Source organism: Halorubrum ejinorense, from assembly GCF_039522565.1.
GTDB classification, from domain to species: Archaea; Halobacteriota; Halobacteria; order Halobacteriales; family Haloferacaceae; genus Halorubrum; species Halorubrum ejinorense.
In genome coordinates, this window is the sequence record NZ_BAAADQ010000015.1 from 164,115 (window position 1) to 217,480 (window position 53,366).

General features: G+C 70.6%; 59 protein-coding genes (2 of these 59 cut by a window edge). 25 read left to right on the plus strand and 34 right to left on the minus strand.

Going from position 1 to position 53,366, the window contains the following annotated elements; all coding sequences use genetic code 11:
• The 4 genes from ABDZ89_RS14080 to lwrS all read right to left on the minus strand — a co-directional run.
• A protein-coding gene (locus ABDZ89_RS14080) for a CopG family ribbon-helix-helix protein (RefSeq protein WP_343780177.1) crosses the window boundary here: on the minus strand, positions 1 to 40 show its 5' portion. 482 nt of this gene lie to the left of the window's left edge; 40 of the gene's 522 nt are visible here — the first part of the coding sequence; it begins with the start codon at positions 38 to 40; its stop codon lies beyond the left edge, outside the window.
• 25 nt (positions 41 to 65) lie between these two features.
• Complete coding sequence (locus tag ABDZ89_RS14085; RefSeq protein WP_343780180.1) at positions 66 to 377, minus strand: PadR family transcriptional regulator; 312 nt, start codon at positions 375 to 377, stop codon at positions 66 to 68.
• 34 nt (positions 378 to 411) lie between these two features.
• Entirely contained in the window at positions 412 to 1,098 is a 687-nt protein-coding gene (locus tag ABDZ89_RS14090; protein ID WP_343780181.1) for an HAD family hydrolase, read from the minus strand.
• A 61-nt stretch (positions 1,099 to 1,159) separates the two neighbouring features.
• Positions 1,160 to 1,543, minus strand: coding sequence for an LWR-salt protein (gene lwrS, locus ABDZ89_RS14095; RefSeq protein WP_343780184.1), 384 nt, complete (start codon positions 1,541 to 1,543; stop codon positions 1,160 to 1,162).
• A gap of 64 nt (positions 1,544 to 1,607) precedes the next feature.
• Between lwrS and uppS the strand changes: the two genes are divergently transcribed.
• Complete coding sequence (uppS, locus tag ABDZ89_RS14100; RefSeq protein ID WP_343780186.1) at positions 1,608 to 2,627, plus strand: polyprenyl diphosphate synthase; 1,020 nt, start codon at positions 1,608 to 1,610, stop codon at positions 2,625 to 2,627.
• Here uppS and ABDZ89_RS14105 read toward each other — a convergent pair.
• The 3 genes from ABDZ89_RS14105 to ABDZ89_RS14115 form a co-directional block, all read right to left on the minus strand.
• Positions 2,624 to 3,724, minus strand: coding sequence for a DUF2891 domain-containing protein (locus tag ABDZ89_RS14105; protein ID WP_343780188.1), 1,101 nt, complete (start codon positions 3,722 to 3,724; stop codon positions 2,624 to 2,626). The genes uppS and ABDZ89_RS14105 overlap by 4 nt on opposite strands.
• A 96-nt stretch (positions 3,725 to 3,820) precedes the next feature.
• Positions 3,821 to 4,279 (minus strand): NOB1 family endonuclease, encoded by a 459-nt coding sequence (locus ABDZ89_RS14110; RefSeq protein WP_343780190.1) that lies wholly within the window; start codon positions 4,277 to 4,279, stop codon positions 3,821 to 3,823.
• Positions 4,279 to 4,524: a PRC-barrel domain-containing protein gene (locus ABDZ89_RS14115; RefSeq protein ID WP_343780192.1), complete on the minus strand. Its 246-nt coding sequence runs from the start codon at positions 4,522 to 4,524 to the stop codon at positions 4,279 to 4,281. The genes ABDZ89_RS14110 and ABDZ89_RS14115 overlap by 1 nt, the downstream gene beginning before the upstream one ends.
• A gap of 328 nt (positions 4,525 to 4,852) precedes the next feature.
• Between ABDZ89_RS14115 and infB the strand changes: the two genes are divergently transcribed.
• The 3 genes from infB (at position 4,853) to ABDZ89_RS14130 (ending at position 7,265) form a co-directional block, all read left to right on the plus strand.
• Complete coding sequence (gene infB / locus ABDZ89_RS14120) at positions 4,853 to 6,646, plus strand: translation initiation factor IF-2 (RefSeq protein ID WP_343780194.1); 1,794 nt, start codon at positions 4,853 to 4,855, stop codon at positions 6,644 to 6,646.
• Between the two features lie 41 nt (positions 6,647 to 6,687).
• A complete protein-coding gene (locus ABDZ89_RS14125; protein ID WP_343780198.1) occupies positions 6,688 to 6,867 on the plus strand; it encodes a DUF7987 family protein in 180 nt (59 codons plus the stop codon).
• Between the two features lie 71 nt (positions 6,868 to 6,938).
• On the plus strand, positions 6,939 to 7,265 hold the full coding sequence (locus ABDZ89_RS14130; protein ID WP_343780200.1) for a hypothetical protein: 327 nt from the start codon (positions 6,939 to 6,941) through the stop codon (positions 7,263 to 7,265).
• A gap of 23 nt (positions 7,266 to 7,288) precedes the next feature.
• On the opposite strand, the gene ABDZ89_RS14135 is transcribed toward ABDZ89_RS14130, so the two are convergent.
• From ABDZ89_RS14135 to ABDZ89_RS14145, 3 genes are all read right to left on the minus strand, one after another.
• Positions 7,289 to 7,864, minus strand: coding sequence for a hypothetical protein (locus ABDZ89_RS14135; protein ID WP_343780201.1), 576 nt, complete (start codon positions 7,862 to 7,864; stop codon positions 7,289 to 7,291).
• A gap of 226 nt (positions 7,865 to 8,090) precedes the next feature.
• Positions 8,091 to 9,158: an mRNA surveillance protein pelota gene (locus ABDZ89_RS14140; RefSeq protein WP_343780202.1), complete on the minus strand. Its 1,068-nt coding sequence runs from the start codon at positions 9,156 to 9,158 to the stop codon at positions 8,091 to 8,093.
• 25 nt (positions 9,159 to 9,183) lie between these two features.
• Complete coding sequence (locus ABDZ89_RS14145) at positions 9,184 to 10,410, minus strand: DUF4013 domain-containing protein (protein WP_343780203.1); 1,227 nt, start codon at positions 10,408 to 10,410, stop codon at positions 9,184 to 9,186.
• 239 nt (positions 10,411 to 10,649) lie between these two features.
• On the opposite strand from ABDZ89_RS14145, the gene ABDZ89_RS14150 reads away from it, so the two are divergent.
• The 3 genes from ABDZ89_RS14150 to ABDZ89_RS14160 are packed head-to-tail and all read left to right on the plus strand — an operon-like array spanning position 10,650 to position 12,329.
• Entirely contained in the window at positions 10,650 to 11,042 is a 393-nt protein-coding gene (locus tag ABDZ89_RS14150) for a DUF8159 domain-containing protein (RefSeq protein WP_343780204.1), read from the plus strand.
• Positions 11,039 to 11,992, plus strand: a complete 954-nt coding sequence (locus ABDZ89_RS14155; RefSeq protein WP_343780206.1) for an alpha/beta hydrolase — start codon at positions 11,039 to 11,041, stop codon at positions 11,990 to 11,992. Before ABDZ89_RS14150 ends, ABDZ89_RS14155 begins: the two co-directional genes overlap by 4 nt.
• 25 nt (positions 11,993 to 12,017) lie before the next feature.
• A complete protein-coding gene (locus ABDZ89_RS14160) occupies positions 12,018 to 12,329 on the plus strand; it encodes an MTH1187 family thiamine-binding protein (RefSeq protein ID WP_343780208.1) in 312 nt (103 codons plus the stop codon).
• Between the two features lie 46 nt (positions 12,330 to 12,375).
• On the opposite strand, the gene ABDZ89_RS14165 is transcribed toward ABDZ89_RS14160, so the two are convergent.
• From ABDZ89_RS14165 to ABDZ89_RS14180, 4 genes are all read right to left on the minus strand, one after another.
• Positions 12,376 to 13,884, minus strand: a complete 1,509-nt coding sequence (locus tag ABDZ89_RS14165; protein ID WP_343780211.1) for an RtcB family protein — start codon at positions 13,882 to 13,884, stop codon at positions 12,376 to 12,378.
• A 78-nt stretch (positions 13,885 to 13,962) separates the two neighbouring features.
• Positions 13,963 to 14,505: a hypothetical protein gene (locus ABDZ89_RS14170; RefSeq protein WP_343780214.1), complete on the minus strand. Its 543-nt coding sequence runs from the start codon at positions 14,503 to 14,505 to the stop codon at positions 13,963 to 13,965.
• A 65-nt stretch (positions 14,506 to 14,570) separates the two neighbouring features.
• Positions 14,571 to 15,023 (minus strand): archease, encoded by a 453-nt coding sequence (locus ABDZ89_RS14175; protein ID WP_343780215.1) that lies wholly within the window; start codon positions 15,021 to 15,023, stop codon positions 14,571 to 14,573.
• Positions 15,020 to 15,841 carry a DUF502 domain-containing protein gene (locus ABDZ89_RS14180; RefSeq protein ID WP_343780217.1) on the minus strand — a complete coding sequence of 274 codons (822 nt, stop codon included), beginning with the start codon at positions 15,839 to 15,841 and terminating at the stop codon, positions 15,020 to 15,022. Before ABDZ89_RS14180 ends, ABDZ89_RS14175 begins: the two co-directional genes overlap by 4 nt.
• A 178-nt stretch (positions 15,842 to 16,019) precedes the next feature.
• Here ABDZ89_RS14180 and ABDZ89_RS14185 point away from each other — a divergent pair, with 178 nt between their 5' ends.
• Together ABDZ89_RS14185 and hmgA are read left to right on the plus strand one after the other, a co-directional pair.
• The gene (locus tag ABDZ89_RS14185) at positions 16,020 to 16,493 is read left to right on the plus strand and encodes a GNAT family N-acetyltransferase (protein ID WP_343780219.1); all 474 of its coding nucleotides are present in this window, start codon (positions 16,020 to 16,022) and stop codon (positions 16,491 to 16,493) included.
• An 83-nt stretch (positions 16,494 to 16,576) separates the two neighbouring features.
• A complete protein-coding gene (hmgA, locus tag ABDZ89_RS14190; protein ID WP_343780222.1) occupies positions 16,577 to 17,800 on the plus strand; it encodes a hydroxymethylglutaryl-CoA reductase (NADPH) in 1,224 nt (407 codons plus the stop codon).
• A 35-nt stretch (positions 17,801 to 17,835) separates the two neighbouring features.
• Here the strand turns inward: hmgA and ABDZ89_RS14195 are convergent, their stop codons facing one another.
• The 3 genes from ABDZ89_RS14195 to ABDZ89_RS14205 form a co-directional block, all read right to left on the minus strand.
• Positions 17,836 to 18,147, minus strand: coding sequence for a DUF2250 domain-containing protein (locus ABDZ89_RS14195; RefSeq protein WP_343780223.1), 312 nt, complete (start codon positions 18,145 to 18,147; stop codon positions 17,836 to 17,838).
• Positions 18,148 to 18,284: 137 nt separating this feature from the next.
• Complete coding sequence (cofH, locus tag ABDZ89_RS14200) at positions 18,285 to 19,706, minus strand: 7,8-didemethyl-8-hydroxy-5-deazariboflavin synthase subunit CofH (protein ID WP_343780225.1); 1,422 nt, start codon at positions 19,704 to 19,706, stop codon at positions 18,285 to 18,287.
• 96 nt (positions 19,707 to 19,802) lie between these two features.
• The gene (locus tag ABDZ89_RS14205) at positions 19,803 to 20,765 is read right to left on the minus strand and encodes an HFX_2341 family transcriptional regulator (RefSeq protein ID WP_343780227.1); all 963 of its coding nucleotides are present in this window, start codon (positions 20,763 to 20,765) and stop codon (positions 19,803 to 19,805) included.
• 309 nt (positions 20,766 to 21,074) lie between these two features.
• Between ABDZ89_RS14205 and ABDZ89_RS14210 the strand changes: the two genes are divergently transcribed.
• Complete coding sequence (locus ABDZ89_RS14210; protein WP_343780230.1) at positions 21,075 to 22,217, plus strand: sensor histidine kinase; 1,143 nt, start codon at positions 21,075 to 21,077, stop codon at positions 22,215 to 22,217.
• Here ABDZ89_RS14210 and nadC read toward each other — a convergent pair.
• From nadC to nadA, 3 genes are read right to left on the minus strand one after another with little or no spacing between them, the layout of a single operon-like run.
• Positions 22,214 to 23,038 (minus strand): carboxylating nicotinate-nucleotide diphosphorylase, encoded by an 825-nt coding sequence (nadC, locus tag ABDZ89_RS14215; RefSeq protein ID WP_343780232.1) that lies wholly within the window; start codon positions 23,036 to 23,038, stop codon positions 22,214 to 22,216. The two genes, ABDZ89_RS14210 and nadC, sit on opposite strands and share 4 nt — an antisense overlap.
• Complete coding sequence (locus ABDZ89_RS14220; RefSeq protein WP_343780233.1) at positions 23,038 to 24,585, minus strand: L-aspartate oxidase; 1,548 nt, start codon at positions 24,583 to 24,585, stop codon at positions 23,038 to 23,040. Before ABDZ89_RS14220 ends, nadC begins: the two co-directional genes overlap by 1 nt.
• 1 nt (position 24,586) lies before the next feature.
• Complete coding sequence (nadA, locus tag ABDZ89_RS14225) at positions 24,587 to 25,717, minus strand: quinolinate synthase NadA (protein WP_343780234.1); 1,131 nt, start codon at positions 25,715 to 25,717, stop codon at positions 24,587 to 24,589.
• A gap of 295 nt (positions 25,718 to 26,012) precedes the next feature.
• On the opposite strand from nadA, the gene ABDZ89_RS14230 reads away from it, so the two are divergent.
• Positions 26,013 to 27,320: an acetamidase/formamidase family protein gene (locus ABDZ89_RS14230; protein WP_343780236.1), complete on the plus strand. Its 1,308-nt coding sequence runs from the start codon at positions 26,013 to 26,015 to the stop codon at positions 27,318 to 27,320.
• Between the two features lie 27 nt (positions 27,321 to 27,347).
• On the opposite strand, the gene ABDZ89_RS14235 is transcribed toward ABDZ89_RS14230, so the two are convergent.
• Positions 27,348 to 28,334: a M48 family metallopeptidase gene (locus tag ABDZ89_RS14235; RefSeq protein WP_343780238.1), complete on the minus strand. Its 987-nt coding sequence runs from the start codon at positions 28,332 to 28,334 to the stop codon at positions 27,348 to 27,350.
• Between the two features lie 152 nt (positions 28,335 to 28,486).
• Between ABDZ89_RS14235 and ABDZ89_RS14240 the strand changes: the two genes are divergently transcribed.
• Positions 28,487 to 29,566: an aminopeptidase gene (locus tag ABDZ89_RS14240; protein ID WP_343780240.1), complete on the plus strand. Its 1,080-nt coding sequence runs from the start codon at positions 28,487 to 28,489 to the stop codon at positions 29,564 to 29,566.
• 55 nt (positions 29,567 to 29,621) lie between these two features.
• Here the strand turns inward: ABDZ89_RS14240 and ABDZ89_RS14245 are convergent, their stop codons facing one another.
• Positions 29,622 to 30,017: a hypothetical protein gene (locus ABDZ89_RS14245; protein WP_343780242.1), complete on the minus strand. Its 396-nt coding sequence runs from the start codon at positions 30,015 to 30,017 to the stop codon at positions 29,622 to 29,624.
• A 199-nt stretch (positions 30,018 to 30,216) separates the two neighbouring features.
• On the opposite strand from ABDZ89_RS14245, the gene ABDZ89_RS14250 reads away from it, so the two are divergent.
• Entirely contained in the window at positions 30,217 to 30,501 is a 285-nt protein-coding gene (locus ABDZ89_RS14250; RefSeq protein WP_343780244.1) for an amphi-Trp domain-containing protein, read from the plus strand.
• Between the two features lie 24 nt (positions 30,502 to 30,525).
• On the opposite strand, the gene ABDZ89_RS14255 is transcribed toward ABDZ89_RS14250, so the two are convergent.
• The gene (locus tag ABDZ89_RS14255; protein ID WP_343780246.1) at positions 30,526 to 31,083 is read right to left on the minus strand and encodes a response regulator; all 558 of its coding nucleotides are present in this window, start codon (positions 31,081 to 31,083) and stop codon (positions 30,526 to 30,528) included.
• Positions 31,084 to 31,379: 296 nt separating this feature from the next.
• On the opposite strand from ABDZ89_RS14255, the gene pan2 reads away from it, so the two are divergent.
• From pan2 to ABDZ89_RS14270, 3 genes are all read left to right on the plus strand, one after another.
• Complete coding sequence (pan2, locus tag ABDZ89_RS14260; RefSeq protein WP_343780248.1) at positions 31,380 to 32,603, plus strand: proteasome-activating nucleotidase Pan2; 1,224 nt, start codon at positions 31,380 to 31,382, stop codon at positions 32,601 to 32,603.
• 139 nt (positions 32,604 to 32,742) lie between these two features.
• The gene (locus tag ABDZ89_RS14265) at positions 32,743 to 33,288 is read left to right on the plus strand and encodes a pyruvoyl-dependent arginine decarboxylase (RefSeq protein ID WP_343780249.1); all 546 of its coding nucleotides are present in this window, start codon (positions 32,743 to 32,745) and stop codon (positions 33,286 to 33,288) included.
• Between the two features lie 70 nt (positions 33,289 to 33,358).
• Positions 33,359 to 33,736, plus strand: coding sequence for a DUF5811 family protein (locus ABDZ89_RS14270; protein ID WP_006628157.1), 378 nt, complete (start codon positions 33,359 to 33,361; stop codon positions 33,734 to 33,736).
• Positions 33,737 to 33,777: 41 nt separating this feature from the next.
• Here ABDZ89_RS14270 and ABDZ89_RS14275 read toward each other — a convergent pair whose 3' ends face one another.
• The 5 genes from ABDZ89_RS14275 to ABDZ89_RS14300 all read right to left on the minus strand — a co-directional run bounded on the left by ABDZ89_RS14275 (position 33,778) and on the right by ABDZ89_RS14300 (position 39,259).
• Complete coding sequence (locus ABDZ89_RS14275; RefSeq protein ID WP_343780251.1) at positions 33,778 to 34,719, minus strand: M14 family metallopeptidase; 942 nt, start codon at positions 34,717 to 34,719, stop codon at positions 33,778 to 33,780.
• 55 nt (positions 34,720 to 34,774) lie between these two features.
• Positions 34,775 to 36,394: a lipopolysaccharide biosynthesis protein gene (locus tag ABDZ89_RS14280; RefSeq protein ID WP_371152424.1), complete on the minus strand. Its 1,620-nt coding sequence runs from the start codon at positions 36,392 to 36,394 to the stop codon at positions 34,775 to 34,777.
• 91 nt (positions 36,395 to 36,485) lie between these two features.
• Positions 36,486 to 37,472, minus strand: coding sequence for an aldo/keto reductase (locus ABDZ89_RS14285; protein ID WP_343780253.1), 987 nt, complete (start codon positions 37,470 to 37,472; stop codon positions 36,486 to 36,488).
• 195 nt (positions 37,473 to 37,667) lie between these two features.
• The gene (locus ABDZ89_RS14295; RefSeq protein ID WP_343780256.1) at positions 37,668 to 38,027 is read right to left on the minus strand and encodes a transcriptional regulator; all 360 of its coding nucleotides are present in this window, start codon (positions 38,025 to 38,027) and stop codon (positions 37,668 to 37,670) included.
• A gap of 149 nt (positions 38,028 to 38,176) precedes the next feature.
• Positions 38,177 to 39,259, minus strand: a complete 1,083-nt coding sequence (locus ABDZ89_RS14300) for a pyridoxal-phosphate-dependent aminotransferase family protein (protein ID WP_343780258.1) — start codon at positions 39,257 to 39,259, stop codon at positions 38,177 to 38,179.
• Between the two features lie 91 nt (positions 39,260 to 39,350).
• Between ABDZ89_RS14300 and ABDZ89_RS14305 the strand changes: the two genes are divergently transcribed.
• From ABDZ89_RS14305 to ABDZ89_RS14315, 3 genes are all read left to right on the plus strand, one after another.
• Positions 39,351 to 39,947 (plus strand): metal-dependent hydrolase, encoded by a 597-nt coding sequence (locus tag ABDZ89_RS14305; protein ID WP_343780523.1) that lies wholly within the window; start codon positions 39,351 to 39,353, stop codon positions 39,945 to 39,947.
• A gap of 105 nt (positions 39,948 to 40,052) precedes the next feature.
• Entirely contained in the window at positions 40,053 to 41,081 is a 1,029-nt protein-coding gene (gene thyA / locus ABDZ89_RS14310; RefSeq protein WP_343780260.1) for a thymidylate synthase, read from the plus strand.
• Positions 41,081 to 41,620, plus strand: a complete 540-nt coding sequence (locus ABDZ89_RS14315) for a dihydrofolate reductase (protein WP_343780262.1) — start codon at positions 41,081 to 41,083, stop codon at positions 41,618 to 41,620. Before thyA ends, ABDZ89_RS14315 begins: the two co-directional genes overlap by 1 nt.
• Before the next feature lie 24 nt (positions 41,621 to 41,644).
• On the opposite strand, the gene ABDZ89_RS14320 is transcribed toward ABDZ89_RS14315, so the two are convergent.
• From ABDZ89_RS14320 to ABDZ89_RS14330, 3 genes are all read right to left on the minus strand, one after another.
• On the minus strand, positions 41,645 to 42,061 hold the full coding sequence (locus ABDZ89_RS14320; RefSeq protein WP_343780266.1) for a thiol-disulfide oxidoreductase DCC family protein: 417 nt from the start codon (positions 42,059 to 42,061) through the stop codon (positions 41,645 to 41,647).
• Positions 42,062 to 42,128: 67 nt separating this feature from the next.
• Complete coding sequence (locus ABDZ89_RS14325) at positions 42,129 to 43,010, minus strand: homoserine kinase (RefSeq protein WP_343780268.1); 882 nt, start codon at positions 43,008 to 43,010, stop codon at positions 42,129 to 42,131.
• Between the two features lie 114 nt (positions 43,011 to 43,124).
• A complete protein-coding gene (locus ABDZ89_RS14330; protein WP_343780270.1) occupies positions 43,125 to 43,373 on the minus strand; it encodes a DUF8006 family protein in 249 nt (82 codons plus the stop codon).
• 217 nt (positions 43,374 to 43,590) lie between these two features.
• Here ABDZ89_RS14330 and ABDZ89_RS14335 point away from each other — a divergent pair, with 217 nt between their 5' ends.
• The 3 genes from ABDZ89_RS14335 to ABDZ89_RS14345 all read left to right on the plus strand — a co-directional run bounded on the left by ABDZ89_RS14335 (position 43,591) and on the right by ABDZ89_RS14345 (position 47,982).
• The gene (locus tag ABDZ89_RS14335; protein WP_343780524.1) at positions 43,591 to 44,865 is read left to right on the plus strand and encodes a TIGR00341 family protein; all 1,275 of its coding nucleotides are present in this window, start codon (positions 43,591 to 43,593) and stop codon (positions 44,863 to 44,865) included.
• A gap of 196 nt (positions 44,866 to 45,061) precedes the next feature.
• Entirely contained in the window at positions 45,062 to 47,179 is a 2,118-nt protein-coding gene (locus ABDZ89_RS14340) for a formate/nitrite transporter family protein (protein WP_371152601.1), read from the plus strand.
• Between the two features lie 59 nt (positions 47,180 to 47,238).
• Positions 47,239 to 47,982, plus strand: coding sequence for an SIMPL domain-containing protein (locus ABDZ89_RS14345; RefSeq protein ID WP_343780273.1), 744 nt, complete (start codon positions 47,239 to 47,241; stop codon positions 47,980 to 47,982).
• Between the two features lie 56 nt (positions 47,983 to 48,038).
• Here the strand turns inward: ABDZ89_RS14345 and ABDZ89_RS14350 are convergent, their stop codons facing one another.
• Positions 48,039 to 49,022, minus strand: coding sequence for an NOG1 family protein (locus ABDZ89_RS14350; RefSeq protein WP_343780274.1), 984 nt, complete (start codon positions 49,020 to 49,022; stop codon positions 48,039 to 48,041).
• Between the two features lie 221 nt (positions 49,023 to 49,243).
• Between ABDZ89_RS14350 and arcD the strand changes: the two genes are divergently transcribed.
• The gene (gene arcD / locus ABDZ89_RS14355) at positions 49,244 to 50,707 is read left to right on the plus strand and encodes an arginine/ornithine antiporter ArcD (protein WP_343780275.1); all 1,464 of its coding nucleotides are present in this window, start codon (positions 49,244 to 49,246) and stop codon (positions 50,705 to 50,707) included.
• Between the two features lie 19 nt (positions 50,708 to 50,726).
• Here the strand turns inward: arcD and ABDZ89_RS14360 are convergent, their stop codons facing one another.
• The gene (locus ABDZ89_RS14360; RefSeq protein ID WP_343780276.1) at positions 50,727 to 51,470 is read right to left on the minus strand and encodes a class I SAM-dependent methyltransferase; all 744 of its coding nucleotides are present in this window, start codon (positions 51,468 to 51,470) and stop codon (positions 50,727 to 50,729) included.
• Positions 51,471 to 51,479: 9 nt separating this feature from the next.
• Complete coding sequence (locus tag ABDZ89_RS14365) at positions 51,480 to 52,364, minus strand: aldo/keto reductase (protein WP_343780277.1); 885 nt, start codon at positions 52,362 to 52,364, stop codon at positions 51,480 to 51,482.
• Between the two features lie 120 nt (positions 52,365 to 52,484).
• On the opposite strand from ABDZ89_RS14365, the gene ABDZ89_RS14370 reads away from it, so the two are divergent.
• A complete protein-coding gene (locus ABDZ89_RS14370) occupies positions 52,485 to 53,015 on the plus strand; it encodes a DUF2240 family protein (protein ID WP_343780279.1) in 531 nt (176 codons plus the stop codon).
• Position 53,016: 1 nt separating this feature from the next.
• Positions 53,017 to 53,366 carry the 5' portion of a DUF7993 family protein gene (locus ABDZ89_RS14375; RefSeq protein WP_343780280.1) on the plus strand. 85 nt of this gene lie beyond the right edge of the window, so only the first 350 of its 435 coding nucleotides appear in the window; the start codon lies at positions 53,017 to 53,019; its stop codon lies beyond the right edge, outside the window.

Below are 53,366 nucleotides of genomic sequence, written 5' to 3' on the forward strand. Positions count from 1 at the left end.
CGAGCAACTCTTCCGGCATTGAGACGCTGACGACGGTCATGTATTAACCCACACCGGCGAAGTTGTTAATCCTTGAGGTCCGGGGGCTCGCGCGCCTCGTCGATCCCGACGCGCTCGCTCAGCCACGCGTAGTGGTCGAGTAACGCGGCCTCGCCCGCCTCGGTGAGCGCGTACACGTCGGCGATCCCCTCGGTCCGCCGGTCGAGGTAGCCGTCGTCGACGAGCGCGGAGAGGGTCCCGTAGAAAGATCTCGGGTCGATCCGCTCGTCGTAGTGCGATTCGAGCCGGCTCTTCGCCGACTGCGCGCGCAACTCGCCGTGGTCGTACAACAGCGCACAGAGGTCGCGGCGCCGGCCGCTGTGGAACCACTTCGTCATGGATCGCGAGTCGCCCCGCGGCACAATAAATCGCTCACGACGCGTCCGCCGGCCCGCCGCTGCCCCGCGCGTCGCCGTCGACCAGTTCGTCGAGGCGGCTCACGCGCCGGTCGCCGAGGACGCAGCGCCCGCGCTCGTCGTGGCCGACGCGCTCGACGTGGACCGCGTCGAGTCCCGCGTTCCAGGCCGCGCCCACGTCGCTCTCGCCGTCGCCGACGTAGTAGCCGCGGGCGCTCCGAGGGTCGACGCCGAGCGACTCCATCGCCAACTCGATCGGGTCGGGGCTGGGCTTCCATCCGGTCTCGTCGGTGCAACAGACGACCGCGTCGAAGCGCCCGTCGAGGTCGACGTGGTCGAGGACCGGCTCCGCGAGGAACTCCTGACAGTGGGTGACGAGGCCGGCCGGCCCGCCGACCTCCGCCACGCGGTCGAGCAGGCGCGCGGCGTCGTCGTGGAGGAACGTCGCCTCCGCGCGGGCGATCGGGTCCTCCTCGGCGTGGAACGCCGGCCAGAAGTCGTCGGGGTCGACGCCGATGTCGCGGAGCGTCTCGCGGCGGGCCCCGCCGAGTCCGTTCCAGAGGACGTACGCCTCCCGGTCCGAGAACTCGCGGCCCAGCCTGTCGCCGACGCGGTCGAACACGTCGCGGGTGTACGCCCACTCGGCGTCGACGAGGGTCCCGTCGAGGTCGAACAGGTGGAAGTCGTAGTCGGCGACGGCCATGGGTGCGCTCGTAAGTCGGGTGTGGGTAAGTGCGTTGTGGGCGTCGACCGCGCGCGTCCGGTCACTCCCTGACGTGAATCGACGAGCCGAGGTACTTGTGAAGGACCTCGTCGACCGAGTCGGCGTTGAACGGGCCGAGATCGTCGGTGATCGCGTCCGTCAGCGCGTCGCGGTACGCCTCGTCGGTGCGGAGCTCCCGGAAGTCGGCGGCGGCGACGGCGACGCCCGTGGCGTCCGCGATCCCCAGCCGCTCCTCGGCGAGCCGCCGGAACGCGGGTTCGTCGCCGATCTCGCCGCGCCAGAGCCGGTCACGGAAGAACAGCCACCCGTCGGTGCCCGGCTCGCTCGCGGGGACCTCCATCGTCGTCTCGAAGCGGTCCGGGTCGACGCTCGCGGCGGGCGGATCGAGCCGGAGGGCGACGCGGAAGACGTAGGCGGCGTCCATCGAGTGCGATCTGCGGGATCCGAGGGTAAAAATACATATCCCTCGGTCCAGTGAGGTGATCCAGATGCTGGATCGTCTCCGCGGCCTCGTCGAGCGCGCGTACCGCCGGCACCTCCGCAGCGAGATCGACGACGTCCCGGACCACGTCGCGGTCATCCAGGACGGCAACCGTCGGTACGCCCGAGAGCAGGGCGACGACGCCCCCGACGGCCACCGCGCCGGCGCCGACACCACCGAGCGGGTCCTCGACTGGTGTGCCGATCTCGGCGTCTCGGAGCTCACCCTCTACGCGTTCTCCACCGAGAACTTCTCGCGGCCCGACGAGGAGCTGGAGCCCCTCTTCGACCTGCTCGAAGGGAAGCTCCGCGAGTTCGCCGACGCCGACCGCGTCCACGACCAGGGCGTGCGCGTCCGGGCCATCGGCGAGGTCTCTCGCCTCCCGCCCCGCGTCCGCGACGCGGTCGACTACGCGGAGCGGCGGACCGCCGGCAACGACCGCTTCACGCTCAACGTCGCGTTGGCGTACGGCGGCCGGACCGAGCTGCTCGACGCCGCGCGCGCCATCGCGAGCGAGGTCGACGCCGGCGAGACGAATCCCGAGGACGTCGACGTCGAGACCGTCGAGTCGCGGCTGTACGACCGTCCGATCCGCGACGTGGACCTGATCGTCCGCACCGGCGGCGACGAGCGGACCTCGAATTTTCTCCCGTGGCACGCGAACGGCAACGAGGCCGCCGTCTACTTCTGTGCGCCGTACTGGCCGGAGTTCTCCGAGGCCGACTTCCTGCGCGCGATCCGCACCTACGAGTCGCGCGAGGAGTCGTGGCAGCGCGCGCGAGCGGAACGGGCCGCCGCGCTGGTCCGCGCGCTCGCCGAGGTGGAGTTCGAGGAGGCGCGCGCCGCCGCGACCCGGCTTCGAGACCGCGTCCCGCGGCTCGACGGGACCGACCTCGCCGACGACGCCCTCGGAGCCACCGAGAGCGACCGCGTCGGTCCGGTGGCGAACGACCGCGTCGGACCGGTGGAAAGCGATCGCTCCGGGCCGGCCGAGAGCGACTCGCCGGAGTCGAAGGGCGCGGACTAGACCGCTCCCGGCGCGATACCGCCCTCGCCCCGGGTCAGCAGGTACAGCGCGAACGACGAGAGCCAGTGCGACCCCGCGTAGTCGTCGGTGAGTACGTCAGCGGCGCCGGCCTCGGCGTGGCGGCGCGCCGCCTCGTCCAGGGGCTCACGGAGCCGTTCCGCCGCCGGCCCGTCTCGGCCCGCGAGGGCGTCAGAGACGCCCGCGAGACACCACGCCCGCGAGACGTTGAGCCCGATCAGATGCATCGCCGCGCCGTCGCCCTCGTCGGGCTCGACGGAGACGGGAGTCAACAGCGCGTCGTGGGGCGGCGCCGAGAGGTCCGGCAGGAACTCGTCGACCCACGCCGCGAACGCGTCCGGGTCGAGGACTCGGCGGAGCAGGTCGGCCTCCGTCAGCGAGGGCGAGACGAAGTCCCAGCCGACGGGCTCAGCGCCGACGGCCGCGGCGGTGTCGTCCGCGTAGAGGCGACGCGCGGTCGCCTCCGTCTCGGCTTCGAGGTCCGCGTCGCCGACGACTCGGGCGTAATCGAGGACTCCGGCGAGCGCGAACGCGGTGTTTCCGTGCGTGCCGACGCGGTGCGCCCGGTCGATCCCGAGGAACGACTCGCGGACGCCCCGGCGGACCCGGTCTTCGAGGGGGCGGAGCGACTCCCGCCACGCGTCGGCTCGCGGGTCGTCCCAGAGGTGGAGTTCGGCGGCGAGCCGGAGCAGCCACGACCAGCCGTACGGCTCCTCGAAGCCGGGGTTCTCGTCGAGGTAGTCGACCTCGCCCGCGACGTTCGGCGGCGTGAGACGCTCGTCGATCGCGGTCTCGACGGCGGTCTCGTCCGGGTGGTCCGGGACGAGCCGCAGCGCGCGGACCAGCGCCCAGTGGCTGTGGACCGCCGAGTGCCAGTCGAAACAGCCGTAGAAGACCGGATGGTTCTCCGCGGGTCGCGGCGGCGCGCCCGGCCCCTCCACGCTCCCCTGATAGTGCGGGTACTCGGTCCCGATCCCGTCGAGGGGGTGTTCGGCGAGCGCCGTCGCCGCCGCGTCGTCGAGCGCGTCCGCCCGGCCGGCACGGATCGCGTCCGGCGATATCGCCTCGAAAGCGTTCATGCCGGCCGGTCGCTCGGTGGCCTGTTCAATCGGTCGGTCGCGTGCGATCGAGCCGCAAGCGGGTGCGCTCACCCCGAGCCAATCTCCCCGAGTCGCTCACGCGGGGTTCTTACGCGTCAGGTCGCTCCCGCAGATCGGACAGCGCTCCCTGTTCTCGTCGAAGGTGCGGTTACAGCCGACACACTGGAACCGCCACTCTCGCTCCTCCGAGATGCCGTCGCGGGCGATCGGTTCGACGGGGAGGTCCAGCCGCTCGGCGACGTTCTGCATCGCGTAGTCGTCGGTGACGAGTTCGGCGTGAAGCTCCAGCGCGGTCGCGATCAGCCGGATGTCCGTGTCGGACAGCTCGGCGGCGTCGCCCGACCCCTTCGCGGCGCGGCGCACCCGGTCGACCGCCTCCGGCGCCGGGACGTGGACCGTCATCCCCGACCCCTCCATCGCGTCGAACCGGAGGGCCACCTCGCCGGTGAGCTCCTCGTGGACCGCCGGGATGGAGACGACGTCGTCGTCAGTCGTGTACTCGTGGATGAACGCGGACGAGTCGAGGACCTGCATCAGCGGGCGACGACGATGTAGTCTTTCACCGCCTTGACGTTCGCGACGGGCACCCGGAGCCGGCCCATATCGTCGAACTCGAAGTCGACGCGTTCGGCCCGGAGCTGCTCGTGCGGGCTCACCAGTAGGTGGTTCAACTCGCCGGACTCGAGGTTCATCGTGATGTTGTACAGGTCCCCGAGTTCCGTGCCGTCGGAGCTCATCACCGCCTTCCCGGAGAGGTTCTCCGCGAGGATGTCGACCATACCCTCACGGTCCCGGGCAACGGTCTTAAACGCCACGGGCCGTCCGACGGTTGACCGACGCGGACGCCCGCGACGGCCGAGGGACGCGTTCTCCGGCGCGACCGCCGGGACCCCTCCGACCGCGGATCCGCTCCGGTCGCGGACGCCACAACCGCGGACTCCGGTCGCGAACTCCTCCGACCGCGGACCGATTCCGATCGCTGACACACCCGCGCTGTGACACGGCCCGAGCGTGCGCGTTCGTCCCCGCGGTTCGCGGCGGCATTTTGAAAGGCTTAACTGACGGCCGGGCGGAACGGACGGTATAACCTTCTCGGGGCGATCACATATGACCGACCACACACACGCGGACACCCTTCGAACCCCCATCGTCGCCGTGCTGGGTCACGTCGACCACGGCAAGACGAGCCTGCTCGACAAGATCCGCGGTTCCGCCGTCAGCGAGGGCGAGGCCGGCGCGATCACCCAACACATCGGGGCGACGGACATCCCGCTCTCGACCATCTCCGGGATGGCCGGCGAGCTCATCGACCCGGACGACTTCGACCTCCCCGGCCTGCTGTTCATCGACACGCCGGGCCACCACTCGTTCTCGACGCTGCGCGCCCGCGGCGGCGCGCTCGCCGACATCGCGGTCCTCGTCGTCGACGTCAACGACGGCTTCCAGCCGCAGACCGAAGAGGCGATAGACATTCTCCGCCGGACCGGGACCCCCTTCGTCGTCGCGGCGAACAAGGTCGACACGACGCCGGGGTGGAACCCGCAGGAGGGCGAGCCGATCCAGCGGAGCATGGAGGCGCAGTCCGAGCGCGCGAAGTCGATGCTCGACGAGAACCTCTACGAGATCATCGGTCAGCTTTCGGACGCCGGCTTCTCCGCCGACCTCTACTGGCGCGTCCAGGACTTCCAGAAGAACATCGGCGTCGTCCCGCTGTCGGCGCTCACCGGCGAGGGCGTACCGGACCTCCTCACCGTCCTCATGGGTCTCTCACAGCGGTTCATGAAAGAGGAGATGGCCATCGACGTCGCGGGGCCGGGCGAGGGGACGGTCCTCGAAGTGAAAGACGAGCGCGGCTTCGGCGCCACCATCGACACCGTCGTCTACGACGGCGTGATCCGCAACGGCGACACGATCGTCGTCGGGGGACAGAACGAGCCGATAGTCACCGAGATCCGCGCGCTGCTCCAGCCCCGGCCGCTCGCCGAGATCCGCACCGAAAAGCAGTTCGAGAAGGTCGCCGAGGTGGGCGCCGCGGCGGGCGTGAAGATCGCCGCGCCAGACCTCGACAAGGCGATGGCCGGCGCGCCGGTCCGCGTCGTCCGCGACCGCAGCGTCGACGAGGTCGTCGAGGAGGTGAAGGCCGAACTCGCCGAGATCGAGGTCGACACGGCCGACAACGGCGTCGTCGTCAAGGCCGACACGCTCGGCTCGCTGGAGGCGATGGCGAACGCCCTCCGCGAGGCAGAGGTCCCCATCCTGCGCGCCGAGGTCGGCGACATCGCGCCGCGCGACATCGCGGTCGCGGAGACCGCCAACCAGGACGAGCACAAGGCCATCCTCGGGTTCAACGTCGACCTCCTCCAGAACGCCGAGTCCGACCTCGAGAACGCGGACGTGAAGCTGTTCAAAAACGAGGTCATCTACCAGTTGGTCGAGGACTACGAGCGGTACGTCGAGGAGAAGCAGCGCGCCCAACAGGAGACGGTGCTGGACAAGGTGGTCCGCCCGGCCCGCTTCCGCATCCTCCCCGACCACACGTTCCGACAGAACGACCCCGCGGTCGTCGGCGTCGAGATCATCTCCGGGACCCTCCAGAACAACCGCAACGTCGGCTACTTCGAGGGGAACGAGTTCGAGCGCGTCGGCGGCCTCTCGGGGATTCAAAAGCAGGGCGAGGACGTCGACGAGGCCCGGTCCGGCGAACGCGTCAGCATCGCCATCGACGGCCCGACCGTCGGGCGCGGCATCGAGGAGGGCGACACCCTCTGGACCGAGGTGCCCGAGAAGCACGCGAAGATCTTAGAACAGGAATTAAAAGAGGAGATCACCGCCGACGAGCGCGAGGCGCTACAGGGGTATCTCGACACGCGCCGGAAGCGCGACCCCTTCTGGGGGAAGTAGCCGCCACGAGATATTTATCGACCGCCGTCGAACCCGGTCGCATGGTCTCCCGCGAGAACGCGGTCATCCTCCTGTTCATGGCGGCCGGACTGACGCTGGCGTACGGCGGTCGCGTCGTGACGAGCCTAAGCGACACCGTCCTGATCGGCGTCCTGATCTTCGTCGGCGTCGTGGCGCCGCAGTTGGTCATCGGCTCCCTCGACGCGCAGGTCTCGGAGTAACGCCGACCCGTTGCGTCCGAGTGACGGGCAATCCGTCTCGCCGTTATGTGTCTCGAGCACGTAGGACACGTATGGAGACTACTGTGATCGAACACGACGGCGCGATCCTCGCGCGGCTGGAGAGCGACGACCGGGTGTTCGAGGTGCGCTTCGACGCGCTCGAACCGACCGACGTGACGCTGCGCTTCCTCCGAGACGGCGAACGCGTCGGGAGCGTCTACAACGACGACGGCACGAAGCGGACCATGGCGCGGCTCACGACCGCGCGCGAAGGCACCGATTTCATCGGCGTCGAGGTGCCGAAAGAGTTCGTCGCCGAGATCCTGGACACGGCGCTCGAGACGGGGAGAGTCACCGACGAGACCGCCGCCGAGGGGTACCGACTCCGCGTACTCTGAGTCGACGCGCCGCGACTCCGGACTCAGGCGTACAGCAGGATGAGCACGGCGACGAAGGCGAGCTCGCCGCCGACGAGCAGCGCGGCGAGCAGCCACGCCCGGTAGGTCCACAGCCAGTCGCGAGCGGCCGCCAGCCGCTCGCTCGCGTCCGACTCCGATCCGGCCCGGTACGCGGGGTCGACCCGCCAGCCGGTCTCTGGCTCGTACGTCGCCGGGACGCGGGCGCCGACGAGTTCGTCGACGTCGAGCGGCGAGACCCCGGCGGCGTCCAAGAACTCGAGGAACGCCGCCGACTCGGTGAGCGAGCCGTCTCGGGGGGCGTCGAACCGCTCGGTGTGCGTGGCGTCGCCGTGCGGGGGGCGCATCTCCACGACGACGCGGTCGCCGACCGACCGTACCGCCGTGACGATCAGCGCGTTCTCCTCGTCGTTGAGGTACGCCTCGCGGAGCCGACGTTTCACCTCCTCGTCGACGCCGGCGTTGACCTCGTCCGGGACGGGGTCGGTGTCGTCCGGGATCGGGTCGTCGTCGGCGTCGACGGCGCTTTCGCGGTCGGCGGTCGTCGAGACGGTCTCGTCACCGCCGGATGGGTCCGCCATCGGTCCGGGGTTGGCGACGCGCTCTCATAAGGTCACGGCCGCTCCCCGAACGCGATAGGTGACTGTTTTGGCTGCGAACGACTCGTCACGACCGAGACTACCGAAGTCCCAGCCTCGAGTCCCCCGCACGGTCACGCGCCGGCTATCAGAGGGACCTTCGGTCTCTCACTACTCGCGCCCTACGGTCGCTCGCGGCACGCGCCGCCGCACTCCGACAGTTAGTGGTTCACTGGAGCCGGTACCGGAGGATGGCGGCGATGCCGCCGAGGTTCGACAGCTGTTCGCCGGGCGCGAACTCCGAGGAGAAGACCACGACGTCGCCGCCCTGCTGTTCGACCGACTCGATCACTTGGTTCACGTCGATGGTCCAGTCGCCGTCGCCCTGCCGCTCGGTGCGGAGCCGCTCGTCGACGACGAGCAGCGTTTCGACCGCGCCGAACTCGGCCGCCTCGGCGGTGTCGTCGGGGCCGTACGTCGCCTTCGCGCCCGTCGCGATGTTCTCGGTCAGCTCGTCGATGAGGTTCGCCTCCTTCGAGATCCGGGTCTCCTTCTGGATCTCGTCGACCGCGCCGCGTTTCAGGACCTCGTGGACGCCCCGGTCACCCGCCGCGGAGGTGTCGACGACGGTGATCCGGTCGGCCAGCTCGCGGTGGTCCTCGACGACGTAGTCGCGCGCGTCCTGCTTGGTGAAGCCGGGGCCCGCGAAGATGATCGCGTCGGCGTCGAGGTGCGCGAGCGCGTCGCCGAGTTCGGCGAACAGCTCGGAGCGCGGCCCGGAGTACTCGTCTTTGCCGGTCGTCTTCGTGAACGAGGCGTACTCCTCGGTGCCGTACTGCTGGACCGTGTGAACGAACGCCGCGCCCTCCTCGACGGTCGCGATCGCGACGTCGGGGTTCTCGGCGGCCTCGGTGGCCTCCTGGAGCCGCTCAGTCTGGTCCGGCTTGAAATGCTTCTCGACGGTGATCTCGTCCTGTTCCTCGACGTTGAGGGTGTGATGGGCGTTGAGCTGGTCCTCTCGCGAGCAGCCGACGATCACGCCGGAGACCCGGAGGCGGTTGGCGAACCGCGCGAACTCCACGTCCTCGACGTCGAGCGTGACGAAGATGTGCTCGCGCTCGCCGCCCGTGTCCCGCATCTGGTCGTCGTTCCGCTGGATCCGCCGGGTGGTGTCGCCCTCGACGAGGTCGCCCGGTTCGAGGACGTGCGCGAGGTGCCAGAGGTCGTCGACGTTCTCGGGGACCAGCGTGAGCCGTTCGCGGCCCTCCTCGCCGTAGCCTCGCTCGGAGATGCGCATGGCCGTCGGTTCGCTCGGGACCGTATCAACTCTTGTCTTCCGCGTCGTCGAGGGGCGGCCCCCACTCGAAGCCGCCGTCCGGACTGGGACCGTCGTCCGGACCGGTACCGCCGTCCGAGTCCGTCCCGTCCCTCGAGTCGGCCTTTTTGTCGGCGTCGCCCTCGCCGTCGTCGCCGATCGGAACCGCGCGACCGACCTGAACCCCGGACGGCGGCTCGCTCCGCATCGGTCGACCGCCGTCTCCGGACATCCCTTGCGTCGGCGGCGACCGCTTCGTGTCCGGGTTTCGTGTCACGCCCGAGTCGCGGGTACCCCCGAGGTCGCGGGTTTCGCCGGTGCCGCGGGCGGCGCCGGCCCCGCGGGCCGTGACAGTTTCGGGGGTAGCGGCGGACTCGCGCGCCGCACCGGTGCCGCGAGTCGTCGGCGTCGCGGCCGCTTTGCGAGCCGCGCCGACCGCGGTCGGTCCCCCGATGCTCTTCGCTGGACCGCTCGTCAGGGCGCCGGCCGCTCCGCGCCCGTAGAGCCCGTGGGCGACGATCCGGACGAGGAAGGCCAGCGCGACGCCGACGACCAGCGGCGCCGTGGGGGCGGCGACCGCGTAGCCGACCGCGAGCGCCCCGACGCCGAGCGTCCACGCGGTGGCGTACGGGCCGGTCACCGCGACGTCGGCCACGGTCCGGGGGCTGAGACCGTCTCTGAGCCGACCGGACGCGGCGAACGCGGCGAGCGCCGCCGGCCGGAGGTAGGCGAACGCGAGCAGGTACGCGCCGACGAACGCGGCGAGCACGACGGCGCCGACCGCCGCGACGGCGGCCGGGCCGTTCGGTCCGAGCGCCGACTCGACGGCGGTCGCAGTCACCCCCGGATCGACCGGTCCGGCGACGGTCGCCGCGTACGCGGCACCGAAGAGCACCGCGAACCCGCCCGCGAGCGGCGCGAGCAACGCGGCGGACAGCAGTACGGACTTGACCCCGTCCCGGAACAGCTCTCCCCACGCGACGAGCGACGGCGCGCGCGCCGCGTCGCCGTCCTGGATCGCGCCGCGCGTCACCCGGACGAAGTACCCGCGCGCGACGAGCGCCGGGGCGAGCCCGAGCGGGGCCGCGACGGCGAGCGTCGGGGACACGAAGAGGACGCCGCCGAGCCACAGCGGCGTCACGAGCCACGAGAGGAGCGTCAACGACCCGCCGACGAGGACGACACCGGCGATGTCGTCCGTTCGCGTCAGCGCCGTGACGGCCGCAGTGAGCATGTGTCCCGACACAGGGACGGGAGCCGCATAAATGGTACCCGGCCCGAGCGTTTATGCCCCTCCGCGGACAATCACGAGCCGGCCGCGCGGGACAATCGTGTGCCTCTGACAACCTAACCGCGGCCGCCAGTCGGCGGTCGCCCCCTCCCGTCCGCGGCTTTCGTGTCGACGACGCTCCGCTAGTCACGTCTCAATCGCGTGCCGGTACCGATTTATCCCGTCCGGACGACGGACCAGACATGACCGGCGACGAGCGGACGGCCGACGTGGAGCCGGCGCTCCGCAGCTACGGCGTCAGCGTCGAGTCGATCGACGGGACCGATCCGCTGGAGCTGACCTACATGACGGCGTTCCCCGGCCGCGAGATCCACCACGGCGAGATCGGGCGCGCGCTCAACGCGCTCATCGACCGCGCGGAGGCCGGCGAGTGGGACCCGGTCCGCGTCGAGGGCACGGTCGTCCGCTCGCCCGGCGACGTCCTCGGCACGTGGCACGCCGAGGCGGACTGGTTCGAGGCGCTGAACAGCTACGAGATCTCCGAGACGGAGTTCTCCAGCCGCGTGCTGGAGACCGTCAGCCACGAGACCGGCGGCGCGCCCGACGACGCCGACGACTCGGGGGGCGACCAGTGACCCGCCGACACCCGATCAACCGGGCCCAGCGCCGCCTCGACCGCCCGGCGCGCGAGCGGTTCGCCACCCGCGCGGTCGCGTTCGACGTCGACGGGGCGACCTGTCGAGGGACGCTGTACCTGCCCGGCGGCGACGACGACGACGCCCCGGTCGTCGTGATGGCGCCCGGGCTCGGCGCGGAACGCACCTTCGGCTACCCCGCGGTCGCGGAGCGGTTCGCCGACGCGGGCTACGCCGCGCTCCTCTTCGATTACCCCGAGTTCGGCGACTCCGACGGCGACTCACAGGCGGTCCATCCGGCCCGCCAGCGCGCGGCGTACGCGGCGGCGATCGAGCGCGCGGAGCGCGTCGACGTTCTCGGCGACGACCTCGTCTTGTGGGGCGCGTCGCTGTCGGCGGCGCACGTCCTCACGCTCGCCGCGGAGCGCCGCGACGTCGACGCCGTCGTCGGGCTCGTCCCGATGCTCGACGGGCGCGCGATCGCCAGACGGCGCGGCGGGCGGTACCTCGCGCGCTCCGGCGCCGCGGGACTCCGCGACCTCCTCGGCCATCGGGTCGGTCGCGGTCGTACCGTCCCGATCGTCGGCGGGACCGAGGAGTGCGCGGCGATCACGGAACCCGGGACGAAGCGGAGGTACCTCGACCTGGTCGACCGCGAGTCGGCGTGGCGCAACGAGACGCCCGGGCGGTCGCTGCTGCGCGTCGCGAACTACCGCCCCGTGAAACTGCTCGACGAGATACGCGCGCCGACGCTCCTGCTGTCCGGGACGGACGACGCCATCGTCGACGCCGACGCGGTCGCCGCCGCCGGCGAGCGGCTCGACCGCGGGACCGTCGTCTCGATGCCAGCCGACCACTTCTCCGTGCTCGGCGGCGACTTCGAGGGCGCGATCGGTCATCAGTTGTCGTTCCTCAAGGATGCGTTAGAGCCCCCGGCCGCGACCCGTTAAGTCCCTCCGTGACGGATCCGTTCGCATGACCGCTATCGCGATGTTGAGCGTCGCACCGGTGATCGAAGGGAGCATGGCCGAGGAAGTCGCGAAGGCCGTCGCCGCGCTCGACGACTTCGACGTGAGCTACGAGACGAACCCGATGGGGACCGTGATCGAGGCCGACGACGCGGAGACGCTGTTCGCGGCCGCGGCGGCGGCCCACGAGGCGGTCGACGGCGACCGCGTCTCGACGTTCCTCAAGGTCGACGACAAGCGGACGAGCGACTCGTCGGCCGCCGACAAGGTCGACGCCGTCGAGGAGCACCTCGGTCGAGATGCCAAGCGGGAGCGGTGAGGAGGGCGGCGTCCGGTCCCTCGGCGGCAACGGCTTCGGCGCCCGCTCACCCCTTGATGTTACAGACGGGGAAGGTGCGGGCCACCTTGTCGCCGATGCCGAGGTCGTCGCTGACGCGGATCACCTCGTCGATGTCCTTGTACACGCCGGGCGCCTCCTCCGCGATGGTCGCGCCCGACTCCGCCTTCACGTAGACCTGCTGGTCGGCTTCGAGGTCGTCGCGCACGTCGCCGCCCCAGAACTCCTGTTTCGCCTGCGTCCGGCTCATCAGGCGGCCGGCGCCGTGGGCCGTGGAGCCGAACGAGACGCCCATCGACTCGTCGCCGCCGCGCAGGACGTACGAGCCCGCGCCCATGCTCCCGGGGATGATGACGGGCTGACCGACGTCGCGGTAGACCGCGGGCACGTCCTCGTTGCCCGCGGGGAACGCTCGGGTCGCGCCCTTGCGGTGGACGTACAGTTCGCGCTCGTGGCGCTCGACGACCGCGTCGCCGACCGCGGGCCGCCCCTCGGCGTCGACGCCGACGGCGTGGGTCTCCTTCTTCGCGATGTTGTGTGCCACGTCGTATAACAGCTCCATCCCGAGGTCGTCGATCGGATCGGCGTCGAACACCTCGCCGAACGTCTTGCGGGCCTGGTGGGTGATGAGCTGGCGGTTCACCCACGCGAAGTTGATACACGCGCCCATCGCGCCGTAGTACTCCTCGGCCAGCTCGGAGCCGGCGGGCGCGGCCGCCAACTCCTTGTCTGGCAGCTCCTCGAGCAGGTCGCCGTGCTCCTTCTCGATCCGCCGGAGGTAGTCGTTACAGGTCTGGTGGCCCAGCCCGCGGCTCCCGCAGTGGATCAGGACGACGATCCCACCCTCTTCGAGCCCGTAGGCGTCGGCGACGCCCTCGCGGAACACGTCGGTGACGCGCTGGACCTCCAGGAAGTGGTTGCCCGAGCCGAGCGACCCCATCTGGTTGCGGCCGCGGTCCATCGCCTTCTGGGAGACGTACTCCGGTCGGGCGTCGGGCCGGCGCCCCTCGTCCTCACAGCGCGCGAGGTCGCTCTCGATCCCGTACCCCTCCTCGACGGCCCACTCGACGCCGCGTTCGAGCGCGCCCTCGATCGCGTCCGCGGTCCCGCCGACGACGCCGCCGCCGCCCAGGCCCGAGGGGACGGCCTCGAAGAGGGCGTCGACGAGCTCCTCCTCGCGACCCCGAACGTCGTCGTAGGTGAGGTTAGTTTTCACCATCCGGACGCCGCAGTTGATGTCGTAGCCGACCGCTCCGGGCGAAATACACCCGTCTTCGGCGTCGATGGCACCGACGCCGCCGACGGGGAAGCCGTACCCCTGGTGGCCGTCGGGCATACAGAGCGCGGGCGCGGCGATCCCGGGGAGGTGCGTCGCGTTGCGGAGCTGTTCGAGGGTGTCGTCCTCGCCGATCTCCGCGAGCAGCGCCTCGCTGGCGAGCACCCGCGCGGGGACGTTCATGTCGCCCTCGCGGGGAAGCTCCCAGACGTGTTCGCGCACCCGTTCTAACTCGATCCCGCCGAACTCGCGCGTGGTCATGCGACGCCCTTCGACGCGGGGAGGCAAGGGCGTTGCGTCAACCGGTCGAGCGGGGCATTCCCCCGACTGCGGCGCCGATCACCGGTTCGCGGGGTCGATCGGGAGCCAGCCGACCGCGCCCTCGACGAGGGTGAACGCGGCGAACGCTCGGCCCAACACCACGCCGTACGTGAGGTGTGCGACCGCGATGACGACGCCGAACTCGAAGCCAGCCGTTAGTCCCGGTACCGGCAGCGTCGGCACCGGAAGCGAGGTCGCCCCCGCGATCGCGATCGCGGCCGGCAACAGCAGCCCGCCGGTGATCACGCCGAGCAGGGCGGAGTGGATGACCCCGAGCGAGACGCAGCCGCCGACGTCCTCGCGCAGGTCCGCGAAGAAGGGCCGGTCGAAGACGGCGACGAACAGGCCGCCGAACAGCGTGCTGTTGAACAGGTGGACGAGCCATCCGGCGAGGACCGTCTCGACGCCGATCAGCGCGCCGATCGTCGGCATGAGTCCCAACGCGCCGTGTAACACGACACCCATCACCGCGCCCGCGATCAGCCCCGCCGCCGCGCACGCTCCCCAACGCCGACCGGTCGCGTCGGCGTCGCTCCCGTCGCTCCGATCTGACTGTGACATACTTTACCAACGCACTCGACAAACATAATGGTTTATCATGGGTAGCACGAGCGAAGACCCCTGCTTCACACGTCGAAGACGACGTACGCGTACCACTCGTCGCCCCGGCGTTCGAGGGTCATCTCGGAGTACGTGACCGCCTTGATCTCGCGAGCGACCACCGCACCGAGCGGGACGCCGCGCGCGGTGGCCGTGAGTCGCCACTCGTCCGAGTCGGTCTCCGCGTCGGCGCGGTCTCCCTCGCTCGCCTCGCCCGGCTCGACGACGGTACATCGGTGGTCAGCCGGGAGGACGAGCCGGACATCGCGCTCGTAGATCAGCCGGTCGAGGTAGTCGAACAGGAGCGCCTCGCGGCTCTCGGCGGCCACCGCGAGTTCGAAGCGCTCGCCGTCGGCCGGGACCGACTCCGTGCTCGCGGCGGTGAGCCCGTCGGCGACCGCCGCGAACACCCCCGCGAGCGTGTCCGCGGTCGCCTCCACGGCGACGTCGGCGGTGTGATCGCGGAGCTCGTAGCTCATCGGTCCCCCGCTCCGCGGCCGCGGTCGCGTCCGCCGTCGCGGGGCTCCTCGGCGGTCTCCGGGCGCTCGTCCGCCGGGAACCGCGCGTCGACGGGGCGCTCCGGCGTGCCGGCACGGAGGTCCTCCGGGTCGAGGTCGTCGACGTCGGCCGCGACCTCTTCTAAGGCGACGCCGCTCGTGACCAGCGCGCGGATCCCCTCGTCGACGGTCAGTTCGACGTCGACGATCCGGCGCTCCGGGACGAACACCACGTGGCCGCCCATCACCGGGTTCGGCGCCATCGGCATGAACAGCGTCCGCATGCCGTCTCCCCCGGCGTCCGCGTGGTCCGCGATCACGTCCGGGGTCTCGCTCGTCACGAACGCGAGGGTGTACGTCTCTTCGGTCGGGAACTCGACGAGGACCACCTCGCGGAAGTTGCCGCCCTCCGACTCCAGCATCGCGTCGCTCATCTGCCGGAACCCCTGGTACACCGAGCCGACGCCCGGCACCCGCTCGACCGTCTCGTCGACGTAGGCGACGGCGCGCTCGCCGTAGCGCGACGACTCGACGCCCGCGCCCAAGAGGAGGATGGCACCTACGAACACGACCGGGGTCGCGATCTCGATCGCGAGTTCGCGGGGGATCGCGCCGACGACCGGAAGTCCGGACCCGGGAGTGACGGCGACGACCGCGGACGAGAAGGCGTCGAGGTAGTTGTACAGCGCGTTGAACGCGACGGCGAGGACCGCCAGCGTGATCACGGCGGGAACGATGACGGCGACGCCCGTGAGGAACGCCCGTCGGAGCAACTCGGCTCCCGACGACTCGTCGGTCATTGGTATCGTCCACGACCGACCGCATCAAAACGCTTCCGTCGGCGGTCGGACCCCGACCGACACCGATCCCGCGAGAGCGGGTCTCGGGACCGCAACGGTTCCCGCTGGCGGCGTAGCCGCCCGCAACGCTGCGTGCTGGCGGTGGAGTTATATTCCGCTGGCGTGTTAGGTCATCGCAGTGAGCGTCAACGTCGAAAAGCGGACCGACCCGCCCGGCGAGTCCGACTACGCGACCGCCGCGTGGGAGCTCAAAGAGCAGATTCGGTCCGCAGAGGGCGTCCTCCGACAGCGACGCGGCTTCTTCGTCGACGCGTACCGCCGGTCGACCGCGCACCTGCTCGCCGAGAACGACCGGCTCGTCGCCTTCGCCTCCGTCCGCCGGGACGGGTACATCCTGTTTCTCGCCGTTCACCCGGACCACCGCGGCCGCGGCCACGCCGAGCGGCTCATCGCCGACGTGGCCGAGCAACACCGGTCGGTCACCTGCCACGCCCGGACGACCAACCGTCAGGCGCTCGGCTTCTACGAGCACCTCGGCTTCGAGGTCATCCGCCGGATCGACGGCTACTACGAGGACGGCGGCGACGCCTACTACCTCAAACTCGGCGGGGAGTCGCTCCGGGAGCGGCTCTCCGGGTTCGTCGGCCGATAGCGCCCGCCGCCCCGCTCGGCGCTGCCCCGCTCGCCGCCGCCCGAACCGATAGTAATTAGCGCCGCCCGCGACGAACACGCGGCATGTCGCAACCGACTCCCGCGGACCTCGCGACCCGCGTCCGCGACGGCGACCTCCGCTTCCACGAGCTGGAAGACCACGCCGACGCCGACGTCGCGACCGCCGCGCGCCGGCTGCTCGTCGCGGAGGCGACCGACGCCGACCTCGACGCGCTCGGCGAGTACACCTTCGACGCCGAGGCGGTCCACGGCTCGAACATCGAGAACACCCTCGGCGGCGTCCAAGTGCCCGTGGGCGTCGCCGGTCCGGTGACGATCGACGGCGGCGCGCGTTCGGGGGAGCGCTACCTCCCCCTGGCGACCACCGAGGGCGCGCTCGTCGCGTCGATCAACCGCGGCTGCTCGGCCATCGAGGGCGCCGGCGGCGCGACCGCCCGCGTGACGAAGAGCGGGATGACCCGCGCGCCGGTCTTCCGGGTCGCCGGCGTCGCCGAGGCCGAGGCGCTCGTCGCGTGGGTCCGCGACAACGAGCCCGCGCTCGCCGAGGCGGCGGAGGCGACGACGAGCCACGGCGAACTGCTGGACGTGACGCCGTACGTCGTCGGCAACAACGTCTTCTGCCGGTTCCGGTACGACACGAAGGACGCGATGGGAATGAACATGGCCACCATCGCGACCCGCGAGGCCTGCGACGTGATCGAGGCGGAGACGGACGCCTCGCTCGTCGCGCTCTCGGGGAACCTCTGTTCGGACAAGAAGCCCGCCGCGATCAACGCCGTCGAGGGGCGCGGGCGCTCGGTCGTCGCGGACGCGACCATCCCCCGCGCGGTCGTCGAGGAGCGCCTCCACACGACCCCGGAGGCGATAGCCGAGATCAACACGCGAAAGAACCTCGTCGGCTCCGCGAAGGCGGGCGCGCTCGGGTTCAACGCGCACGTCGCCAACGCGGTCGCCGCGATGTTCCTCGCCACCGGGCAAGACGAGGCGCAGGTCGTCGAGGGGGCGAACGCGATCACGACCGCCGAGACGACGGACGACGGCGACCTCTACGTCTCCGTCTCGCTGGCGAGCCTCGAAGTGGGGACCGTCGGCGGCGGAACGAAGCTGGCGACGCAGCGGGCGAGCCTGGAGATCCTCGGCGTCGCCGGCGGCGGCGACCCGGCCGGAGCCAACGCCGACGCGCTCGCGGAGTCCATCGCGGTCTGCGCGCTGGCGGGCGAACTCAACCTGCTCGCGGCGCTCGGGTCGCGACACCTCTCGTCGGCGCACGCTGAACTCGGTCGCTGAGGCCGGGACGGCCGTCGATTTTGCGGTCGCGTCCGCTAGTCCGACCAGCGCGGGCAGTCGTCGCGGAGCGCCCCCCGCCCCGCGTCGGTGACGCGGTACACGGCCTCGCTGGAGACGCGTTCGACGAGCCCCGCGTCCGCCAGCGCGGTCAGTCGGGACTCGACGTGGTCGTCGTACAGCCCCGTGTTGCCCGCGATGAACGCCTGGTAGTCGGCGCCCACGTCGGCGAGGTACGAGAGTACGCGCTCGTCGGAACGCGTCAGCGTCGGTCGGTCCGGGTCGAGCCCCTCGTCGCCGCTCTCGCTGCGCGCGGGACGGTCGGTCGACTGTGCGTCGGGTGCGGCCATCTCACACATGCGGACGAGTACCACGATAAAGGGGGTACCGGCGGTTCTCATTCGTTGGGAGTCGCCGCCGCTCGGCCGAACCGGTTCGGCCCCGACCGGCTCTCCGATTCCGTGTCCGACGGAGCCTCTCGGCCGGTTCAGTCGTCGGCGCTGGTGGAGGACGCTCCGGCGGCGTCGCTCTCGGTCGAGCGCTCGGGGAGCATCGGTGAGCCGTCGGCGCGCGGGCCGAGCCGCGGCCCGTGCGGCCCGTCGTCGGGGTCGATCCGGCGCCGGGTCCGGTAGTCCGTCGAGCGCTCCACCGGCGTCCGGCCGATCGCCGTGATCATCTCGACGTAGCCGTCGAACGAGCGGTACTCGCCGTACTGGCCGCCCGCGCGGCTCGTGATCTCCTCCGAGAGGATGGTTCCCATGAAGTCGTCCGCGCCGCAGTTGAGCAGCTTGAGGCCGTGGGCGTCGCCCGACTTCACCCACGAGGCCTGGACGTGGTCGACGTTGTCCAAGAACAGTCGCGCGACCGCGATCACGAGTTCGTCCTCGGCGTGTGAGGGCCCGGAGTCGACGACGCCGCGCCGGTAGAGGGGGGTGTTCTGATGGATGAACGAGAGCGGAACGAACTCCGTGATCGCGCCCGTCCGGTCCTGAAGGTCGCGGATCACCTTCAGGTGCCGTGCGCGGTGTGCGACCGTCTCGACGTGGCCGTACATCATCGTCGAGGTCACGTCGAGGCCGGCCGCCGCCGCGCCCTCCATCGCCGCCACCCAGTCGCCGGTGCGGATCTTCCCCGGACAGATCACGTCGCGGACCTCGTCGACGAGGATCTCGGCGGCCGTGCCGGGCGCGGAGTCGAGCCCCGCGGCCGCTAGCTCCCGGTACACCGCCTCGTACCCCCAGTCGGTGCCCCGGGAGGCGTGGTACGCCTCCTCCGGGGTCATCGAGTGGAGGTGGACGCCGCCGACGGACATCGCGTCCAGCTGTTCGACGTAGGTTCCGGGGTCGGTGTCGTAGACCGCCGGCGGCTTGTAGTTCACCTCGCTCTCGGGGTCGTCGTGCGCGGCGAGCACCTCGTGGTGCTCCTCGTTCAGCGCGAACGCCGGGTGGAGCCCCGAGACGGAACACACCTCGTAGACGCCCATGTCGAGGGCGTCTTCGACGACCGCGCGCGACTCCGCCGGCGTCTTGGTGAACCCGGCGTGGTCGGCGTCGCTGTCGGCCTCGAACGCGTGCGCGGAGTCCTTGAAGTTACAGAACAGACACCCCGTGTTACACGCGGTCGTGACGTTGTTGTTCAGGTTGGCGACGAAGGTCACCTCGTCGCCGACCTCGTCGCGCCGCCGTCGGTCGGCCGCCTCCAACACCGCCTCCTTGCGGACCGGATCGATCCCGTCCGCCTCGGTGCCGGTCGCGAGCAGTTCCGTCGCGTCGGCGACGGTGAGCCGTTGCCCGTCGCGGGCCTTCGCCAGCGCGTTCTCGAACGACTGGTCGGTCGCGGGATCCGCGAAGCCGAACTCGTTCGCGTCGCTCGTCGGTCCGCTCGCGCCGGAGTCGCCGCCCGAACTCATCGCTTAACGCTCCCGGTTCCACCGGTATAAACGGGCGGGTCGTGACACCCCGCCCCGCGTCGGTCGACGGGTGTCTCCGGAGAGCGTCCGACCCGTTCAAGCGATGTCGCGCTCCTCGCCGGCGTGCGCGCGGACCCACAGCGCGCCGATCCGCGAGAGGCTCGTGCGGTACGACTTCCCGTGTTCCTCGCGCTCGATGTACCCCTTCCCGCCGGGGCCGAGCCGGTCCACGTTGTAGATGACCTTCGAGCGAAACGAGTCGGTGTACTCCTCGTTCAGTTCGGCCGCCAGCGTCTTGGCCAGCTCCGAGACGGACTCGAACTCCCCGTGTTCGCCGAGCGTGAAGAGGACCAGCTCCTCGAACGGCTTGACGTTCTGGAAGGAGGCGACCGGCAGTTCGATGACGTGGCTGTCGCCGATGCGCTTGGCGCCGATGGTGGTCCCGCGCTCGTCGAACTCGGCGAGCAGGTCGGTGGTGCTCGCCAGCCGGTCGGCGACGCGGTCGGGGTCGACGCCCGCGTCCGCGAGCGCCTCGTCGTCGGCGGCGTCGAGGTCCCCGAGGAGGTCCCGCGTCGCGCGCAGCTCCTCGGCGAGCTCGGTCTCCAGGTACTTCTCGGGGGCCGTGTAGTAGGTGTGGATGCGGTCGCGGTCCGCCTGCCGCTCGACCATGATCGAGTGGGCCGCCGTCGCGAACGCGAACGAGACCGGCCGCGGCATCGAACAGAGGTTCACCCACACCTCGCGCTCGTCGGGGGCGTCGCCGTCTTCGGTCGGCGCCTCCTCGCGGTCCAGCTCGGCGTTGATCAGGTCGAAGGCGCGCTCGAAGGCGGCGTCGTAGTCGTACACGTCGTCCAACTGCTCGCGGACGGTCTCCGCGCCGAGCAGGTTCTGGAAGTCCTGTTCCAGCTTGCGCGCGATGTTGCGCGAGTACTCGACGTTGGCCTCGCTGCCGACCGTCCCCTCTAAGAGAATCACCCGGTCCACGTCGAACTGGTCCCGGATGAGGGGAGCGATCATCCGGTCGTAGTCGAACCCGACCGGGACGATGTGGGTCTGCATACCCGGACCGTGGGTGTGGATTTATAAAAACCACCAGATCGCTCCGGAGTCCGAGCCGGCGGCCGGCGGTTCCGTCGGTCCGCGATCACCACTGATCGGTCTCGACGCGGCCCGAGTCGGACTTCGCCCGTCGTCCGGCCGATCGAGGGCGACGGCCGCGTTCGGCCCGAGCCGAAAACGACGAGTTCGCGTCGGAACGCGCGCTGGCGACATATGTAGTAAATTTAGCAACAGTTAATACTGACACTCGCTTGAATACATTAACTTAGATCACACCCCAATATGATGTCTATATCGACACTATGGCCCGTGCGTATCGAACGACTCGACACGCGATACGCACACGGCGGCGGCCTCTGTGTTGTCACGGCCCTGCTCGCGTTCTTCGGAGTGGGACACGTGTTCCGACCGATCAGCGAGCCCGGCTCCTCCGGTCTCAAGGCGGGTATCATCACCGTTCTCGTCGCGCTCGTCTTCGGAACCGTCGGGGCTACGAACCGCCGGAGCGGGACCGACGCCCAGTTCCGAACGGCCGTGCGCGTCGGCGCGGCGTTCGGTGCGTACGGATTCGGCATCGCGGCCCTCATCTCGGCGGCGCACGCGCTCGGGGTGGGAGCGGCACTGGACTGGAGCTTCACCGTCGCTATGGGCGGGCTGGCCGGACTGGCCGTCGGCATTCCGATCGGTGACGGGTACGCGAACCTACAACGCGAAAAGCGGGTCGCGAGCCGACGAAAGGCACGATTACAGCAGGGGTCGCGGCGCATGGAGATCCTCTACCGCGTCGCGCGGCACAACATTCGGACGGAGGCCAACATCATCCTCGGGTACACGGACCTCATCGAAGCGACGGGCGAACACGGCCCCGCCAACGAGTACACCGACACCTTACGCGTACACGCGTCCCGACTCGAAGCTATCTCGACGAACGTCCATCGGCTCCGCCGCATCTGGGAAACGTCTGACGAGACCGTCGAAACGTCCATCCGCTCGCTCACCGACCGAGCGCTGTCGGCGAGCGGGCTCTCCGACGCCGAGCGCCTCACGCTGTCGTTGGACGACGACGCGATAGTCGCCTCCCACCCGTTCGCCCACTGGGCGCTCGAAGAGGCCGTCGACAACGGCTTGACGCACACCGAGAGCGACACAGCGGTCACCGTCCGAACCGAGAACCGCGACGGCTACGTCCGTTTGATCGTCGAAGACGAGGGTGCGGGCGTCCCGTTGATCGAAGTCGAGTCACTGGGGAACGAGACCGAATCGCAACTGACGCACGGTCAAGGGCTCGGCTTACAGGTGATCTACTGGGCCACGGCGGGCGCCGGCGCTTCGCTTTCGATCACGAACCGCGAGTCGGGCGGGACGAGGGTCGCGATGGAGTTCCCCGTGGTGCGGTCCGAGCAACCCGGGCCGGACTCGGGCTCGACGGCCGCTCCGACACCGGCGCGCTAACCGTCGCCTCCCGTCCGGAACGACAGGTCGAGCGCCGGCGCGGAGTGCGTGAGCCCGCCCATCGAGATCACGTCGACGCCGGTCGCGGCGTAGTCCGGGACGGTCTCGACCGTGATCCCGCCCGAGGCCTCGGTCAGCGCGTCGCCGTCGGCGCCGGCCACGCGCTCGGCCGCCGTCGCCGTCTCCGCGGGCGCCATGTTGTCGAGCAGGACGACGTCGGCGCCGGCCGCGGCGGCGCGCGCGGCGGCGTCCGGACCCTCGACCTCGACCTCGACGTTCGTCGCGAAGGAGGCGCGCTCCCGGAAGCGATCGATCGCCTCGGTCAGCCCCAGCTCCGCGACGTGGTTGTCCTTGACCATGACCATGTGCGAGAGGTCGAGCCGATGGGTGTCGCCGCCGGCGGCCGCGACCGCGCGCTTCTCGACCCCGCGGAGCCCGGGCGTCGTCTTCCGCGTCGCCGCGACCCGGACGTCCGGGTCGACCTCGCGGGCGGACGCGACCGCGGCGGCGGTCCGCGTCGCCACCCCCGAGGCGTGGGCCGCGACGTTCACGGCGACGCGCTCGCCGCGGAGGACCGCTCGCGCCGGTCCCGCGACCCGCAGCAGCGCGTCGCCGGGCTCGATCGCGGTCCCGTCCGCGACGCGCTCGGTCACGGTCGCGTCGAGGTAGTCGAACACGGCGCTCGCGGCGTCGACGCCGGCCGCGACGCCGGGCTCTTTCGCCACGAGCCGGCCGCTCGTCTCGCCCGGCACGTCGTTCGTCACGTCGTGGTGCCCCACGTCCTCGCGGAGCCAGCGCTCCACGTCGGCGTCGGCGAGCATCAGTCGTCGGCCGCCGGCCCGTGCTCGGCGGGCTCGGCGTCGTCCGCGACGTAGTGCGTCCCGACGCTCTCGTCGTTCGCCAGCGCCTGTCGCGTCACCAACAGCGCCGTCACGGTCGCGTTGCGGAGCTCGTACAGCGAGCGCGAGGTCCGCGTCCGGACGTAGGAGTCGACCTCGCCCTTGAGCCGCCGCAGGACGCCGAGCGCCCGCCGGAGATCGGCGGGGTCGCGCTCGATCCCGACGTGCGCTCCCATCACTCGGCGGAGCCGCCGGAACTTCTCGCGAGCGAACGCTGACGGGAGGTCGGGGTCGCGGTCCAGCAGGTCCGGGGGCGCGACGCGCCCGGGCTCCGCCGGCGTCCCGTCGGAACCTGCCGCCTCGGCCGCGTCGGCGCCCGCCCGGAGCCCCCAGACGAGCCCTTCGAGGAGGCTCGTGGAGGCGAGGCGGTTCGCGCCGTGGACGCCGGTCCGCGCGCACTCGCCGACCGCGTAGAGTCGGTCGAGGCTCGTCCGGCCGCGGTCGTCGACGGCGACGCCGCCGCAGAGGAAGTGCTCAGCGGGCGCGACGGGGATCCCGTCGGTCGGGTCGACGCCCCGGTCGTCGCACTTCTCGGCGAGCCCGGGGAACGCGCCCGAGAAGTCGAGCGCTCCCACGTCGAGGCGGACCTCGCCCGTGGCGTCGCGCTCGGCGGCCACGGCCCGCGAGACCACGTCGCGCGGCGCGAGTTCGGCGTCGTCGTGGTACTCCGGCATGAACCGCTCGCCGTCGCCGTTGCGGAGGATTCCGCCCTCGCCACGGACCGCCTCGCTGACGAGGAACCCCTCCTCGTCCGGGCCCGCGTCGTACGCCGTCGGGTGGAACTGGACGAACTCCATGTCGGTCACGTCGGCGCCCGCCAGCGCGGCCATCGCGACCCCGTCGCCGGTGGCACCGCGTGGGTTCGTCGAGCGCGGGAACAGGTCCCCTATCCCGCCGGTCGCGAGCACGGTCGCGCCCGCGTACACCGGGACGCGGCCGTCGTCCGACGCCACGACGGCGCCGTGGACGCGTCCCTCGCGCGTGACGAGCTCCAGCGCGGCCGCGTCGTCGACGACCTCGACGCCGTCGCGCCCGTCGAGGTGGTTCAACAGGGGGACGTGGACGTGTTCGCCCGTCGCCGCGCCCACGTGGAGGATCCGGTCCTCGCTGTGGGCGGCCTCGCAGCCGTAGTCGAACGCGTCGGCGCCCGCCTCGCGGTCGAACTCGACGCCGAGCGTGTCGACGAGCACGTCCCGGACGGCGTCGTCGGCGTTCTCGACGAGCACGTCGACCGCGTCCGGGTCGGCCGTCCCGTCCGACGCCGCCAGCACGTCCCGCTTGAACCGCTCCGGCCGGTCGCGCGCGACGGCGATCCCGCCTTGCGCCCACCACGACGCGGCGTCCGCGGGGCGCGTGGCCTTCGTCGCCACGACCACTTCGCGGCCCGCGCGGGCCGCGGCGAGCGCGGCCGTCAGTCCGGCGATCCCCGAGCCGACGACGAGCACGTCCGCGGTCTCGTGGCCCGTCATCTCACACCTCCAGCATGCGGTCGAGCGCGACGCGCGCGAGGTCCTTCTCCTCGGGCGCGACCTCGACGACGTTGCGCTCGCGCCCGGCGGCCAACTCCTCGAGCACCCACGCGAGGTAGTTCGGATCGATCTGGCGCATCGCGTTGCAGTCCATACACGCCTCGCCGCACAGCGGGACGACGTTCACCTCCGGGTGCCACCGCTGGAGGTGGCGGGTCAGGTGAACCTCGGTCCCGATCGCCCACGTCTCGCCGGGGTCGGCCTCGGCGACGGTGTCCCGGATCGTCGCCGTGGAGCCGACCACGTCGGCCGCCTCGACGACCTCGCGGCGACACTCGGGGTGGACGACCACGCGCGCGTCCTCGTGGTCCGCCCGGACCTGCTCGACGTGCGACGGGTCGAACCGCTCGTGGACCTGGCAGTAGCCGTCCCAGAGGATCACGTCGTTGTCGACGACCGCCGCCGCGTCGGCCGACGCGGCGTCCCACGGATCCCACTCGGCGGTCTCGCCTTCGAGTCCGAGCCGGTGGGCGGTGTTCTCCCCGAGGTGCTTGTCGGGGAGGAACAGCACCTTGTCGCCCTCGTCGAGGGCGTACTCGAAGGCGCGGTGCGCGTTCGAGGAGGTGCACACCAGCCCGCCGTGCTCGGCGCAGAACGCCTTGAGGTCGGCGTAGCTGTTCATGTAGGTGACCGGCACGACGTCCGCGTCGGTCGCGGCCGTGAGCTCCGCCCAGGCCGCGTCGACCTGGAGCGCCTCCGCCATCCCCGCCATCGGGCACGACGCCTCCATGCTGGGGAGGACGACCGTCTGGTCGTCGTCGGTGATGATGTCGGCGGACTCGGCCATGAACGTGACGCCGCCGAAGACGACGTACTCCGCGTCGGCCGCGGCGGCCTCCTTGCTCAGTTGGTAGGAGTCGCCGACGAAGTCGGCGTGCTCGACTATCTCCCGTCGCTGGTAGTTGTGGCCGAGGATGACCACGTCGTCGCCGAGCGCGTCCAGCGCGTCTTCGATCCGCCGCGTTCGCTCGGCCTCGTCGAGGCCGCGGTATTCGGGCGGAAGCTGTTCGAGATTGTCGTATTTGAAGAGACTGAGTTCGGTATCGAACTCAGCGGTTTCCATTGCCGGCATTCTGGGTCTCCGTCGGGTACCTGTTCACAGAACTGTATAGTGAAAAAATTTTGTCTTCAATAAGTCGATCCGATTGACTTCAAATTCTCTAACCCCGATCAGAACTGCTCTTTCCGAACGGTTCACCCGGTCCGATTCGGAGGTCTCGTCCTCGGCTCACCGTGCGAGCGTCGTCCCGACTCGCCGAGCGAGCGGTTCTCCGTGATTCGTCGAGCGAGCGGTTCCCCAGCGATTCGTCCGACGAGTGCCGGTTTCCCCCACGATTATGCCGTGTCATCTCGTACCAACATACGGTATGTCACAGCAGGAAGTCCAACAGGAACTCCACGTCGACCAGTACACGCTCGGGCTCGTCGGGCCCGATCAGGAGTGGGCGGGCACGGTCGCGGACGGCGGCACGGTGACGACGTACACCCCGCCGGGCTGTTGGGGACCGATGGTGACCCCCTCGTTCCGCGGCGGCCACGAGGTGACGCGACCGATCCGCGTCGAGGGGGCCGAGGTCGGCGACGCCGTCGCGATCCACATCCGCGACGTGGAGGTGACGAGCATGGCGACGAGCACCGGGTCGATGGCCGAGCGCGACGAGGCGTTCGGCGACGACCCGTTCGTCGACCACCGGTGCCCCGAGTGCGGGACGACGTGGCCCGACTCCGTCGTCGAGGGCACCGGCGAGGACGCGATCCGCTGTGCGGAGTGCGGCGCGAACGCCTCCTCGTTCGGCTTCGAGTACGGCTACACCGTCGCGTTCGACCACGAGAACGCGGTCGGGGTCACGCTCGACAAGGAGGGCGCTCACGAGCTCGCGACCGACGCCGAACGCGTGATGGACATCCCCGAAAACGCCCGCCAACACCCGATACTCCTGTACGAGCCGGACGGGATGCCCGGCACGCTCGGCCGTCTCCGGCCGTTCATCGGCAACATCGGCACCACCCCGCCGGTCACTATGCCGGACTCGCACAACGCGGGCGACTTCGGACAGAACCTCATCGGCGCCGACCACGACTACGGCGTCGAGACGGAGGCGGACTTGGAGCTACGCACCGACGGCCACATGGACGTGCCCGAGGTCCGCGCGGGCGCGACGCTGATCTGCCCGGTCGTCGTCGACGGCGGCGGCGTCTACGTCGGCGACCTCCACGCGAACCAGGGCGACGGCGAGCTCTCCTTGCACACCACCGACGTGAGCGGGACGGTGACGATGGACGTGGAGGTGATCGAGGACGTCGACCTCGACGGGCCCGTCCTCCTCCCGAACGAGGAAGACCTGCCGTTCATCAGCGCGCCCTACAGCGACGAGGAGGCCGCGGCCGGGTCGGCGCTCGGGGACGAACACGGCGTCGACGTCGACACCGACGCCGCGCCGCTCCAGGTGATCGGTTCCGGCGCGACCGTCAACGACGCCACGCAGAACGCCTTCGACCGCGCCGGCACGCTGCTCGACATGAGCGAGGGCGAGGTGCGCGGCCGGTGTACGTTCACGGGCGGCGTCCAGATCGGCCGACTCCCCGGCGTCGTCCAACTCGACATGCTCGTCCCGACTGACGCCCTCGCCGACTCCGGCCTCGACGACGTGACGCGCGAACAGTACGGCCTGTAGACGGCGCCACGGCCGGACGGCGGTCGGTCAGCGGAGCGATCGGCCCCTGCCGGCGGTCGCCCGCGACGGCCCGGGCGGAATCCGTCTCGTCGGCCCCTGCGACTCCGCCAGTCGGCGCAGCCGTTCGACGCGCTCGTCGGTCGAGGGGTGCGTCGACAGCCAGCGCTCGGCGGGGTCTTCGGTCCGCTTCTGCGTGGAGAACGGCGCGAACGGCCACGTCGGCTCGGTCGCGCGCTCGATCCGGCGGAGCGCCCGCGCGAGCGCCATCGGGTCACCGGTCACCTCGGCCGCGCGGTCGTCGGCCGCGAACTCCCGCCTGCGCGACCGCGAGCGGGCGACGAGCGTCGCGAGGACGAACCCGGCGAACAGCCCCCCGGACAGCGCTCGGTGGAGCCGCGCGAACGGTCCCGAGCGGTCGCCCGGCCGCCCGCGGATCCACGCCGAGGCGGCGGCGAGTCCCGACAGCGCGAGCAGCGCCGGTAGCGCCGCGACCGTGGCGACCCCGACCACCGAGCGCCCGACCCCGTCGGCCATCGCGATCGCGAACCCGTCGTTCCCCTCCAAGTGCGCCAGTTCGTGGGCGAAGATCGCCTCGATCTCTCGGGGCGAGAGCAGTCGGAACAGCGACCGGTCGATCACCAGCGCCCCGCCGTCCGCGCGGCCGCCGACCGCGAACGCGTTCGGCGCGCGGGCGTCGGTGACGTAGAGGGCCGGCCGCTCGACGCCCGTCCGGGCCGCGAGCGAGTCGATCCGCCGGTGGAGGTCCGGCGCCCCCTCCCGGGGAACGCGGTCGCCCTCCAGGTTCGCGAGGATCTGCGCGGTGCCGACGCGATAGCTGAGGTACGCCGATCCGACGGCGAACGCCGCTAGCAGCGCGATCAGGACCGGGAGGTCGGGACGGGCGGCCCAGACGGCTCCCAGCGCGTCGGCGACCAGCAGCGCCGCGGTCAGGTACGCGGCAAGTAAGGCGACGCCGACGACCGCCGCGGCCGCGCGGAACGCGAGCCGAGCCATGTTGCGAGGTAGGCGTCGCGCGGCAAACAGCGTTGCGGCCGGCCGGTGCTCGGATGGCAGAACGCGCGTCTAGGCAGTTGCCAGTTCCGGGTCCCCCACCCGCTCCCGCCGAAAGGAAAAGCGGTAATTCCCCCGCGCCGAAATTCGGTGACATGGACGCACGCGTACGCGAACACGCCGAGATCATCGCCGACCACTCCACCGGCATCGAGTCGGGCGACGACGTGGTCATCCAGATGCCGAAGGAGGCCGAGGACCTCGCGGTCGCGCTCCACGAGGTCTGCGGGGACCGCGGCGCCAACCCGGTGTATCTCAACTACTCGAAGCGCGCGCAGCGCGCCTTCAAGCGCTCCTCGGAGGAGTTCTCCGAACCGAGCCATCGACGCGCCCTCTACGAGGAGGCCGACGTGTTCGTCATCGCCCGCGGCGGCGCCAACGCCACCGAGGACGCCGACATCGAACCCGACACGAACGCGGCGTACAACCGCGCGATGGAGGACGTCAAGCGGACCCGCCTCTCGAAGACGTGGTGTCTCACGCAGTACCCGACCGCGAGCCACGCGCAGCTCGCCGGGATGAGCACCGAGGCGTACGAGAACTTCGTCTGGGACGCCGTCTCGCTCGACTGGGACGAACAGCGCGAGTTCCAGTCGAACATGGTCGAGATCCTCGACGACGCCGACGAGGTGCGCATCAAGTCCGGCAACGAGACCGACCTCACGCTCGACGTGTCGGGCAACTCCACGCTCAACGACCACGGCGAGGCCAACCTCCCCGGCGGCGAGGTGTTCACCGCGCCCACGCGCGACGGCGTCGACGGCGAGGTCCATTTCGACCTCCCGCTGTACCGCTACGGCCGCGAGATAGACGGGGTCCGGCTCCGGTTCGAGGGCGGCGAAGTCGTCTCGCACTCCGCCGAGCGCAACGAGGAACTGCTCTCCGGCATCCTCGACACCGACGAGGGCTCCCGCCGGCTCGGCGAACTCGGCATCGGGATGAACCGCCAGATCGACCGGTTCACCTACAACATGCTGTTCGACGAGAAGATGGGCGACACCGTTCACATGGCCGTCGGCTCCGCGTACCCGGAGACGGTCGGCGAGGAGAACGCCGTCAACGAGTCCGCCGAACACGTCGACATGATCGTCGACATGAGCGAGGACTCCGTCATCGAGGTCGACGGCGAGGTCGTCCAGCGAAACGGGACCTTCGTCTTCGAGGACGACTTCTAGCGACCGCCGCCGCTCCGAAACGCGGCCGCGCCCGCCTCGGGTCGACCCGGGCGCCTCAGTCGGCCGCCGTCGCCGCTCCCGTCGCGCTCCGCCGGATGAACCCGACGTAGGCGATCAAGAGGACGCCGAACAGCCCGACGGTCCCGACCGCGGCGATCCCCGGGTAGTTGACGAGTGGCGCCATCACCGTGTCGGGGGCCACGACGGCGTCGAGGACGCCGGTGGCGACCGACAGCGCAAGCACCGCGAGCCACATCGTTCCCACCGCGTACCCGAGTTCGACGAGCCGACCGGTCCGGGCCGCGTGCGCGACGACGACGCCGCCGCCGACGACGGGGAGCGCGACGAGCGGGTTCGTCGGATCGGCCAGCAGGGCGCTGCCGCCGAGCGCGATCGCCGTCCAGTACACGGCGACGGCGACGACGGTGCGGAGCGGATCGGAGATGAACACGGTCCGTGGGTTCGCCGGGCCGCCACAAAACGACCGGGGTGTGCGTCGGACCGACCGGACGCACCGGTCGAACGAGCGCGAGCGTCCGCTGAAACACGCGAAAACCCGGTCAGACGTGCGGAAACGCGTTTCCCCGATCGAAGAGCTGTTCGTCACGTCGCGCGCTGCGTTTATCATTCGAGACCGCGTACGTGGACGTATGCCCGAGAAAGTGCTCTTCAAGTCGGAAAGCCGCCGAAGCCGCGAATCGATCGCCGCGTACCTGCGAGCGGTGGCGGACTCGCTGGACGCCGGCGACGCGATCACGCTGACGCAGGGGGGAGAATCGACGACCCTGGACCCGCCCGCAGAGCCGACGTTCGAAGTGAAAGCCGAGCGCGAGGGCCCCGCCGAGGGGTCGGGGGAACTGAGCGTCGAGTTCGAGATCGAGTGGGACGAAAACGCCGACTCGGCGGGTGCGGACGGCGAGTTACAGATCGAGTAGTCGCCGGCGCGGTGTCGGCCCGACTTACGGTACTTCGCCGGGGACCTCGACGAACGCGTCCCGGGCGGAGAGGTGATCGAGCGTGTCGTCGACCTTCAGTCGCACGGACTCGATCCGGTCGACGAGCTCCTCGTACTCCTCGGAGCCGGTCGTCCCGGCCGCCTCCAGCGCCGCCTTCTTCGAGGCGAGCGCGAAGAACTTCTGGCTCTGCTCGTCGAACGCGGCGCGGTGGAGGAGGACTTCCACCAGCGTGATCAGGTCCTCTTTGGTCACGGGTTTCGTCTTGTAGTCGTCGAACGGCATCTCGACGATGTCGACGTCGGGCTCGACCGCGGTCAGCATCGCCACGCGGGCGTCGTACCCCTCGCCGCGGATCGCGTCTAACACCTCGTGGCCGGACATGCCCGGCATCCGCCGGTCGAGGAGGACGACGTCGACCGTGTCGTCCATCGCGTCGATCGCCTCCTCGCCGCCGGTCGCGATCCGGACGTCGTACGCCGGGTCGAGATACACCCGGTACAGCTCCGCGAGGTCCGGCTCGTCGTCGACCGCGAGAACGGTCGCCTCCGGATCCTCAGTCATGGGCGGGCCCTCCCGGTCGTCGGCGCTCGGTTCGCGAGTGCCGGACCGGCGCGTCCGCCCGCCGTTCGTGCGTCCATACGCTCCGTTCGTTCCGCCTCAGGTTAAAAACCTCACCTCTCATTATCGTTTTTGATAGGGTCGGCCCTCAGGTGCGTTTCCGGCCGATCTGCGCTTCGACACGGCGCGACCGCCGCGCGCGGTGACGGACGCGATCCGCGGATTCGGCCCGGTCGATCCGACGCGCTCTCCGTGACCCAAAGGCACATTTACGCCCGCATCGTAACCGGACACAACAAATGTCTCACAGCCCCTCACTGCCCGATCGCCCGCGGTTGGAGCTCGACCCCGAGATGAGCGACGCGGAGCGGTTGGAGGCGATCCGCCAGCACTTCCGGCGGATCGTTCACGTGAACGAGGAACTGGAAGACCGTCTCGCGGACGCCGAGGGGCGCCGCGGCGAGTTGAAAGAGGACGTCGAGCAGCTGAAACGCGAAAACGAGGTGCTGAAGACCTCCTCGCTGTACATCGCGTCGGTCGAGGAGATCACCGACGACGGCGTCGTGATCAAACAGCACGGCAACAACCAGGAGGTGCTGACGCAGGCCGCGTCGCGGCTCGACGAGGACCTCCGCCCCGGCGACCGGGTCGCGATCAACGACTCCTTCGCGGTCCAGCAGGTGCTGGACGACGAGACCGACTCCCGGGCGCAGGCGATGGAGGTCACCGCCTCGCCGACCGTCACCTACGACGACATCGGCGGGATCGACGACCAGATCCGCGAGGTCCGCGAGGCCGTCGAAGATCCCCTCGAAAACCCCGAGCAGTTCGAGGCCGTCGGCGTCGAGCCGCCGAGCGGCGTGCTGCTTCACGGCCCGCCGGGCACCGGGAAGACGATGCTGGCGAAGGCCGTCGCCAACGAGTCCGACGCGACGTTCATCAAGATGGCCGGCTCCGAACTCGTCCGGAAGTTCATCGGCGAGGGCGCCCGGCTCGTCCGCGACCTGTTCGAACTCGCCGCCGAGCGCGAGCCCGCCGTCATCTTCATCGACGAGATCGACGCGGTCGCCGCCAAGCGCACGGACTCGAAGACCTCCGGCGACGCCGAGGTCCAACGGACGATGATGCAGCTCCTCTCCGAGATGGACGGCTTCGACGACCGCGGCGAGGTCCGTATCATGGCCGCGACCAACCGCTTCGACATGCTCGACGAGGCCATCCTCCGCCCCGGTCGCTTCGACCGCCTCATCGAGGTGCCAGAGCCCGCGGCGGAGGGCCGCGAGCGCATCCTCGAGATCCACACTCGGGACATGAACGTCGCCGACGACGTCGACCTCGGCGCCGTCGCCCAGAACTTGGACGGGTACAGCGGCGCGGACATCGCCTCGCTCGCGACGGAGGCCGGGATGTTCGCCATCCGCGACGGCCGTACGGAAGTGACGCAGGCCGACTTCGAGCAGGCCCGCGAGAAGCTCCGAGACGCCGACACGGAAGACGAGCAGGTCATCAACTACCAGTACTGACCCCCCGTTCCCGCGTCGAACCGAGCGTTCCGCTCGCAGCGTTCGCGAGCCCGTTTCGTCGGACAACAGCAAGTGTAGAGCGGCGCGCTCTGCGGTCGGTTCGTAACTCCTTACCGCGCTCGTCGCCGACCTCACGCAAATGAACACCATCCACGTCGCGGGCGGCGTCGGCGTCGCCGACACGGCGATGGCCTCCTACGACGCCGCGCTCGCGGACGCGAACCTCCACAACTACAACCTCGTGGCGGTCTCCTCCGTCGTCCCCGCCCAGGCGACCGTCGAGCCGGTCCCGGAGGCGCCCGAACTCGGCCCGGCGGGGAACCGACTCACCGTCGTCGAGGCGCGCCGAACCATCGGCCCCGACGACGAGGTCGACTTCCGAGAAGGCGGGCGCTCGGGCGCCGAGGACGCCGAGTCGACCCGCGCGCCGCGCCGACGCCCCGACGCGGTCGCCGGACTCGGCTGGGCGACGGGGCCGGGACCGGGGCTGTTCTACGAGGTGACCGGCGAGGACCCCGAGGGCGTCCGCGAGCGGATCCACGCCGGCCTCGACGACGGCGGCGACCTCCGCGACTGGGACCTCCCGGACCGCGAGACGCGCGTCGAGACCGTCGCCGCGGAGCCGGAGCGCTACGCGACCGCGGTCGTGATCGCCGCCTACGGCGAGTCGGAACCGATCCTGTGAGGGCGGGGCGACCCCGTTCGCCGCCGCCGACGCCTTTTTGACTCGTCTCCGCGTACGTGTCGTGTCCTCAATGAACGGCAACAACCCGTACGCCGGGGCACCGGGTGTGACGGACGCGGGCTCGCCCGCGGCCGTCGACCTCTCTCCGGACCAGGAACGACAGCTCCGGCGCGCGGTCGCCGGAATCGTATCGCGCACGGAATCGTATCTCCCCGACAGCTACGCCGTCGGCTCCGAACTGTCCGTCGGTGCGAACGGGCCGCAGGCGACGGTCGCGGTCAACCCGCCCGCGGGGCACCCCGTCTCGGCCGGCTTCACTCCCGACCCCGAGGACTTAGACGCCGGCATCGCCGAGTCCGACACCGACGAAGTCGCCCGCGGGTTGGCCGCCAGCGCGGCGGTCCAAGTGATGGACGCCGTCGGCGACATCACGCCGACCGCGAAGTGAGTCCTCCGAGCGCGAACTGAGTTCCGCGACCGCGAACGGCGTTACTCCGAGTTTTCCGGCTGCTCCGGCTCGTTTCTCTCGTCGCTGCTGCTATCGGTCCCCGCCGGAGCATCGCTCTCTCCCTCTCCTGAGCCGTCGCGTGGATACACCCGGCAGTCGCCCGCGTCCGGCGGTCTCACGACTCCGGTGACGCGACCGTACATCCCGAATATCTCCTCGTACCCCTGCTCGCTCGCGAGGATCGGGACCACTCCCGGTTCCTCGACGCGATGGGTGTACACGTCGTCCTCGGCGAACACCTCGCCTTCCGGGATCTCCTCGAAGTTCGCGTAGTGGACGCGGGGCTCTCCGCCGCCCTTCGGCACCTCCTCGTCTCCCGCCACGACGGTCGTCTCCGAGAACCTCGGCGGCTCGTCGTCGATAGCGCCGTGGGCCCGGAGGAACGCCAGACACGCCTCGTGGCCGAAAGTGACCGCGTCCTCGCTCCCCTGCTGTCCGACCTCGATCGAGACCGTGTGCGGAATCGTCGAGTCGAGCGTGGTCGACCGCAGTCCGCTCGCGTCGACGACGTGCTCGACCGGCAGCCCCGTGACGGTGCGGCGGACCGACTCCGTGAGGTCGCTGAAGATGGCGAACGCCGGCGGCGCGCTGTGAGAGGTGTGGAGCGCGAGCACCGCGTCCATCCCCTCCAACTCGGCCGCGAGCCGCGGCGCCAGCGCCCGCTCGTACTCCCCGCTGTCGGCGTCGCCCGGGAACGACCGGTTCAGGTCGGCGTCGGTGTAGCGCGTCTCGGCCGCCAGCGCCGGCTCGTTGGCGACGATCAGCCGCACGAGTCCGCCGGAGCCGTCGTCGGGTGCGTCCAGCCGTCCGAGTTCGTCCGCGAGGCGCCTGACGATCCGCTCGCCGGCGGGTTCGTCGCCGTGGATCCCGCCGACGATCGCGACGCGGGCCGACCCGGCGGACTCGCGGTCGATCGTTTGCATATCCACTCTACGTCGCGGTCCGCCCATAAATCGTCGCGATCCGTACTCGCCGCGATCAGCGGCCGAACCGAGCGGCGAGCGCGGCCCGATACCGTCGCGCCAACCGACGCGCGACGAAGCGGTCGCGGGGATCGACGCCGAGGACGGACAGCGACCCCGCGTACGCCGCGAGCCCGACGCCGCTCCCGACGACGATCACCGCCGGCCCCGCGAGGACCGCGCGGACCGCGTACATCGCGAGGACGGCGACGACGCCCGCCGCGATCGGCGTCAGAAAGGTCCGGTCGAACGGCCACAGCCCCTCGAACCGGCGCAGGAGGACGACCTGAATTCCGTTCTGGACCGCGATGGCGAGCGACGTGCCGAGCGCGGCGCCGACGAGCCCGTACCGGACGACGAACGCGTACGTCAGCGCGACGTTGAGGACCGCGAGCAGCCAGTCGAGCGCCATCCGCGCGTACTGGTGGTCGGTCATCATCAGGAGCCACCCCGTCGCGCCGACCGCGCTCCCGACGAAGACGCCACAGAGGTAGACGACGAGCGGGACGTACCCCGCCGCGTACGGCTCGCCGAAGAGCGTCAGGATCTCGCGACCGTACACCACTAACACGGCGAGGATCGGGGTGACCGCGGTGACGATCTGTCTGGTCACGGAGCCGTACACCGCGTTGAGCGTCGCCGTTCGGTCGGCGGCGTACAGGTCTGACGCGACCGGGGGCAACAGCTGGTTGAACGAGAGGAGGGGGATCCACGCGACCGCGATCACCACGAGGACGACGTTGTACACGCCGGCCGCGGTCGCCGTCAGCAGCGCGCCGACGAGCAGCACGTCGACGCGGTTCTGGAACACCTTTCCGAGGCTGCTCATCGCGACCGGGGCCGCGTGGTCGTAGAACCGACGGGCCTCCGCGCGGGCGCCCCGGAGCGACGGCCGGACTCCGGTGACGGACGCGGAGACCGGTACGGCCGCCACGGCGAGTACCGCGGTCGCGGCGACGATCACTCCCGCGACGCCGACGACGGAGTACCCGAGCGCGAGGGCCCCGAGCGCGCCGACGAGCCGGACGCCCGGTCGGAGCAGCTTGTTGAACAGGACCTCGCCGCGGGCGGACCCCACCGCCCGGAGGAGCGCGGACGCGACCATCACGACGCCGAGGAGCCCGACGAGCCCGCCGAACGCGCGCATTGTTCCCGGGAACGCGGCCTCGCTCACCGTCCGCGCGTTGATCGCCGGCGCCGCGACCCACACCCCGACCGCGAACGCGACGCCGAACCCGAGCGTCGTCGCGTACGCCAGCCCGGCGACCGTCCGCCGCCGATCCGGGTCGTCCGCGTACTCGGGGAGGTACCGCTGGATGGCCGGGACGCTCCCGAACGTCACGAGCCGCGAACAGAGCTGTGCGATCCGCCACGCCAGCGCGTAGACGCCGTAGGCGGTCGGTCCGAGCCCGCGGGTCAGCGCGAACTCCGCCGCCGTCAGCAGCGCGCGCTGGCCGGCGACGCCGCCGGAGGTGAGCACCGCGCCGTGCGCGATCGTCTCTAAGGCGTCGCGCTCGGCCTCGGGGATCCCGTCACCCTCGCGACGTCCGGACCGCTCGCCGCGCTCGCGGTCGACCGACCGCTCGTCGTGCTCGTCGTCGGGACGGTCCGCGTCCCCGTCGGGGTCGTCCTCCACGGTCGTCTCTGTCGAAGCGGTCGCGGTCCCGCGAAAAAAGCGACGCGTTTCGTCGCTGCCGACTCGGGCTCGCGCTCGGCCCGCCCGCGACTCACCAGCGCTGGTGGACGTGTTCGCGGACGCGGTCGTCGTACACCTCTGCCGCGGCCTCGCGCTCTGCCTCGGCGAGCGGCGCGGCCTCGCTCGCGGCCGCGTTCGACCGGACGTGCGCCGGCGTCGTCGACCCCGGGATCACCGTCGAGACGGCGTCGTGATCGAGGATCCAGCGGAGCGCGAACTCCGGCACGGAGCGGTCGTCGGGCAGGCGTTCCTCGAGCGCGTCGACCGCGTCGAGTCCCGCTTCGAACGGGACGCCGGCGAACGTCTCCCCGACGTCGAACGCCTCGCCGTCGCGGTTGTAATTCCGGTGGTCGTCCTCCGGGAACTCGTCGTCGCGCGAGAGCGCGCCCGTCAACAGGCCGGACGCGAGCGGCACCCGGCAGATCACGCCCACGCCGCGCGCGGCGGCCTCGTCGAGGAACAGCTCCGCGGGGCGCTGCCGAAACGGATTGAAGATGATCTGGACCGTCTCGACGCCGGGGTACTCGATCGCTTTGAGCCCCTCTTCGACGCGCTCGACGCTGACGCCGTAGCTCGCGATCCGGCCCTCGTCCGCGAGCGTTTCGAGCGCGTCGAACGTCTCCGGCCGGTAGTAGACGTCGGTCGGGGGGCAGTGGAGCTGGACCAGGTCCAGCGTGTCCATCCCGAGGTTCTCCCGCGAGCGGTCGACGAACCGCCGGAGGTTCCCTTCCGTGTAGCCGTCCGCCTCGTGCGGGTCGAGCCGGCGCCCGGCCTTCGTCGCGACGGTCACGTCGCCGCGCTCGATGTCGTCGGCGAGCGTCTCACCGACGATCCGCTCCGACCGGCCGTCGCCGTACACGTCGGCGGTGTCGAAGAAGTCGACTCCCGCGTCGCGGGCCGCCTCGACCGCCGCGACCGCTTCGTCCTCGGTGACCTCGCCCCAGTCGCTCCCGATCTGCCAGGCCCCGTAGCCGACCTCGCTGACCTCCCCAACGTCGCCGAGTTCGCGGTGGTTCATACGACGATATGATCGCGGCGGAGGCAAGGGCGTTCCGGAGCCCCCGCGATGGTTCCGGGACCAACCCCAGCCCTAACTCCGCCCGGCGCTCGCGACACCGCCTCGCGGCCGCCTCGTGACGGTCCCCGACCGCGTCGAGCCCCTCGTCGAGCAGGTGGCCGGGCGCCTCGCTGTCGCGAGGATGAAGCACGGCGTTTACAACCAACTGTCGGGGAGTTCGGCCTCGTTGTCGGCCAACAGTTGTAACAAGGGGTCGATGTCGCCGAAGTTCGATCCCTGTGTAACCTCCTGGGTGTCCCGGTTCCAACTGATAAACCCGTACTCGGCGAGTTTCGACAGGTGGGCGTAGTCCGCTGTGACGGCCCGGTCGAGTTCGTCGGCACTACCCTTCGAATCAGCAAAGACGACCGGCAGCGATTCCTGTGAGTCGCGAGTCAGTAGTTTCATCAGCACTTCCCGCCGCTGGCTGTGATTCAACGCATCAAGCGCTTCGTCCACCGGGACGCGGGCTAACTCATCAAGCATGCCGGCGGGCGGCTCTTCGCGCTGTTCCATAAGGCCCGTTTCGGGGCCAATGGGCGTTATTCCGCCGCATTTTCACGGGCGCAACAGTTCTGATTAACCGCGTTAACATATTACACACCAGAGGTTATTGCCGCATCGACTAGGAATTCGGCGGTATTCCCCTGCGATCCGCCTGCTATCTATAACACGTCCGCCAGCGCGTCCATCGTCTCCTCGACTCGGTCGACGCGAGCGTTGTGGCCCATGTGGCCGACGCGGAGGATGTCCTCGGCGCCGTCGCCGAGCCCCGTCGCGAGGAGGACGCCGTGCTCTTTCCGTAGCGCCTCCTGGAGCGCCTCGGCCCGCCCGGGGACCTCGAAGGCGGTCACCGTCGGCGAACTGCGCTCGGGGTCCGGAACCGGCTCCAGCCCCAACTCCGCGCCGCGCTCGCGACACCGCGCCGCGGCCGTCCGGTGTCGCTCGCGTACCGCGTCGAGCCCCTCGTCGAGAAGCAGCCCGAGCGCCGCGTCGAGCGCCACTACCTCGGTCGTCAGGTGCGTGTACGGGAAGCCGTCGCTCACGTCGCGGAACGGCAGGAAGTTCGCGTACAGCGAATGCGGGTCCCGCTCCTCCATCGCGGCCCACGCCCGGTCGCTCACCGCGGCCGTCGCGAGGCCCGGCGGGGCGCTGAAACACTTCTGGGAGGCGCCGAGACAGACGTCGATCCGGTCGGTCGGCACCGAGACTCCACCGAGCGAGGAGACGGCGTCGACGACCGTGAGGATCTCACCGTCGGCGGCTTCGAGGCGGTCGAGCGCGGCCGCGACGTCGTTGAGCGTCCCCGTTGGCGTCTCGCAGTGGACCATCGTCGCGAGGTCGTAGTCGGCGTCGCCGGCCGCCAGCGCCTCGTCGAGCGCGTCGAGCGGGAGCGGCTCGTCGTGATCCGCCGCGACGAGGGTCGGGTCGCCGCCGTACGACTCCACGAAGTCGGCGAATCCCTCGCCGTAGAGCCCGTTCGACAGACACAGCACCTCGGTGCCGGGCTCGACGAGCGAGGCGACCGCGGCCTCCAGACCGAGGATGCCCTCGCCGCCGAGAGCGACGACATCGCGGCCGGCCGCCGCAGAGTCCGCCGAACCGGCGCCGTAGACGGCCGCCAGCCCCTCCGTGAGACGGTCGTATATCTCCCGGAACCGCGGATCTACGTCGGGGTTGATCAGCTCCCGAGACATCGCGTCGCGCACCGGTTCGGGGACCGCCGTCGGCCCCGGCGTCATGAGCATACGCCCCGGTTCGGCCGTTCGCATATAAACGGTCCGCGAAACGGCGGCCGACACGCTCATATATTTCTGTCGCCTGAGTTCCGGTACGATGATGCTCCCGACTCACGTGCTGGCGGGGATGCTGCTCGCGGCCCCGCTGGTGCGCGTGGCGCCGGAACTGGCGCCGATCGGGTTCGCCGCCGGCTTCCTCGGCGGACTCGTCCCCGACCTCGACATGTACGTCGGGCACCGCAAGACGCTTCATTACCCGGTCTACTACTCCGCGCTCGCGGTGCCCGCCGGCCTCGCGGCGCTCCTGGCGCCCTCCCCGGTCACCGTCGGCGCCGCGTTCTTCCTCCTCGGCGCGGCGCTCCACAGCGTCGCCGACATGTTCGGCGGGGGGTTAGAGCTCCGGCCGTGGGAGGGGAACTCGGACCGCGCGGTGTACGACCACCACCGCGAGGAGTGGGTCTCCCCGCGCCGCGGCGTGCGGTACGACGGCGCCGTCGAGGACCTCGCGCTCTCCGTCGGACTGGCGGTCCCGCTGTTCCTGCTGGTCGAGGCTCCCCTCCGGCAGGTCGTGGTCGGCACGGTCGTCGTCGCGGCCGTGTACACGGTCCTCCGGCGACGACTGGCGGAGATCGCCGCGGTACTGATCCCGCTGTGCCCGGACGCCCTCGACCCGTACCTCCCCGAGCGGTACCGGTGACCCCGCCGCCGTGGCCGGGAACCAAGCGCTTACTTTCCCCGCCTCGTTTGAACCGATAACAGCCCGCGCCGGCGACCGGGTCGGTCCCGGCGTGCGCAACCCACCATGCAACAGTACCTCGACCTCGTCGACGACGCGCTCTCGACCGGCACGTACAAACCGAACCGGACCGGCGTGGACACCATCGCGACGTTCAGCGGACAGTACACCGTCGACCTCGGGGAGGGCTTCCCCCTCCTCACCACGAAGAAGATGGACGGCTACCGCTGGAACTCGCTCATCCACGAGGTGCTGTGGTACCTCTCCGGCGAGGAACACATCCGGAACCTCCGCGAGGAGACGAAGATCTGGGACGCCTGGGCGGACGAGGAGGGCAAGCTCGACACGGCGTACGGCCGGTTCTGGCGACGCTACCCGGTCCCCGAGGCGTCGGCCGCCCTCCCGGGCGAGACGTGGCCCGACGACGCGGACCGCTGGGTCACCGTCGAGGAAGACGAAGACGGCGCGACGCGTCGGACCTTCGATCAGATCGGGTACGTCCTCGACACGCTGGAGGAGAACCCCCACTCCCGGCGGATGGTCGTCAACGCGTGGCACCCGGCGAACGCCGCCGTCTCGACGCTGCCGCCGTGTCACTACACCTTCGTCGTGAACGTCCAGGACGGACGGCTCAACCTCCACCTCACGCAGCGCTCGGGCGACATCGCGCTCGGCGTCCCGTTCAACATCGCGGCGTACGCCCTGCTCGCGAACGCGCTCGCCCAGCGGAGCGGCTTCGAGGTCGGCGAGTTCGGGCACACCGTCGTCGACGCGCACGTCTACTGCGGGCGCGGCGACCGGGGGAAATGGTACGCGAACAACCTCAAATACGTCCAAGAGCGGCTCGCGAACGTCGAGAACAAGAACGGCTACCTCGACGTGAAAAGCTGGGTCGAGCGCACCGCGCCCGACGAGCCGAACGGGCAGGAGGGGTACGACCACGTGCCCGGGCTGCTCGAACAGCTCTCCCGCACGCCGCGCGAGCGCCCGCGCATCGACATCGCGGACAAACCGCTCGACGAGCTGACCTACGACGACGTCGAGGTCGTCGGCTACGACTCCGCGGACGGCATCTCGTTCGCGGTCGCGGAGTGATGGCGGACACCGACGCGTCCGACGGTCCGGACCTCGTCCTCGTCGCGGCGGTCGCCGAGAACGGCGTGATCGGCGCGGCCGACGGGATGCCGTGGCACTACCCGGCGGATCTGGCGCACTTCAAGCGGCTCACGACGGGCCACCCGGTGATCGTCGGTCGGACGACCTACGAGGACATCGCCGACCGGATCGGCGGCCCCCTCCCCGACCGGACCAGCGTCGTGTTGACGACGCGGTCGATCGGCGACGCCGACCTGCCCGACGGCGCGGTCGTGGCCGGCGACCTCGACGAGGCGCTGTCGCGCGCGGCGGCGGACGCGGCCGACCGCGGCGTCGACGCGGTGTACGTTGTCGGCGGCGCGACCGTCTACGAGGCGTTCCTCGACCGCGCCGACCGGATGGTCATCACCGAGATCCCCGAGCGTCCCGACGGCGACACCCGGTTCCCCGACTGGGACGCGGCGGCGTGGACCGAGACCGATCGCGAGGAACGGGAAGTGCTCGCGTTCGTCACGTACGAGCGGCGCGCCGGGGAGTGACGGCGGCCGGCCGCGCGACCGCTCTCATTCCAAAAACCGGGACTCCACGTCGCCGGACGGCATCATACAGCGGTCCTTCTTGCCGAACCACCGGTATCGGTGATCGGCGACGAAGTCGTACACTCGGTCGCGGACCGCCGCGGGAACGTACCGGAACGGCGAGAGCAGCCGGTAGCCGCCGCCGAGCCCCGACGCGATCTGAATGACCGCCGCCGACTTGACGTAGCTCTCGCCGTCCTCGATCAGGACGATCGATTCGAGTTCGTCGGTCGGGAGGTCGTGTTCCGCCAACAGCGCCTGTCCCACGTCGGACTGGAGGGAGGCGAACCGGTACTTCCCCTCCGGATCGCGGGGGTAGACGAACTGTACGAACCCGCTACAGAGGTTACAGACCCCGTCGAAGAGCACGATCGAGGCGTCGTCCGGAATCTCCCGGTCCATCTCTCGTCCGCCTACGCCGTCGTCGCAGTTCAGAATTGCGGTCGCGTCGGTCCGGGACGGTGTCCGGTCACTCTTCGAGGACCGTCGAGCCGCGACCGATCTGCGTCTGGTAGGCGCGCGCCTCGATCCCGGCCCCGGCGAAGGCGTCGAGCATCCCGGCCGCCACGTCGCGCCGGTCGCGCTCGCGGCAGGCGGCGATCACCGCGGGGCCGGCGCCGCTGACCGTGACGCCGGTCGCGCCCGTCTCGAAGGCGGCGTCGCGGACCGCGTCGTAGCCGGTGATGAGCCTGGCGCGCTCCGGCGTGACCACCGGATCGTCCATGCCGAGCCCGACGAGCTCCGGGTCCGACCGGCACATCCCGACCGCGAGCGTCGCCGCGTTGCCGACCGTCTCGACGAGGGCGTCCATGGAGGCGGTCTCGGGCACGACGCGGCGCGCGTCGCGCGTCGAGACGGCCACGTCGGGCAGACAGACGACGAGCGGAATTCCGGCGTCGACCGACCACGTCCCCTCGGCGGTCGTCACGGTGAAGCCGCCGAGGATCGAGGGCGCGACGTTGTCCGCGTGCGCGACCCCGGAGACGACCGCCTCGCCCTCGGCCGCGATCGGGACCAGTTCCTTCCGCGAGAGACCGCGGTCGTACAGGCGGTTGAGCGCGACCGCTGCGCCAGCCGCGCTCGCGGCCGACGAACCCAGCCCCGAGGCCGGGCGCACGCCCTTGTCGATGTGGATCCGCGCGGGCGCGTCGAGCGCCTCGACGACGGCGCCGACCGTGTTCTTCTCCGGGTCCTCGGGGATGTACTGCGCGCCGACGCCCGTGACTTCGATCGTCGTCTCGGCCGCCTTCTCGACGGTGACGACGTCCGCCGGCCGCGAGAGCGCCGCGCCGAACACGTCGAAGCCGCTCCCGAGGTTCGCGCTCGTCGCGGGGGCCCGTACCGTTACCATGGCGGGGAGTGTCGCCGGGGGGAAAAAAAGGAGCGGGATCGCACAGAGACGACGGCGGGGTCGATCGCGGTCGGCGGGGAGGGGGGCCGCGGGGTTCTCAATCGAGCGGTGCCGTCAGTCGGACATCGTCCACAGCAGCGCCCCGATGAGCACGAGCGGGACGCCGAGGAGGATGAACGTCGGCGGCATCGTCGTGTTCGGCGCGACCAGGAAGATGACGCCGAAGACGGCCAGGATCGACGCGATCATCTTCTGGGACTTCAGCGGCGCGGCTCCCAGAACCGAGACGATGAGCCCCAACAGTAGGACGTGCCCGAGGTGGTAGTCGAGCAGGAACGTGTCGATGACCAGCGGCAGGAGCATTCTTGGCTGAAGGTGCGAGCGAATCGCGCATTAAAGTTCCGTTTCTCGCGGCCGGGGGGAACCCGACCCCCGGCCTCGGCGTCCGCTCCGCGTATCTCGTCTCTTCCGGCGTCTCAGCCGTCAAGCGGGAATCGTTCGGCCCCGCCGCGGTGCCCGCCTCGTGCCGATCATATAAGAGTCGTCGGTGCGACCGGCGACCGTGCGACTCGTTCAGGTCATGATTCCGGCGGGCAAGCGGGCGGCGGTCGTCCGCGCGCTCGACGACGAGGGGGTTGACTACGTCGTCACCGACGAGACGAGCGGTCGGGAGTACACCGCGGTCGCGACGTTCCCCCTCCCGACGGCCGCGGTCGAGCCGGTCTTGGAGCGACTGCGGGAGGCGGGGATCGACGAGAGCACTTACACCGTCATCGTCGCGGCCGAGACGGTCATCTCGCGGCGCTTCGAGGCGCTCGAAGACGAGTACGAAGAGGACGCCGACCGCGGCGGCGACCGGATCTCCCGCGAGGAGCTTCAGGCGAAGGCGGACGGCCTCGCCTCGGGGCTCGGGACGTACGTGCTGATGACGGTCATCTCGGCGGTGATCGCCACGGCGGGGCTCCTGTTGGACTCCCCCGCGACCGTCGTCGGTTCGATGGTGATCGCGCCGCTCATCGGGCCCGCGATGTCGGCGGCGATCGGGACCGTCGTCGACGACGAGGCGCTGTTCCGGCGCGGCGTGCGGATGCAGGTCCTCGGCGTCGCCGTCGCGGTCATCGCGGCCACGCTGTTCGCGTTCGCGTTGCGCTCGCTCGCGTTGGTCCCGCCCGGGCTGAACCCGCTCGAACTCGCCGAGGTGTCGGAGCGGCTCGCGCCCAACGTCCTCGTCTTGGTCGTCGCGGTCGGCGCCGGGGTCGCCGGTATCGTCTCGCTCATCACCGGCGTCTCGGCGACGCTCGTGGGCGTGATGATCGCGGTGGCGCTCATCCCGCCGGCCGCCGCGGTCGGCATCGGGATCGCGTTCCGCATCCCTCGGCTCGTGCTCGGTGCGGGCGTGATCGTCGCGGTGAACGTCCTCTCGATCAACCTCTCGGCGCTCGTCATGCTGTGGTACGAGGGGTACCGCCCCCAGCGGTGGTTCCGCGAGGACGAAGCGCGCGCCGCGTTCCTCAAGCGCGCCGCCGTGCTGGTGGCCGCCATCGCGCTCCTCTCGGTGTTCCTCGGCGGCGTCACCTACGAGTCGTACGTCGCCTCCACCACGGAGGCCGACATCCGCGCCGCCGCGACCGACGAACTGACCGCGCTCGACTCGGAGTTCGAACTGCTCGAGATGAGCGTCGAGCGCAGCGGGACGGTCCCGCCGCTCGAAACCGACCGGGTGGTGGTGACGGTCGGCGCCCCGCCCGGCGAGGCCGTCGACGGGATCGCGCCCGCCCTCGACGACCGGATCGAGACGGTCGTCGGCGGCGAGGTCCGCGTCGAGGTCCGCACGGTGACCGTCGAGCGCGCCTGAGCGTCGACTCGGCTACCCCTTCCGGTCGAGTGATCTCCGAGTTTCCGGACGAACGTCCAACTCCGCGCGGAACCGGCGGATGCGTTCGTCGTTCCGTCAGTTTTTGTGCTCCTGACGGGAAGAGCAAGTGCTTTTTACCGGGCCGGCGTGGCCTTCGCTAGTGACGGACCCAACGCAGTCCGACGACGACGATTCGATGCGAGAGGTCGTCGAGCGGTCCCGCAGCGGCGCGCCGGCGGTCGGCGAGGCCGTCCGGGATCGGTTCTCCTCCGACGAGGTGTTCCAGCGCATCATCGCGGCCGCGGACGAGGAGGTCACGTCGGGGAGCCGCGAGCTGTTCTTCAGCGGGCTCGCCGCCGGGCTGGCGATCACGATCACGTTCATGCTGTACGCGTCGCTGACGGCGGCGACGGACTCCCATCCGATCTTGAGCGTCCTCCTGTACCCGCTCGGGTTCATCTACATCATCATCGGCGGCTACCAGCTATACACCGAGAACACCCTGCCGCCGGTGGCGCTCACGCTCGAACGGCTCGCGAGCGTCCCGACGCTGCTTCGCCACTGGCTCATCGTCCTCGCGGGCAACTTCACCGGCGGTGCGATCGGCGCGCTCGTCCTCTCGTACGGGGGCGTCTTCTCGGGCGACACCGTCGCGGCCGCGACGTACATCTCCAGTTCTGGCTTCGACGTGCCCTTCTGGCCGCTCTTCTTCAAGGCCGCGATGGCCGGGCTGATCGTCGCCGGCGTCGTCTGGGTCGGCTTCGCCTCGACGGACTCGTTCACCCGGCTCGCGGTCGTCTACCTCGCGTTCCTTGCGATCCCGCTGGGGAACCTCTACCACGTCGTCGTCTCGTTCACCGAGGTGCTGTACCTGATCTTCGCCGAGAGCCTCGGCCAGTACTCGGGCGCCGTCGGGCTCTACGACGGGCTCGTCGGGTTCGTCCTCCCCGTCCTGCTCGGGAACACCCTCGGCGGGATCGTCTTGGTCACGCTCGTCAACTACTTCCAGACCAGCGAAGAGCGACTCGAAGAAGCGCGCTTCGAGGGGATGAGCCGCCGGCTGACCGTCCCCGAGTGGGTCTTCGGCCGCGCCGCCGGGCGGTCGTACGTCCCGATCTTAGACGCCACCGAGGCGGCCCTGTTCGCTGGCGAGGGGTACCGGGTCATGGTGCCGATCACGAACCCCCGAACCGACGGGCCGATCGTCGAGTTGGCGGCGCGGCTCGCGAGCAGCCACGAGGAGGGCGTCGTCCACATCGTCCACGTCGTTCAGACGCCCGAGCGCATGTCGCTCTCGAGCGGGGACGCGGGGCGCCGGATAGCCGACGTCTCCGCCGAGGGGATGCGGAACCTGCGGTCGACCGCGGCGGCACACGACGTCGAGGTGTCGACCTCGACCGTCGTCTCCCACCACTCGTTCGGAGAGGTGTTCAACATGGCTCGTCGGACCCGCCCGGACGCGGTGTTGATGGGCTGGGGCGACGACCAGCTGTGGAGCGCCGCCCGCGCGGAACGCCCGATAGACGAGCTCACAAACCAGCTCCCCTGTGACTTCCTCATCCTCAACGAACACGAGCTCGACACCTCGCGGATCCTCATCCCGACCTCCGGCGGTCCGGACTCGGCGCTGAGCGCGGAGGTCGCGAAGGTGCTCGCCGAGACCGCCGGCGCCGAGGTGTCGCTGCTTCACGTCGTCGACGGGGCGGAGGACAGAAGCCGGGGCGAGGCGTTCCTCGCGGCGTGGGCCGAGAAACACGGTCTCAGCGACGCCGAGCTCGTCGTCGACGACGGCGGCGACGTAGAGGCCGGCATCGCGCGGGCGGCCGCCGACAAGACGCTCGTCATCATCGGCGCCACGGAGAAGGGACTGCTCTCGCGGCTCGTCTCGAACTCGCTCCACCTCGACGTCATCAACGACGTGGACGCGTCGGTGCTGCTCACGGAACGCCCCAGCTCCCGGTCGCTGCGAGAGCGGCTGTTCGGCTCCGGTCGTCGCGCCACAGACCTCTCTCGCGGCGTCGAGCGCGAGCCGGGACGGTCGGAGGGTGCCGACGTGCGGTCCTCGGGGGGCCGGCGAGGCGACGACGCGAACGGCGGGGCTGACGACGGCACCGGCGGCGGACCTGCTCCCGGCACCGGCGACGGGCCTGCTCCCGGCACCGGCGGCGGACCTGCTCCCGGCAACGGGAGAGACGACGCCGGCGACGAACTGTCCGACGAGCGGCCGAATCACGACGACGCCTACGTCGTCGACCACGAGAACGCGGACGAGGAGGCGTCCGCGGACCGCGACGACGACGGCGACGGCAGATAGCGAAAACGGCTCTTTGCGTTATCGGCGATTTATAGGCGTCCCCGATCGATCGCCCGGGTATGGACAGACGACTAACGGCACTCGTCGGTATCGTCGCGCTCGTCGCGCTGGCGGGCTGTTCGGGACTCGCGGGAACCGCGACCCCGGACGCCGCGGACGAGCCGCAACTGGAACGGAGCATCGAAGTGACGGCGGCGGGCGAGGCCACGTCGATGCCGGACCGCGCCACGCTCCGCGTCGCGGTGACCGCCACCGGCTCCGACACGAAGTCGGTCCGCGACGAACTCGACGCCGACGACGAGGCGCTCCGCAGCGCACTGGCGGACTGGGGGCTCGACGACGAGGCGATCCGGACCGAAGAGTACGACGTCCGCGAGAGCTACGAGACCCGCGACGATCCGAACCGGACGCGGTACGAGGGGATCCACCGGTACGCGATCGAACTCGACGACGTCGACGCCGTCGGCGAGGTCATCGACGTCGCGGTCGACGCGGGCGCGGACGAGGTCCAGCGCATCCAGTTCGGACTGAGCGAGGAGACGGAACGGGAGGTGCGCGAGGAGGCGCTCGAGACCGCGATGGCGAACGCCGACGAGGACGCGGCCGTGCTCGCCAACGCGAGCGGGCTCGAAGTGTCCGGCGTCTACGAGGTCTCGACGGCGCAGTCCGGCGGCGGAGCGTACGTGGCCAGGGGCGTCGAGACGGCCGCCGCCGGCGACGCGGGCGCGTCGACGAGCGTCGAGACCGGGGACGTGAGCGTGACCGTCTCCGTGAACGTGGTGTACGAAGCGGTGCCGGCCTGACCGAACGACCGCAGTAGCCCCGGCCTCTGCGCGCCGCGGCCCGAATCGAGAACCGACTACTTCCCGTCGCGGGTGGGGAGGTCGGGCTCGTAGCCGACCGCGTCGACGGCCATGTCGAGGACGGCCTCGACGTTCTCGTCTTCCGTGACGCTCATGGTCGCGTCGACGGACTTCGCTTTGACTCCCTCGAAGCGGTCGTGTTTGTTCGCCACCGTGAGCAGCGGGACGTCCGCGCCGAACAGCTCGCGGACCTCCTCGCGGAGCTCCAGTTGGACGTCGAGCGGGTAGCCGCAGTCACCGGAGGGGTCGAGGACGAAGACGACGGCGTCCGCGAGGTGTTCGAGAGCGCTCACTGCCTGGCGTTCGATGTCGTTGCGCTCGTCTTCCGGCCGGTCGAGCAGGCCGGGCGTGTCGACGATCTGGTAGCGGACGTGGTCGCGCTCGAAGTGGCCGATCTGGACGCCCTTCGTGGTGAACGGGTACTCCGCGATCTGGTTCGACGCGCGGGTGACCCGGTTGACGAACGAGGACTTGCCGACGTTCGGGTAGCCGGCGACGACGATGGCGGGCTCGTCCGGCTTGATGTCCGGCAGCACCTTCAGTTGGTCGCGGGAGTCGCCGATGTACCGCAGGTCGTCTTCGATCTGGTCCATCACGTCCGCCATGCGGGCGAACGCCTGCTTGCGGTGTTTCCGCGCGGTGTCGACGTCGGAGTTCCGGATCTTCGTCGTGTACTCGTCGCGGAGGTCCTCGATCTGGCGGCTGGCCCACATCACCTGTGAGAGGGCCTGTCGGAGGCGGTCGACGTCGACGAGCGCGTCGGCGAGCTCGTAGTAGAACGGGTCCACGTCGAAGCCGAAGTCGGGCCACGAGGTGACGACGTTCTCTAAGTTGTCCGAGAGCACGTTGCCGGCGGTCCGCAGCATCGACTCCTGCGCCTCGTGGCCGCGCTTCGCGCGTCCGGCCCGAGCAGCCCGCGAGAACGCCTTGTCGACGAGTTCCTCCGCGCGCGGAGTCGTCGGGAGGCCCTCAAATATCATGTTACCCCGGCTTCGCCGCCGACGCGTATAAGAGCGTCCGTTCGTCCACCGCCGCGACACGCCGGCACACGCCCGGTACGTTCTCCCTTCCGACCGTCCGAGCGCGGCGACCGCACCGTGACCGACCTCGTAGCACCGCCGGCCGGACTCGGATGATCGATCGTCATCCACCACGCGCATATTTCGAGTAATACTTATGCGCCAAGGAAATACCGCAGGTCATGTCACGCTCGTTCACGCCGACGGCGTACGAGGACATCGACCCGGACCGTCGCCCGAGTCTCGCGGCGGCCCTGATCCCAGTGTTCGCCGTCGTGGCGTTCCTCGGCATCGGCTCGGCCGTTCTCGGCTTGGACCCGCACCCGCCGCTCCTCTGGAGTATCGCCTTCGTCGGAGCGTTCGGCCTGTGGCTCGGCTACGACTGGGACGACCTGTTCGACGGCATCGCGAACGGACTCGTGATGGGGCTACAGGCGATCCTCATCATCTTCACCATCTACGGGCTGATCGCGACGTGGGTCAGCGCCGGCACCATCCCGAGCCTGATGTACTACGGGCTGGAGGTGCTCTCGCCGACGACGTTCCTCCCGGCGGCAGCGGTCCTCGCCGCCGTCGTCGCGTTCGCGATCGGCTCCTCGTGGACCACGGTGGGGACGCTCGGCGTCGCCTTCGTCGGCATCGGCGCGGGTCTCGGCGTCCCCGCGCCGATGACGGTCGGAGCAGTCCTCTCGGGCGCGTACGCCGGCGACAAGCAGTCGCCGCTCTCCGACACGACGAACCTCGCCGCCGGCGTGACCAACACCGACCTGTACGCGCACATCCGCCGGATGCGGACCGGCACCGCGATCGCGTTCGGCCTCGCGGTCCTCGCCTTCGCCGCGGTCGGCCTCCGCACGAGCGGGAGCATCCCGGCGGGCCGGATCGCGGCGATCCAGGGCGGACTCACCGAGACGTACGCGATCACGGTCGTCGCCTTCGTTCCGCTGGTCGTCACCTTCGGGCTGGCGCTGCGCGGCTACGCCGCGCTCCCGACCCTCGTCGCCGGCGTCTTCGCCGGCGCGTTCACGACGATCCTCCTCCAGGGAGCCGGCTTCGTCGCCGCGTGGGAGACGTTCATGTACGGCACCGCGCCGGAGTCGGCCTCGGCGACGGTGAACGACCTCCTCGCGACCGGCGGACTCACCGGCTCCGCGTGGACGATCACGGTCGTCGTCGCCGCGCTGTCGCTCGGCGGCATCTTGGAGCGAACGGGCGTTCTCGCGGTGATCGCCCACGCGTTCACCTCGGCCGTGAAGAGCCCGGGCGCGCTCGTCGCCGGGACCGGCGTCTCCGCCATCGTCATCAACGCGCTCACCGCTCAGCAGTACATGAGCATCGTCCTGCCGGGCGTCACGCTCCGGAACACCTACGACGAGTTCGGCCTCGACACCGATCAGCTCTCCCGCGCGGTCGAGGCCGCCGGCACGCCGACCGGCGCGCTGATCCCGTGGCACGCGGGCGCCGTGTTCATGGCGACCGCCACCGGCGTGCCGACGCTGGAGTACGCGCCGTACTACCTGTTCGCGTACTTCTCGCCGATCGTGCTGTTCGCGATGGCGGCGACCGGCTACTCGCTGGACGTGACGCCGACCGCGGCCGGGGCGCCCGCCGCCGACGAGCCGTCCGTGGCGACCGACGACGACTGATCCGCTACCTCCGAGGTCATCAGCCCGGTCGCCGAAACGCGAGACCGTACATCCGCCCGACCGACTCCGACCCGATCTCGGCCGCGAGCCGACGAGCGGTCGCCGACAGCGTATCGCTCGCTTCACCGGGGCATTCCGCGGCCATGGAGGTCGCCTCGTCGGCGTGCGCCGAGACGTGACTCTCGGTCCAGGGGACCGGCTCCAAGAGCGTCCGCTCCCGCTCGAACTCCCAGCCGTGGCCCGCGAAGAACCGTCGCAGGAACGCCGCCGGGTAGAAGGTGAGCGCCGGGCGGCCGCGGGCCAGTTCCGACGCGGCGTTTTCGACGGCGAACAGCTCGCCGATCGCGGCGCCGTCGGGCAGCGGATCGTAGTCGTCGACGACGAGGTGCGCGCCCGGGGCCGCGACCCGTGAGAGCTCCTCGGCCACCGTCGACAGCGCCGCGGGATCGAGGACGTTACACAGACCGTGCGCGGTGATCAGGCCGATGGAACCGTCGGGTAGGGGGATCGACCGGAGGTCCGCCTCCAGCACCGCCAGCCGCTCGGCGTCGCTGCCGCGGTCGTCGCCGTCGCCGCTGTCGGTGACGCGTCTGCGCGTCGTCCGCGCGTGGTCCCGGTCGTTCGTCACGGCGTACACCCGAGCGGCGCCGTTCGCGAGCAGTCCGGCGGTCGCGTTCCCGACGCCCGCACCGGCCTCCAGACAGCGTCTCCCGGCCACCGGTCGGTCGTCGAGCGCGGTCGCGACCGTGCCTGGCACGTCCATCCGCCGTTCTCAGTGGTGGAGCTGTTCGGGAACCGGGCTGTCGTCGTGGCGCACCCGTTCGATCAGCGACCGCTGAGCGGCCTCGTCCATCCCGTCGTAGTCGGCCGCGGCCTCGAGGATCATGGTGACGAGCTTCGGATCGCCGGCGTTGATGACGCTGGTGACTCCCTGTGCGGCGGCGAAATCGAACCGCTCGCGGATCTCGTCGGGCGCGGTGACCGGCCGGTACCAGTTCGCGAACGGTCGGTCCGCCTCGGGGAGCTCGTCGGTCGGTGGCCACGAGCCGCCGGCGAACGCCTTGATCCCCAGCGTCCCGACGTTCTTCTCGTCGGCGCGGGCGAGGACCGCCTCGTAGTCGTACTCGTCGTCGTCCTTCCCGGCGACGACAGGGTTCAGGGGGAACATCACCGACTCGAGGTCGTCGATGCGGTCGAGCGCGTCGAGGATGAGTCCGGGGTCGCCGTGGCTCGTCAGGCCGATGTGGTCGATCAGCCCCCGCTCTTTGGCCTCGCGGAACGCCGCGAGCGCCCCGTCGTCGCCCGTGATCTCGTTCAACTCCTCGTCGTACTCGAGCCCGTGGACCTGGTACAGATCGATCTTCTCGACGCCGAGGCGGTTCAGCGACCGGTCGAGCTCGCGCCACGCGCCCTCGTAGGTCCGCTCTTGGGTCTTACAGCCGAGGAAGATCTCCTCGCGGTGTTGGCGGAGCTTCGGGCCGAGCTTCAGCTCCGCGTCGCCGTACGTCGGGGCCACGTCGAAGTGATTGACCCCGTAGTCGAGGACGTGTTCGACCAGCTGGTTCGCGCCCTCCTGTTCGAGCCAGTTGAGCGCGATCGCGCCGAAGGTCATGACGGTGCTGTCGTGGCCGGTGTCTCCGAGCGGGCGAGTCTCCATACGTGCGCCATCACGCTGGGCTGACATAACAATTGGCGGCCGTGAGCCGGACGTGGCGGGCGCCCGGAAGCGGGACGCGGTCCGGTAGGTTTACCGCCGTCGGCGCCCCCCAAATCGCACATGAGCCTGGAGGTCGCCGTCGCCGCCCCGTTCAAGACCCGGGCCCAAGAGCGGCTCGGGCAGGGGGAGTTCGTCGTCGCGCTGTCGCTGGAGCGGGAGTGGTTCTCCCCCGATCAGGCGAAGCGCCTCGTCGACGTCGCGGTGGGTCGGGGGTTACTGGCGTCCGAGGACGGCGATCTGGTCCCGCGGTTCGACCCGGCGGAGGTGACCGTCCCGGAGGGGTTCACGCCCGACGAGTCGGTGCTCCGCGAGCAGTCCACCTTCGAGAGCGCCCTCGACGCGCTCGTCGCCACCGGCGTCGAGAAGCAGCGCGCGGTCGCCGCGATCAACGAGCGCCAGCGCACGCTGGCGGTCACCATCGAGGCCGCCGCGGTCCTCTACGCCCGCGAGCGAGGGGCCGCCGTCGACCACCTCGCCGCCGACGTGCGCGAGGAACTCGCGAGCGCGGCGAGCGACGCCGCGGACGCCGAGACGGCAGACGCTGACACGGCGGACGACACCGGCGACGCCGACGGCTCGGAGGCGGCCTAGCGTGGTCACCGACCGCCTCACCGACGGCGTCCGGATCGCCCAGCTCCTCGCGTCCGAGGTGGCCGGTAACGAGAGCCGGCTCCGCGGGCTGACGGTTGTCGACGCCGACCCGGACGTCGAAGCGACCGCCGACGGCGCGCTGGCGTACCGAATCGCCCGCGAAGCCGTCTCCGGCGACGCCCGAGAGGAGGGTCCTGACGACGAACGCGCCGCCGGCGAGACGGTGGCGGAGGTGTACGTCCAGCCGGACCGCGCGCGGCTCGAAGCGATCGCGGCCCCCGACGCGGCGGCGACGGCGGCGACGGCGGGCGACCTCCGCGTCCGCCCGAAGGCGTCGCGTCCGCCACGGAC

What these genes read in the sequence shown, in the direction of transcription:
- ABDZ89_RS14105 (WP_343780188.1), bottom strand. Translation starts at nt 3,724, where the DNA reads ATGAACGCTTTCGAGGCGATATCGCCGGACGCGATCCGTGCCGGCCGG.
- ABDZ89_RS14320 (WP_343780266.1), bottom strand. Translation starts at nt 42,061, where the DNA reads ATGGACCGGGAGATTCCGGACGACGCCTCGATCGTGCTCTTCGACGGG.
- ABDZ89_RS14085 (WP_343780180.1), bottom strand. Translation starts at nt 377, where the DNA reads ATGACGAAGTGGTTCCACAGCGGCCGGCGCCGCGACCTCTGTGCGCTG.
- hmgA (WP_343780222.1), top strand. Translation starts at nt 16,577, where the DNA reads ATGTCGCAACCGACTCCCGCGGACCTCGCGACCCGCGTCCGCGACGGC.
- infB (WP_343780194.1), top strand. Translation starts at nt 4,853, where the DNA reads ATGACCGACCACACACACGCGGACACCCTTCGAACCCCCATCGTCGCC.
- ABDZ89_RS14360 (WP_343780276.1), bottom strand. Translation starts at nt 51,470, where the DNA reads ATGGACGTGCCAGGCACGGTCGCGACCGCGCTCGACGACCGACCGGTG.
- ABDZ89_RS14285 (WP_343780253.1), bottom strand. Translation starts at nt 37,472, where the DNA reads ATGAACCACCGCGAACTCGGCGACGTTGGGGAGGTCAGCGAGGTCGGC.
- ABDZ89_RS14335 (WP_343780524.1), top strand. Translation starts at nt 43,591, where the DNA reads ATGATTCCGGCGGGCAAGCGGGCGGCGGTCGTCCGCGCGCTCGACGAC.
- ABDZ89_RS14345 (WP_343780273.1), top strand. Translation starts at nt 47,239, where the DNA reads ATGGACAGACGACTAACGGCACTCGTCGGTATCGTCGCGCTCGTCGCG.
- ABDZ89_RS14090 (WP_343780181.1), bottom strand. Translation starts at nt 1,098, where the DNA reads ATGGCCGTCGCCGACTACGACTTCCACCTGTTCGACCTCGACGGGACC.
- ABDZ89_RS14170 (WP_343780214.1), bottom strand. Translation starts at nt 14,505, where the DNA reads ATGTCACAGTCAGATCGGAGCGACGGGAGCGACGCCGACGCGACCGGT.
- ABDZ89_RS14175 (WP_343780215.1), bottom strand. Translation starts at nt 15,023, where the DNA reads ATGAGCTACGAGCTCCGCGATCACACCGCCGACGTCGCCGTGGAGGCG.
- nadA (WP_343780234.1), bottom strand. Translation starts at nt 25,717, where the DNA reads ATGCCGGCAATGGAAACCGCTGAGTTCGATACCGAACTCAGTCTCTTC.
- nadC (WP_343780232.1), bottom strand. Translation starts at nt 23,038, where the DNA reads ATGCTCGCCGACGCCGACGTGGAGCGCTGGCTCCGCGAGGACGTGGGG.
- ABDZ89_RS14265 (WP_343780249.1), top strand. Translation starts at nt 32,743, where the DNA reads ATGAACACCATCCACGTCGCGGGCGGCGTCGGCGTCGCCGACACGGCG.
- ABDZ89_RS14230 (WP_343780236.1), top strand. Translation starts at nt 26,013, where the DNA reads ATGTCACAGCAGGAAGTCCAACAGGAACTCCACGTCGACCAGTACACG.
- ABDZ89_RS14330 (WP_343780270.1), bottom strand. Translation starts at nt 43,373, where the DNA reads ATGCTCCTGCCGCTGGTCATCGACACGTTCCTGCTCGACTACCACCTC.
- thyA (WP_343780260.1), top strand. Translation starts at nt 40,053, where the DNA reads ATGCAACAGTACCTCGACCTCGTCGACGACGCGCTCTCGACCGGCACG.
- ABDZ89_RS14340 (WP_371152601.1), top strand. Translation starts at nt 45,062, where the DNA reads ATGCGAGAGGTCGTCGAGCGGTCCCGCAGCGGCGCGCCGGCGGTCGGC.
- ABDZ89_RS14235 (WP_343780238.1), bottom strand. Translation starts at nt 28,334, where the DNA reads ATGGCTCGGCTCGCGTTCCGCGCGGCCGCGGCGGTCGTCGGCGTCGCC.
- arcD (WP_343780275.1), top strand. Translation starts at nt 49,244, where the DNA reads ATGTCACGCTCGTTCACGCCGACGGCGTACGAGGACATCGACCCGGAC.
- ABDZ89_RS14140 (WP_343780202.1), bottom strand. Translation starts at nt 9,158, where the DNA reads ATGCGCATCTCCGAGCGAGGCTACGGCGAGGAGGGCCGCGAACGGCTC.
- ABDZ89_RS14275 (WP_343780251.1), bottom strand. Translation starts at nt 34,719, where the DNA reads ATGCAAACGATCGACCGCGAGTCCGCCGGGTCGGCCCGCGTCGCGATC.
- ABDZ89_RS14195 (WP_343780223.1), bottom strand. Translation starts at nt 18,147, where the DNA reads ATGGCCGCACCCGACGCACAGTCGACCGACCGTCCCGCGCGCAGCGAG.
- pan2 (WP_343780248.1), top strand. Translation starts at nt 31,380, where the DNA reads ATGTCTCACAGCCCCTCACTGCCCGATCGCCCGCGGTTGGAGCTCGAC.
- ABDZ89_RS14365 (WP_343780277.1), bottom strand. Translation starts at nt 52,364, where the DNA reads ATGGAGACTCGCCCGCTCGGAGACACCGGCCACGACAGCACCGTCATG.
- ABDZ89_RS14255 (WP_343780246.1), bottom strand. Translation starts at nt 31,083, where the DNA reads ATGACTGAGGATCCGGAGGCGACCGTTCTCGCGGTCGACGACGAGCCG.
- ABDZ89_RS14300 (WP_343780258.1), bottom strand. Translation starts at nt 39,259, where the DNA reads ATGCTCATGACGCCGGGGCCGACGGCGGTCCCCGAACCGGTGCGCGAC.
- ABDZ89_RS14220 (WP_343780233.1), bottom strand. Translation starts at nt 24,585, where the DNA reads ATGACGGGCCACGAGACCGCGGACGTGCTCGTCGTCGGCTCGGGGATC.
- ABDZ89_RS14135 (WP_343780201.1), bottom strand. Translation starts at nt 7,864, where the DNA reads ATGGCGGACCCATCCGGCGGTGACGAGACCGTCTCGACGACCGCCGAC.
- ABDZ89_RS14110 (WP_343780190.1), bottom strand. Translation starts at nt 4,279, where the DNA reads ATGCAGGTCCTCGACTCGTCCGCGTTCATCCACGAGTACACGACTGAC.
- ABDZ89_RS14180 (WP_343780217.1), bottom strand. Translation starts at nt 15,841, where the DNA reads ATGACCGACGAGTCGTCGGGAGCCGAGTTGCTCCGACGGGCGTTCCTC.
- cofH (WP_343780225.1), bottom strand. Translation starts at nt 19,706, where the DNA reads ATGAGTTCGGGCGGCGACTCCGGCGCGAGCGGACCGACGAGCGACGCG.
- ABDZ89_RS14130 (WP_343780200.1), top strand. Translation starts at nt 6,939, where the DNA reads ATGGAGACTACTGTGATCGAACACGACGGCGCGATCCTCGCGCGGCTG.
- ABDZ89_RS14370 (WP_343780279.1), top strand. Translation starts at nt 52,485, where the DNA reads ATGAGCCTGGAGGTCGCCGTCGCCGCCCCGTTCAAGACCCGGGCCCAA.
- ABDZ89_RS14205 (WP_343780227.1), bottom strand. Translation starts at nt 20,765, where the DNA reads ATGCAGACCCACATCGTCCCGGTCGGGTTCGACTACGACCGGATGATC.
- ABDZ89_RS14295 (WP_343780256.1), bottom strand. Translation starts at nt 38,027, where the DNA reads ATGGAACAGCGCGAAGAGCCGCCCGCCGGCATGCTTGATGAGTTAGCC.
- uppS (WP_343780186.1), top strand. Translation starts at nt 1,608, where the DNA reads ATGCTGGATCGTCTCCGCGGCCTCGTCGAGCGCGCGTACCGCCGGCAC.
- ABDZ89_RS14305 (WP_343780523.1), top strand. Translation starts at nt 39,351, where the DNA reads ATGCTCCCGACTCACGTGCTGGCGGGGATGCTGCTCGCGGCCCCGCTG.
- ABDZ89_RS14160 (WP_343780208.1), top strand. Translation starts at nt 12,018, where the DNA reads ATGACCGCTATCGCGATGTTGAGCGTCGCACCGGTGATCGAAGGGAGC.
- ABDZ89_RS14270 (WP_006628157.1), top strand. Translation starts at nt 33,359, where the DNA reads ATGAACGGCAACAACCCGTACGCCGGGGCACCGGGTGTGACGGACGCG.
- ABDZ89_RS14115 (WP_343780192.1), bottom strand. Translation starts at nt 4,524, where the DNA reads ATGGTCGACATCCTCGCGGAGAACCTCTCCGGGAAGGCGGTGATGAGC.
- ABDZ89_RS14350 (WP_343780274.1), bottom strand. Translation starts at nt 49,022, where the DNA reads ATGATATTTGAGGGCCTCCCGACGACTCCGCGCGCGGAGGAACTCGTC.
- ABDZ89_RS14150 (WP_343780204.1), top strand. Translation starts at nt 10,650, where the DNA reads ATGACCGGCGACGAGCGGACGGCCGACGTGGAGCCGGCGCTCCGCAGC.
- ABDZ89_RS14250 (WP_343780244.1), top strand. Translation starts at nt 30,217, where the DNA reads ATGCCCGAGAAAGTGCTCTTCAAGTCGGAAAGCCGCCGAAGCCGCGAA.
- ABDZ89_RS14240 (WP_343780240.1), top strand. Translation starts at nt 28,487, where the DNA reads ATGGACGCACGCGTACGCGAACACGCCGAGATCATCGCCGACCACTCC.
- ABDZ89_RS14145 (WP_343780203.1), bottom strand. Translation starts at nt 10,410, where the DNA reads ATGCTCACTGCGGCCGTCACGGCGCTGACGCGAACGGACGACATCGCC.
- ABDZ89_RS14165 (WP_343780211.1), bottom strand. Translation starts at nt 13,884, where the DNA reads ATGACCACGCGCGAGTTCGGCGGGATCGAGTTAGAACGGGTGCGCGAA.
- ABDZ89_RS14125 (WP_343780198.1), top strand. Translation starts at nt 6,688, where the DNA reads ATGGTCTCCCGCGAGAACGCGGTCATCCTCCTGTTCATGGCGGCCGGA.
- ABDZ89_RS14325 (WP_343780268.1), bottom strand. Translation starts at nt 43,010, where the DNA reads ATGGTAACGGTACGGGCCCCCGCGACGAGCGCGAACCTCGGGAGCGGC.
- lwrS (WP_343780184.1), bottom strand. Translation starts at nt 1,543, where the DNA reads ATGGACGCCGCCTACGTCTTCCGCGTCGCCCTCCGGCTCGATCCGCCC.
- ABDZ89_RS14315 (WP_343780262.1), top strand. Translation starts at nt 41,081, where the DNA reads ATGGCGGACACCGACGCGTCCGACGGTCCGGACCTCGTCCTCGTCGCG.